At 70.2% G+C, this 55,547-nt stretch carries 52 protein-coding genes and 9 pseudogenes (1 of these 61 running past the window's edge); 24 read left to right on the forward strand and 37 right to left on the reverse strand.

Going from position 1 to position 55,547, the window contains the following annotated elements; all coding sequences use genetic code 11:
* Nucleotides 1-198: 198 nt before the first annotated feature.
* The 9 genes from ACFYY6_RS32830 to ACFYY6_RS32870 form a co-directional block, all read right to left on the reverse strand.
* Nucleotides 199-909: a GntR family transcriptional regulator gene (locus tag ACFYY6_RS32830; RefSeq protein ID WP_351523862.1), complete on the reverse strand. Its 711-nt coding sequence runs from the start codon at nt 907-909 to the stop codon at nt 199-201.
* Nucleotides 910-964: 55 nt separating this feature from the next.
* The gene (locus tag ACFYY6_RS32835) at nt 965-1,915 is read right to left on the reverse strand and encodes an ornithine cyclodeaminase family protein (protein ID WP_388651718.1); all 951 of its coding nucleotides are present in this window, start codon (nt 1,913-1,915) and stop codon (nt 965-967) included.
* On the reverse strand, nt 1,912-2,925 hold the full coding sequence (locus ACFYY6_RS32840) for a proline racemase family protein (RefSeq protein ID WP_351523858.1): 1,014 nt from the start codon (nt 2,923-2,925) through the stop codon (nt 1,912-1,914). Before ACFYY6_RS32840 ends, ACFYY6_RS32835 begins: the two co-directional genes overlap by 4 nt.
* Complete coding sequence (locus ACFYY6_RS32845; RefSeq protein WP_351523856.1) at nt 2,922-3,926, reverse strand: proline racemase family protein; 1,005 nt, start codon at nt 3,924-3,926, stop codon at nt 2,922-2,924. Before ACFYY6_RS32845 ends, ACFYY6_RS32840 begins: the two co-directional genes overlap by 4 nt.
* 38 nt (nt 3,927-3,964) lie before the next feature.
* Complete coding sequence (locus ACFYY6_RS32850) at nt 3,965-4,891, reverse strand: dihydrodipicolinate synthase family protein (RefSeq protein ID WP_351523855.1); 927 nt, start codon at nt 4,889-4,891, stop codon at nt 3,965-3,967.
* Between the two features lie 74 nt (nt 4,892-4,965).
* Nucleotides 4,966-6,390, reverse strand: coding sequence for an NAD(P)/FAD-dependent oxidoreductase (locus ACFYY6_RS32855; RefSeq protein WP_388651721.1), 1,425 nt, complete (start codon nt 6,388-6,390; stop codon nt 4,966-4,968).
* A complete protein-coding gene (locus tag ACFYY6_RS32860) occupies nt 6,371-6,685 on the reverse strand; it encodes a (2Fe-2S)-binding protein (protein WP_073786115.1) in 315 nt (104 codons plus the stop codon). Before ACFYY6_RS32860 ends, ACFYY6_RS32855 begins: the two co-directional genes overlap by 20 nt.
* Nucleotides 6,682-7,845, reverse strand: a complete 1,164-nt coding sequence (locus tag ACFYY6_RS32865) for an FAD-binding oxidoreductase (RefSeq protein ID WP_360112730.1) — start codon at nt 7,843-7,845, stop codon at nt 6,682-6,684. The genes ACFYY6_RS32860 and ACFYY6_RS32865 overlap by 4 nt, the downstream gene beginning before the upstream one ends.
* Nucleotides 7,846-7,936: 91 nt before the next feature.
* On the reverse strand, nt 7,937-8,335 hold the full coding sequence (locus ACFYY6_RS32870) for a hypothetical protein (protein WP_389197020.1): 399 nt from the start codon (nt 8,333-8,335) through the stop codon (nt 7,937-7,939).
* An 89-nt stretch (nt 8,336-8,424) separates the two neighbouring features.
* Here ACFYY6_RS32870 and ACFYY6_RS32875 point away from each other — a divergent pair, with 89 nt between their 5' ends.
* A complete protein-coding gene (locus ACFYY6_RS32875) occupies nt 8,425-9,804 on the forward strand; it encodes an aminopeptidase P family protein (protein ID WP_389197022.1) in 1,380 nt (459 codons plus the stop codon).
* Nucleotides 9,805-10,020: 216 nt separating this feature from the next.
* On the opposite strand, the gene ACFYY6_RS32880 is transcribed toward ACFYY6_RS32875, so the two are convergent.
* Both ACFYY6_RS32880 and ACFYY6_RS32885 read right to left on the reverse strand, forming a co-directional pair.
* Entirely contained in the window at nt 10,021-12,807 is a 2,787-nt protein-coding gene (locus ACFYY6_RS32880) for a SpoIIE family protein phosphatase (RefSeq protein WP_389197024.1), read from the reverse strand.
* Between the two features lie 300 nt (nt 12,808-13,107).
* Nucleotides 13,108-13,824, reverse strand: coding sequence for a hypothetical protein (locus tag ACFYY6_RS32885; RefSeq protein ID WP_389197026.1), 717 nt, complete (start codon nt 13,822-13,824; stop codon nt 13,108-13,110).
* 469 nt (nt 13,825-14,293) lie between these two features.
* On the opposite strand from ACFYY6_RS32885, the pseudogene ACFYY6_RS32890 reads away from it, so the two are divergent.
* Nucleotides 14,294-14,851 (forward strand): annotated as a pseudogene (locus ACFYY6_RS32890) (phage/plasmid primase, P4 family); the annotation flags it as partial.
* Nucleotides 14,852-14,911: 60 nt separating this feature from the next.
* Here ACFYY6_RS32890 and ACFYY6_RS32895 read toward each other — a convergent pair.
* From ACFYY6_RS32895 to ACFYY6_RS32910, 4 genes are all read right to left on the reverse strand, one after another.
* Nucleotides 14,912-15,184: an HPr family phosphocarrier protein gene (locus ACFYY6_RS32895; RefSeq protein WP_329814132.1), complete on the reverse strand. Its 273-nt coding sequence runs from the start codon at nt 15,182-15,184 to the stop codon at nt 14,912-14,914.
* Nucleotides 15,185-15,234: 50 nt separating this feature from the next.
* Nucleotides 15,235-17,244, reverse strand: coding sequence for a fructose-specific PTS transporter subunit EIIC (locus tag ACFYY6_RS32900; protein ID WP_389197028.1), 2,010 nt, complete (start codon nt 17,242-17,244; stop codon nt 15,235-15,237).
* Nucleotides 17,245-17,331: 87 nt separating this feature from the next.
* Complete coding sequence (gene pfkB, locus ACFYY6_RS32905) at nt 17,332-18,279, reverse strand: 1-phosphofructokinase (protein ID WP_351523843.1); 948 nt, start codon at nt 18,277-18,279, stop codon at nt 17,332-17,334.
* Nucleotides 18,276-19,037 (reverse strand): DeoR/GlpR family DNA-binding transcription regulator, encoded by a 762-nt coding sequence (locus ACFYY6_RS32910; protein WP_351523841.1) that lies wholly within the window; start codon nt 19,035-19,037, stop codon nt 18,276-18,278. Before ACFYY6_RS32910 ends, pfkB begins: the two co-directional genes overlap by 4 nt.
* A gap of 215 nt (nt 19,038-19,252) precedes the next feature.
* Between ACFYY6_RS32910 and ACFYY6_RS32915 the strand changes: the two are divergent.
* Nucleotides 19,253-19,465: pseudogene (locus ACFYY6_RS32915) on the forward strand (hypothetical protein); the annotation flags it as partial.
* Nucleotides 19,466-19,545: 80 nt separating this feature from the next.
* Here ACFYY6_RS32915 and ACFYY6_RS32920 read toward each other — a convergent pair.
* Nucleotides 19,546-20,496 carry an aminoglycoside phosphotransferase family protein gene (locus ACFYY6_RS32920; protein ID WP_389197030.1) on the reverse strand — a complete coding sequence of 317 codons (951 nt, stop codon included), beginning with the start codon at nt 20,494-20,496 and terminating at the stop codon, nt 19,546-19,548.
* A gap of 234 nt (nt 20,497-20,730) precedes the next feature.
* Between ACFYY6_RS32920 and ACFYY6_RS32925 the strand changes: the two are divergent.
* Nucleotides 20,731-20,979 (forward strand): annotated as a pseudogene (locus ACFYY6_RS32925) (IS701 family transposase); the annotation flags it as partial.
* A 110-nt stretch (nt 20,980-21,089) separates the two neighbouring features.
* Here the strand turns inward: ACFYY6_RS32925 and ACFYY6_RS32930 are convergent.
* The 3 genes and pseudogenes from ACFYY6_RS32930 to ACFYY6_RS32940 all read right to left on the reverse strand — a co-directional run.
* Nucleotides 21,090-22,108: pseudogene (locus ACFYY6_RS32930) on the reverse strand (aldehyde dehydrogenase family protein); the annotation flags it as partial.
* 245 nt (nt 22,109-22,353) lie between these two features.
* Nucleotides 22,354-22,695: pseudogene (locus tag ACFYY6_RS32935) on the reverse strand (ABC transporter ATP-binding protein); the annotation flags it as partial.
* A 168-nt stretch (nt 22,696-22,863) separates the two neighbouring features.
* Nucleotides 22,864-24,024: a serine hydrolase domain-containing protein gene (locus ACFYY6_RS32940; protein ID WP_386609401.1), complete on the reverse strand. Its 1,161-nt coding sequence runs from the start codon at nt 24,022-24,024 to the stop codon at nt 22,864-22,866.
* Nucleotides 24,025-24,214: 190 nt separating this feature from the next.
* Here ACFYY6_RS32940 and ACFYY6_RS32945 point away from each other — a divergent pair, with 190 nt between their 5' ends.
* Nucleotides 24,215-24,838 (forward strand): TetR/AcrR family transcriptional regulator, encoded by a 624-nt coding sequence (locus tag ACFYY6_RS32945; RefSeq protein WP_389197032.1) that lies wholly within the window; start codon nt 24,215-24,217, stop codon nt 24,836-24,838.
* A gap of 102 nt (nt 24,839-24,940) precedes the next feature.
* On the opposite strand, the gene ACFYY6_RS32950 is transcribed toward ACFYY6_RS32945, so the two are convergent.
* Nucleotides 24,941-25,480 (reverse strand): GntR family transcriptional regulator, encoded by a 540-nt coding sequence (locus ACFYY6_RS32950; RefSeq protein WP_351634009.1) that lies wholly within the window; start codon nt 25,478-25,480, stop codon nt 24,941-24,943.
* Nucleotides 25,481-25,509: 29 nt separating this feature from the next.
* On the opposite strand from ACFYY6_RS32950, the gene ACFYY6_RS32955 reads away from it, so the two are divergent.
* A complete protein-coding gene (locus ACFYY6_RS32955) occupies nt 25,510-26,154 on the forward strand; it encodes a FadR/GntR family transcriptional regulator (protein WP_389197034.1) in 645 nt (214 codons plus the stop codon).
* 37 nt (nt 26,155-26,191) lie between these two features.
* On the opposite strand, the gene ACFYY6_RS32960 is transcribed toward ACFYY6_RS32955, so the two are convergent.
* The gene (locus tag ACFYY6_RS32960) at nt 26,192-26,887 is read right to left on the reverse strand and encodes an integrase core domain-containing protein (RefSeq protein ID WP_386609402.1); all 696 of its coding nucleotides are present in this window, start codon (nt 26,885-26,887) and stop codon (nt 26,192-26,194) included.
* A 156-nt stretch (nt 26,888-27,043) separates the two neighbouring features.
* Nucleotides 27,044-27,808, reverse strand: coding sequence for an IclR family transcriptional regulator (locus tag ACFYY6_RS32965; protein ID WP_351524830.1), 765 nt, complete (start codon nt 27,806-27,808; stop codon nt 27,044-27,046).
* Between the two features lie 147 nt (nt 27,809-27,955).
* On the opposite strand from ACFYY6_RS32965, the gene ACFYY6_RS32970 reads away from it, so the two are divergent.
* From ACFYY6_RS32970 to ACFYY6_RS32990, 5 genes are all read left to right on the forward strand, one after another.
* Complete coding sequence (locus tag ACFYY6_RS32970) at nt 27,956-28,429, forward strand: hypothetical protein (protein WP_351524831.1); 474 nt, start codon at nt 27,956-27,958, stop codon at nt 28,427-28,429.
* 267 nt (nt 28,430-28,696) lie between these two features.
* Nucleotides 28,697-30,073 carry an amino acid permease gene (locus ACFYY6_RS32975; protein WP_351524832.1) on the forward strand — a complete coding sequence of 459 codons (1,377 nt, stop codon included), beginning with the start codon at nt 28,697-28,699 and terminating at the stop codon, nt 30,071-30,073.
* The gene (locus ACFYY6_RS32980) at nt 30,070-30,729 is read left to right on the forward strand and encodes an HAD hydrolase-like protein (protein WP_351634016.1); all 660 of its coding nucleotides are present in this window, start codon (nt 30,070-30,072) and stop codon (nt 30,727-30,729) included. The genes ACFYY6_RS32975 and ACFYY6_RS32980 overlap by 4 nt, the downstream gene beginning before the upstream one ends.
* A 110-nt stretch (nt 30,730-30,839) precedes the next feature.
* Nucleotides 30,840-31,613 (forward strand): cyclase family protein, encoded by a 774-nt coding sequence (locus ACFYY6_RS32985; protein ID WP_351524834.1) that lies wholly within the window; start codon nt 30,840-30,842, stop codon nt 31,611-31,613.
* An 88-nt stretch (nt 31,614-31,701) separates the two neighbouring features.
* Nucleotides 31,702-32,142, forward strand: coding sequence for an Lrp/AsnC family transcriptional regulator (locus ACFYY6_RS32990; RefSeq protein ID WP_351524835.1), 441 nt, complete (start codon nt 31,702-31,704; stop codon nt 32,140-32,142).
* 112 nt (nt 32,143-32,254) lie between these two features.
* On the opposite strand, the gene ACFYY6_RS32995 is transcribed toward ACFYY6_RS32990, so the two are convergent.
* From ACFYY6_RS32995 to ACFYY6_RS33005, 3 genes are read right to left on the reverse strand one after another with little or no spacing between them, the layout of a single operon-like run.
* Nucleotides 32,255-33,634, reverse strand: coding sequence for an aspartate ammonia-lyase (locus ACFYY6_RS32995; RefSeq protein ID WP_389197036.1), 1,380 nt, complete (start codon nt 33,632-33,634; stop codon nt 32,255-32,257).
* On the reverse strand, nt 33,631-35,058 hold the full coding sequence (locus tag ACFYY6_RS33000; protein ID WP_351634025.1) for an aldehyde dehydrogenase family protein: 1,428 nt from the start codon (nt 35,056-35,058) through the stop codon (nt 33,631-33,633). The genes ACFYY6_RS32995 and ACFYY6_RS33000 overlap by 4 nt, the downstream gene beginning before the upstream one ends.
* Nucleotides 35,051-36,271, reverse strand: coding sequence for a homoserine dehydrogenase (locus tag ACFYY6_RS33005; RefSeq protein ID WP_351634028.1), 1,221 nt, complete (start codon nt 36,269-36,271; stop codon nt 35,051-35,053). Before ACFYY6_RS33005 ends, ACFYY6_RS33000 begins: the two co-directional genes overlap by 8 nt.
* 42 nt (nt 36,272-36,313) lie before the next feature.
* On the opposite strand from ACFYY6_RS33005, the gene ACFYY6_RS33010 reads away from it, so the two are divergent.
* On the forward strand, nt 36,314-37,183 hold the full coding sequence (locus tag ACFYY6_RS33010) for an IclR family transcriptional regulator C-terminal domain-containing protein (RefSeq protein WP_351524839.1): 870 nt from the start codon (nt 36,314-36,316) through the stop codon (nt 37,181-37,183).
* A 169-nt stretch (nt 37,184-37,352) separates the two neighbouring features.
* Here ACFYY6_RS33010 and ACFYY6_RS33015 read toward each other — a convergent pair whose 3' ends face one another.
* Nucleotides 37,353-37,583: a helix-turn-helix domain-containing protein gene (locus tag ACFYY6_RS33015; RefSeq protein WP_351524840.1), complete on the reverse strand. Its 231-nt coding sequence runs from the start codon at nt 37,581-37,583 to the stop codon at nt 37,353-37,355.
* A gap of 99 nt (nt 37,584-37,682) precedes the next feature.
* Here ACFYY6_RS33015 and ACFYY6_RS33020 point away from each other — a divergent pair, with 99 nt between their 5' ends.
* From ACFYY6_RS33020 to ACFYY6_RS33030, 3 genes are all read left to right on the forward strand, one after another.
* Nucleotides 37,683-38,321, forward strand: a complete 639-nt coding sequence (locus ACFYY6_RS33020; protein WP_389197053.1) for a LysE family translocator — start codon at nt 37,683-37,685, stop codon at nt 38,319-38,321.
* A gap of 476 nt (nt 38,322-38,797) precedes the next feature.
* On the forward strand, nt 38,798-39,487 hold the full coding sequence (locus ACFYY6_RS33025; protein WP_389197039.1) for an IS630 family transposase: 690 nt from the start codon (nt 38,798-38,800) through the stop codon (nt 39,485-39,487).
* Between the two features lie 297 nt (nt 39,488-39,784).
* Nucleotides 39,785-40,690 (forward strand): PhzF family phenazine biosynthesis protein, encoded by a 906-nt coding sequence (locus ACFYY6_RS33030; protein WP_389197041.1) that lies wholly within the window; start codon nt 39,785-39,787, stop codon nt 40,688-40,690.
* A 553-nt stretch (nt 40,691-41,243) separates the two neighbouring features.
* Here ACFYY6_RS33030 and ACFYY6_RS33035 read toward each other — a convergent pair.
* Nucleotides 41,244-41,582 carry a hypothetical protein gene (locus ACFYY6_RS33035; RefSeq protein WP_389197043.1) on the reverse strand — a complete coding sequence of 113 codons (339 nt, stop codon included), beginning with the start codon at nt 41,580-41,582 and terminating at the stop codon, nt 41,244-41,246.
* Between the two features lie 251 nt (nt 41,583-41,833).
* Here ACFYY6_RS33035 and ACFYY6_RS33040 point away from each other — a divergent pair, with 251 nt between their 5' ends.
* Nucleotides 41,834-42,352 carry a hypothetical protein gene (locus tag ACFYY6_RS33040; RefSeq protein ID WP_388651732.1) on the forward strand — a complete coding sequence of 173 codons (519 nt, stop codon included), beginning with the start codon at nt 41,834-41,836 and terminating at the stop codon, nt 42,350-42,352.
* Nucleotides 42,353-42,420: 68 nt separating this feature from the next.
* Here the strand turns inward: ACFYY6_RS33040 and ACFYY6_RS33045 are convergent, their stop codons facing one another.
* Entirely contained in the window at nt 42,421-42,795 is a 375-nt protein-coding gene (locus tag ACFYY6_RS33045; protein WP_351525466.1) for a DoxX family protein, read from the reverse strand.
* A gap of 97 nt (nt 42,796-42,892) precedes the next feature.
* Between ACFYY6_RS33045 and ACFYY6_RS33050 the strand changes: the two genes are divergently transcribed.
* Nucleotides 42,893-43,543 carry a helix-turn-helix domain-containing protein gene (locus ACFYY6_RS33050; protein ID WP_351525465.1) on the forward strand — a complete coding sequence of 217 codons (651 nt, stop codon included), beginning with the start codon at nt 42,893-42,895 and terminating at the stop codon, nt 43,541-43,543.
* 442 nt (nt 43,544-43,985) lie between these two features.
* On the opposite strand, the gene ACFYY6_RS33055 is transcribed toward ACFYY6_RS33050, so the two are convergent.
* Entirely contained in the window at nt 43,986-44,339 is a 354-nt protein-coding gene (locus ACFYY6_RS33055; RefSeq protein ID WP_351525464.1) for a hypothetical protein, read from the reverse strand.
* 24 nt (nt 44,340-44,363) lie between these two features.
* Nucleotides 44,364-44,912 carry a helix-turn-helix domain-containing protein gene (locus ACFYY6_RS33060; protein ID WP_351624316.1) on the reverse strand — a complete coding sequence of 183 codons (549 nt, stop codon included), beginning with the start codon at nt 44,910-44,912 and terminating at the stop codon, nt 44,364-44,366.
* 124 nt (nt 44,913-45,036) lie between these two features.
* On the opposite strand from ACFYY6_RS33060, the gene ACFYY6_RS33065 reads away from it, so the two are divergent.
* From ACFYY6_RS33065 to ACFYY6_RS33075, 3 genes and pseudogenes are all read left to right on the forward strand, one after another.
* Nucleotides 45,037-45,726 carry a flavin reductase family protein gene (locus ACFYY6_RS33065; RefSeq protein ID WP_351525462.1) on the forward strand — a complete coding sequence of 230 codons (690 nt, stop codon included), beginning with the start codon at nt 45,037-45,039 and terminating at the stop codon, nt 45,724-45,726.
* Between the two features lie 82 nt (nt 45,727-45,808).
* A pseudogene (locus ACFYY6_RS33070) lies at nt 45,809-46,132 on the forward strand (alpha/beta fold hydrolase); the annotation flags it as partial.
* A gap of 142 nt (nt 46,133-46,274) precedes the next feature.
* Nucleotides 46,275-46,871: pseudogene (locus ACFYY6_RS33075) on the forward strand (transposase family protein); the annotation flags it as partial.
* 261 nt (nt 46,872-47,132) lie between these two features.
* Here the strand turns inward: ACFYY6_RS33075 and ACFYY6_RS33080 are convergent.
* Nucleotides 47,133-47,723 (reverse strand): S41 family peptidase, encoded by a 591-nt coding sequence (locus ACFYY6_RS33080; RefSeq protein WP_389197045.1) that lies wholly within the window; start codon nt 47,721-47,723, stop codon nt 47,133-47,135.
* Nucleotides 47,724-48,428: 705 nt separating this feature from the next.
* On the opposite strand from ACFYY6_RS33080, the gene ACFYY6_RS33085 reads away from it, so the two are divergent.
* Entirely contained in the window at nt 48,429-48,659 is a 231-nt protein-coding gene (locus tag ACFYY6_RS33085; RefSeq protein ID WP_389197055.1) for a winged helix-turn-helix domain-containing protein, read from the forward strand.
* 143 nt (nt 48,660-48,802) lie between these two features.
* A pseudogene (locus tag ACFYY6_RS33090) lies at nt 48,803-49,042 on the forward strand (amidohydrolase family protein); the annotation flags it as partial.
* Between the two features lie 68 nt (nt 49,043-49,110).
* Here the strand turns inward: ACFYY6_RS33090 and ACFYY6_RS33095 are convergent.
* Nucleotides 49,111-49,524 (reverse strand): hypothetical protein, encoded by a 414-nt coding sequence (locus ACFYY6_RS33095; RefSeq protein WP_351525206.1) that lies wholly within the window; start codon nt 49,522-49,524, stop codon nt 49,111-49,113.
* Between the two features lie 136 nt (nt 49,525-49,660).
* A complete protein-coding gene (locus tag ACFYY6_RS33100; protein WP_351525205.1) occupies nt 49,661-49,927 on the reverse strand; it encodes an aldo/keto reductase in 267 nt (88 codons plus the stop codon).
* A 194-nt stretch (nt 49,928-50,121) separates the two neighbouring features.
* On the opposite strand from ACFYY6_RS33100, the pseudogene ACFYY6_RS33105 reads away from it, so the two are divergent.
* Both ACFYY6_RS33105 and ACFYY6_RS33110 read left to right on the forward strand, forming a co-directional pair.
* Nucleotides 50,122-51,377 (forward strand): annotated as a pseudogene (locus tag ACFYY6_RS33105) (SLC13 family permease).
* A 5-nt stretch (nt 51,378-51,382) separates the two neighbouring features.
* On the forward strand, nt 51,383-51,898 hold the full coding sequence (locus ACFYY6_RS33110) for a universal stress protein (RefSeq protein ID WP_351525204.1): 516 nt from the start codon (nt 51,383-51,385) through the stop codon (nt 51,896-51,898).
* A 290-nt stretch (nt 51,899-52,188) separates the two neighbouring features.
* On the opposite strand, the gene ACFYY6_RS33115 is transcribed toward ACFYY6_RS33110, so the two are convergent.
* From ACFYY6_RS33115 to ACFYY6_RS33130, 4 genes are all read right to left on the reverse strand, one after another.
* Nucleotides 52,189-53,361 carry a serine hydrolase domain-containing protein gene (locus tag ACFYY6_RS33115; RefSeq protein WP_351525203.1) on the reverse strand — a complete coding sequence of 391 codons (1,173 nt, stop codon included), beginning with the start codon at nt 53,359-53,361 and terminating at the stop codon, nt 52,189-52,191.
* Entirely contained in the window at nt 53,358-54,338 is a 981-nt protein-coding gene (locus ACFYY6_RS33120) for a glycosyl hydrolase family 32 (RefSeq protein WP_351525202.1), read from the reverse strand. Before ACFYY6_RS33120 ends, ACFYY6_RS33115 begins: the two co-directional genes overlap by 4 nt.
* Before the next feature lie 71 nt (nt 54,339-54,409).
* Nucleotides 54,410-55,234 carry a carbohydrate ABC transporter permease gene (locus ACFYY6_RS33125; RefSeq protein ID WP_389197047.1) on the reverse strand — a complete coding sequence of 275 codons (825 nt, stop codon included), beginning with the start codon at nt 55,232-55,234 and terminating at the stop codon, nt 54,410-54,412.
* Nucleotides 55,234-55,547, reverse strand: the 3' end of a protein-coding gene (locus ACFYY6_RS33130; RefSeq protein ID WP_351525200.1) for a sugar ABC transporter permease. The gene runs 685 nt beyond the window's last position; 314 of the gene's 999 nt are visible here — the last part of the coding sequence; the start codon falls outside the window, past its right edge; its stop codon occupies nt 55,234-55,236. The genes ACFYY6_RS33125 and ACFYY6_RS33130 overlap by 1 nt, the downstream gene beginning before the upstream one ends.

The raw sequence follows: 55,547 nt of genomic DNA on the forward strand, positions 1-55,547 counted from the left end.
TCAATGGGGTCTCCCCTGCTCGAACAAGGCTGAGAGCTTGGGGAAGCACCGGACGACGCTCCTTCCGGGCAAACCTTGCCGGTCACGGCACTAGTGCCGCATCAGCTTCGAAAGTTCTGTTCCCGAATCAGCGGAAGTTGGCCGAAAGGGCGCAGACACTGAGATGTCCACACCCTTTCGACGCGGTCCACTGATCCATCACATCCTCGAGCCAAGGCCTCCGACCGGCCGGCCGACCGGCTCGTCGCGGCCCTGCGCCCACAGCGAGCGGACGTGGCCGAGGTGGCGCAGCATGCACGCCTCGGCCGCCCCGGCATCACCGGTGAGCATGACGTCGAGCAGCTCGACGTGCTCCTCTGCCGAGGAGACCAGCTTGCCGGCCTCGTCCAGGCCGGTCAGACCGTAGAGGCGGGAGTGCTTGCGCAGGTCGCCGACGGTCTCGACGAGGCGGTCGTTGCCCGCGAGGCCGAGCAGGGTGAGGTGGAAGCGCCGGTCCGCCTCCAGGTAGCCGATGAGGTTGTGTTCGCGGGCGCTGGTGACGATCTCCTCGGCGATGGGGCGCAGGGCCTCCAGCTGATCCGCCGTGGCGATCTTCGTGATCCGGCCGATGGTGGGGACCTCGATCATCGTGCGCAGTTCGGTGTACTGATCGAGGTCGCGCTCGCTGACCTCGGTGATGCGGAACCCCTTGTTGCGGACCGGCTCGACCAGGCCCTCCCGCGCGAGGTCGAGCATGGCCTCGCGGACGGGGGTGGCAGAGACGCCGAGCTCGGCGGCGAGGCCGGGCGCCGAGTAGACGCTGCCCGGGCGCAGTTCGCCCGCTATCAGGGCCGCACGGAGGGCGTGGCCGACCTGGTCGCGGAGTCGTTCCTGGGCCTTGATGAGACTGCGCTGTTTCAGGTCGCCCATTACTTCCTCCGAAAGCCCTCACCACCAGCCGACGTGCAGGGCCCAGCGTACAATGTCACGTTTCTCTGTGAGCCTCGGCGGCCTCGAAGAGTGCGACCGCCACGGCGAGATCCTCCCAGGCCATGCCCACGCTCTTGAAGAACTGTGGACAACTTCGCGCCCCGCCCGCCGGGATCCTCCCGTGCACGAGGTCGGCGAGGGTGCCGGTGATGTGGCCGGGCCCGATCGCCCCCTCCGCCTGCGGGACCAGCAGGTCCCCGGCCTCCCGCAGTGCCGCTGTCCGCGACTCCACGTACACCGCCGCCCGTCGCACGAGGGCGGTATCCGTCTCCCGGGCGGACGGTTCGTGCGAGCCGACGGCAACGACCACCGCGCCCGGCCGCACCAGCCGCCCGTCGAAGAGCGGCTCCCGGGCGGTGGTGCAGCAGACGACCAGATCCGCGCCGGCCACCTCCCCCGCCCCGCCCCTCCGGGCGCGCACGCCCAGGCCCTCGGCGTGCGCGACGAGCCTTCCCGCCCGCCCCGGGTCCCGGGCGACGACGACCACCTGTTCCAACGCGCGCTCCGCGAGCACGGCTTCGAGGTGTCCGTACGCCTGCGGTCCGGAGCCGAAGAGCACCAGCCGCAGCGACCGCCCGGTCGGCGCCAGGTGGCGCAACGCGAGCGACGAGACCGCAGGGGTGCGCAGGGCGGTGAGGACCTCCCCGTCGAGCAGGGCGAGCGGGCGCAGGGTGGGGCCGTCGAGCAGGAGGTAGCTCCCGGTGATCCGGGGCAGACCGCGGGCCGCGTTGCCGGGCACGACCCCCGCGATCTTCACCCCGGCGTACGTCCCGGAGGCGGCCGGCATCAGCAGCAGTTCTCCGGCGGGGACGGGAATCGCGGTGCGCTGCGGGCAGGCCTCCGGGTCGAGCCCGCCGCGCAGGGCCTCGGCCAGGGCATCGGCCGCGGCGGCCGGGGTGAGCAGCCCGGCCAGCTCCTGCGGGCCGAGCTGCGGGATCCCGGTCACAGCAGGAAGCCGACGCCGAGGGCGTCGTGCGGGTCGACGGTGAAGGCATGCTCGCCTGTGCGGTAGGCGGTGCCGGTGACCTCGGTGACCCCGCCGGGCAGGATCCGCCCGGTGAAGACGGTGCCGGTGACCGACTCGTGCAGCAGGTCCTCGCCGGGGCCGAGCCGCCCGTCCTCGGCCAGCAGCGCGAGCCGCGCGGAGGTGCCGGAGCCGCAGGGCGAGCGGTCGACCTGCCCGTCGGCGAAGACGGTGACGTTGCGCTGGTGCGGCCCGGAGGGGGTGTCGGGAAGTTCCTCGTGGAGGATCACCCCGTAGACGCCGGAGAGCAGCGGCCCGTCCGGGTGCCAGGTGGCCGGGTGGGTGGCCAGCGCGGACCTGATCTCCCGTCCGGCCCGCACCAGGTCGGGCAGGGCGGCGCGGGAGACCTCCAGACCGAGGTCGCGGGCGGCGACGGAGGCGTAGCAGGCCCCGGCGTGCGCGATGTCCGCCTCGGCGAGGCCGAGCGTGGTGGCGACGGGCACCTTGCGGGCGCCCACCCGGGCCGGGACATTGCGGAAGGTGACCCCGGTGGTGCGGCCGGAGTCGCGGTGGACGGTGGCGGTGACCCGCCCGGAGGGGACATCGATGCGGACCTGGGCGTCCCCGTCGTCCGGGGCGGCGACCCGGCCGCTGTCCACCGCCCAGGCCCCGAGGGCCATGGTGCCGTGTCCGCAGGCGGTGGAGTAGCCGTCCTTGTGCCAGAACAGCACCCCGAAGTGGGCGCCGTCGTCGTCGGGCGGGACCACGAACCCGCCGTACATCCCGGCGTGTCCGCGCGGCTCCTGCACCAGGAGCCGTCGTATGTCGTCCAGTGCGCCGCGGCGCGGGGCGGCCGCGGATCCGCCGGGTCCCACGGCGGTGGCGCAGCGCTCGGCGACCGTGTCGCCGGGGATGGGCGGGAGTGCCCCGGCGACGATCCTGAAGGGCTCGCCCGCGGTGTGGTAGTCCACGGTTCGGACAGTGGTGGTCACAGGAAGAACCCTCCCGGGAAGGGGTCGGCGGGGTCGAGGAAGTACTGGGCGGTGCCGGTGATCCAGGCCCGGCCGGTGACGGTGGGGACGACCGCGGAGTGCCCGCCGACAGTCGCCTCCCCGATCAGGCGGCCGGTGAATTCGGTACCGATGAAGGACTCGTTGACGAAGTCGGCGCCGAGGTCCAGCAGGCCGCGTGCGTGCAGCTGGGCCATGCGCGCGCTGGTGCCGGTCCCGCAGGGCGAGCGGTCGAACCATCCGGGGTGGATGGCCATGGCGTGCCGGGAGCGGCGGGCGTCGGAGCCGGGTGCGGCGAGGTAGACGTGCTTGACCCCGGCGATGGAGGGGTTCTCGGGGTGGACGGGCCGGTCGGCGGAGGCGTTGACGGCATCCATGACGGCGAGTCCGGCGGCCAGCAGGTCGTCCTTGCGGGCCCGGTCGAAGGGCAGCCCGAGGGCGTCGAGTTCGACGAAGGCGTAGAAGTTGCCGCCGTAGGCGAGGTCGTAGGTGACCGTGCCGAAGCCGGGGACCTCGGCCTTGAGGTCGAGCCCCGCGCAGTAGGAGGAGACGTTGGTCAGGGTGACGGCGGTGGCCGCCCCGTCCTCGACGCGGACGTCGACGGTCACGAGCCCGGCCGGGGTGTCGAGCCGGACGGTGGTGACGGGTTCGGTGACCGGCACCATGCCGGTCTCGACCAGGACCGTGGCGACCCCGATGGTGCCGTGCCCGCACATGGGGAGCAGCCCGGACACCTCGATGTAGAGGACTCCGAAGTCGGCGTCGGGGCGGGTGGGCGGCTGCAGGACGGCGCCGCTCATCGCGGAGTGGCCGCGCGGCTCGTACATGAGCAGCGTGCGGATGTGGTCCATGTGCTCCATGAAGTGGAGCCTCTTGTCGGCCATGGTGGCGCCGGGGATCGCCCCGACTCCCCCGGTGATCACCCGGGTCGGCATGCCCTCGGTGTGCGAGTCCACCGCGTGGTAGATGTGGCGGGTGCGCATTGCGTTCCCTTCCCTCCCCTTCGGGTTCCCCGTGGGGGCTAGTTGAGGCCCTCGGCCAGGACTTTCTCGGTCGCGGTGCGGACGGCGGCCTCGGTTTCCCCGGTGAGCGGGAAGCGCGGCGGCCGGGTGGCGCCGCCTGGCCGGCCGGCCAGGTCCATGGAGAGCTTGATGGCCTGCACGAACTCGGTCTTCGAGTCCCAGCGGAGCAGGGGGTGCAGGGACTTGTAGAGCGGCAGGGCGGTGGCGAGGTCTCCCGCGACGGCGGCCCGGTACAGGGTGGCGCAGGCCCCGGGGAGGGCGTTCGGGTAGCCGGCGATCCAACCGACCGCGCCGGCGAGGGCGAATTCGAGCAGGACGTCGTCGCCGCCGATGAGCAGGTCCAGGCCGGGGGCGCGTTCGGCGATCTCGTAGGCGCGGCGCACGTCGCCGCTGAACTCCTTCACGGCGACGATGGAGCCATCGGCGTGGAGCCGGGCGAGCACGGACGGGACGAGGTCGACCTTGGTGTCGATGGGGTTGTTGTACGCGACGACGGGCAGCCCGGCCCGGGCGACCTCGGCGTAGTGGGCGCGGACGGCGTCCTCGTCGGCCCGGAAGGCGTTGGGGGGCAGGAGGAGGACGGAGCCGGCCCCTGCCTCGGCCGCCTGGTCGGCCCAGCGGCGGGCCTCGGCGCTGCCGTAGGCGGCGACGCCGGGCATGACGCGGGCTCCGTCGCCGGCGGCCTCGACAGCGGTGCGCACGACGCGTGCCCGCTCCTCATCGGTGAGGGTCTGGTACTCGCCGAGGGACCCGTTGGGGACCACGCCGTCGCAGCCGTGGGCGATCAGCCAGGCCACGTGTTCGGCGTACGCGTCGTAGTCGACGCCGAGGTCCTCACGCAGCGGGAGCGTGGTGGCGACCATGATTCCGTGCCAGGGGCGGGTGCGGGTGTCGACGGTGGGCGCGGGGGTGTGTCCGTGGGTCATGAGAGAACTCCTACAGTACGGTGTGACATTTTACTAGTGGTTGCGGCACGGCCGCACGGGTCCGGCGGACCCGATCAGCCGTCCGCCGGGGGAAGTTCGGCCAGGTGGCGCAGCGGGACCGGGCAGGACAGCGGCCGCCGGTCGGGCGCGGGCCCGGTTCCGGCGAGGGCGGCGACGGCGGGGCCGCACATCCGGCCCTGGCACCAGCCCATGCCGGCCCGGGTGAGGAGCTTGACCGTACGGGCGTCCCGCGCCGCGAGCTCTTCCGCCGCCCGGCGGACCGGTCCGGCCTCCACCTCCTCGCACCGGCACACGACGGCGTCGTCCGGGAGCCAGCCGGTCCAGGCGGGGCCGGGCCGGTGGGCGGCCGACATCGCGGCGGCGAAGGCACGCAGTCGCGAGCGGCGCCGGGCGAGCGCGGCGGGCACCGGCCGGCCGGCGACCGCGTGCGCGGCGATCTCCCCCTCGGTCAGGGCGAGCTGGACGCCGCCGATGCCGCCGGTCTCCCCGGCGGCCCAGATGCCGGGGACGGACGTGCGCTGCCCGGCGTCCAGCTCCAGGGCGACGGTGCCGTCGGGGTCGCGGCGGGTGGCGCAGCCGAGGCCGGTGGCGAGTTCCAGCTGCGGCACGAGGCCGTGGCCCACGGCGAGGGCGTCGCAGGGGATCCGGCGGGAGGCACCGGGCAGCGGGCGCCAGTCGCGGTCGAGCCGGGTCACGGTGACGGCCTCCACCCGGTCGGTGCCGTGGGCCTCGGTGACGGCGTGTCGGGTGAGGAGGCGGATGCCGTGGCGCAGCAGGGCGCCGCCGAACAGGGCTCCCTCGGCCAGCTTGCCGGGATTGCGCAGCAGGGCGGGCGCCCGGCCGGCGTAGCTGCTGTAGGCCGACGCCTCGACCACGGCCGGGACCGTGGCCCCGGCGGCGGCGAGCGAGCCCGCCACGGCGAGCAGCAGCGGGCCGCTCCCGGCGACGACGACACGGCGGCCCGGCAGCACCAGGCCGCCCTTGAGCATGGCCTGGGCGCCGCCGGCGCCGACCACCCCGGGCAGGGTCCAGCCGGGGAAGGGGAGTTGGCGTTCGTGGGCGCCGGTGGCGATCAGGACGGCGCGGGCGGTGACGGTCGCGGCGGTCTCCTCGGGGCCCTGCCCGGCGACGGCGTGCAGCAGCCAGCGGCCGTGGCCGGCGCCGTCGCCACCCGGGACCACGGTCCAGACGTGGTGGCCCGGGAGGTACGTGATCCGGCCGGCCGACACGTAGGCGCGCACGGCGGCTTCGCGGGCGGCGAAGGCGGCCCAGCCGTGGTGCAGCGCCTCGGGCCGGGCTGCGCCCAGGCCCGGCGCGGGCCGCCGGTAGTACTGCCCGCCGGGCCGCTCCCCGGCGTCGAGGAGGGCGACGCGCAGCCCGTGCCCGGCGGCGGTGACGGCGGCAGCGAGCCCGGCGGGCCCGGCCCCGACGACGGCGAGGTCGGCGGGCGGCTCCGCTTCAGACGGCCAGGTCGTCATGGCCCGTTCCTTCCTGGGTGGTGACGGCGTCGCCCGGGCGGGCGGGGACCAGGCAGGCACGCTGGTTGGGGCGCCCGTTGACGGTGACGAGGCAGTCGTAGCAGCTGCCGATGCCGCAGAACGCGCCGCGCGGGGCGCCGCCCTCGCGGGTGGTGCGCCAGGCGAGGATCCCGGCGGCCCACAGCACGGCGGCGATGCTCTGCCCCTCCTGCGCGGGCAGTTCGCGGCCGTCGAAGGAGATCCGGTGGACCGCGCGCGGGGCGCCGCCGACCAGGGAGCGGGGTGTCGGGGTCATCGGCCGTTCTCCTTCAGGGTCTCGGCGGGGAACCGGTCCGGCCGGAACGGGCCGGGCGGGAGTGGGGGTTCGGCTCCTGTCAGGGCGGCGGCGATCAGGGCTCCGGTGGCAGGGGCCAGGCCGATGCCGGCGCCCTCGTGCCCGCAGGCGTGCAGCAGGCCGGGGCGGCGCGGGTCGGGGCCGATGGCCGGGAGGTGGTCGGGGAGGTAGGGGCGGAAGCCGTGGTAGGTCCGCATCACGCGGACGTCGGCGAGCACCGGGAAGAGGGCTGCGGCCTGGGCGGCCAGTCGGCGCAGCACCTCGGTGGACAGGGAGCGGTCGAAACCGACGCGCTCGCGGCTGGCGCCGATCAGGACCGGGCCGGAGGGGGTGCCCTCGACGACCGCCGAGGACTGGAGCGCGGCGGAGCCGCTGGCCACGTCCGCGATGTAGTCGGCGGCGTAGACCTTGTGCCGTACCACCCGGGGCAGCGGCTCGGTCACCAGGACGAAGCCGCGCCGCGGCAGCACGGGCAGGCTCGTCCCGGCGAGTTCGGCGACAGCGCCCGCCCAGGTGCCGGCGGCGTTGACCACGGCGGGGGCGAGCAGGCGGCGGCGCGGGGTGCGGACCCCGCACACCGCCTCGCCGGAGCGCACGAATCCGGTCACCTCCTCCCCCGGGTACACGGTGGCGCCCGACGCGGCCAGCAGCCGGGCCGCCGCCTGCGCGGGCTGGACCTGGGCGTCCTGCGGGTAGTGGAAGGCGCCCGCCAGGCCGGGGGCCAGGTGCGGTTCCAGCCCTGGCAGGTCGACCGGCCCCGCCTCGGCGGCTTCGACGCCGGCCTTGCCCTGGCTTTCGGCGAAGTGGCGCAGGGCGTCGAGCGAAGCCGGGTCGGGGGCGACGACGAGGCCGCCCTTGGCCTCGTACTCGATCTCCCGCGGGAGGAGGGCCGCGAGTTCGCGCCACAGCCCGGCCGAGTACAGGGCGAGGTCGAGCTCCGGGCCGGGCTCCTTGTCGGAGACGAGCAGGTTGCCCTCGCCGGCGCCGGTGGTGCCGCCGGCGACCGGGCCGCGGTCGACCACGGCCACGGTGAGTCCGGCGCGGGCGGCGTAGTAGGCGCAGGCCGCTCCGACGACGCCTGCGCCGATGATCACGGTGTCCACGGAGTGTCTGGTGAGCACGCCAGTAATATGTCACATTCTTTAGGGCTTGCCCAGGGCGGACCCGCCTCCGTTCCGGGGCGGGTCCGTCAGGGCCGGAATCCGGTGCGGATCAGCTGCAGAGCGGGCCCTCGCAGCTGTAACTCGACGTCCAGGCAACCTTGTTGGTCCAGGCGGTGTCCTGGTTGCCCGGGTGGACGCCGAGGTAGTCGGCGGAGAGAGCGGCGAGGACGGCGCCGGCCCAGGCGGGGTCGAGGTTCGCGGCGGGGACCCCGAAGGAGAAGGCTGCGGTCGCCGCGGTGGCGGCCGGGCCGGCGGCGGTCCCCGATTCCGCGGCCCGCGTGGTGGCCTGCCCGGCGGTGACGAGGAGGGCCACGGCGACGGCGGAGGCGAGGAGAGACGAGCGCACGGCTCTGTGCTTGAACACCGAGAACTCCTGGCTGGAGAGGGTGAGGTGGGGGGTGGTGCGGTAACCGCCCTGCGTCACGCGGCGTTTGACAGGGATCAACATGCCGCGGTGTGAGCTGTAACATAGTAATGTGAAATTGCACTGCCAATACCTGTGCGCCCACCAGTTCACGACTTCTCGAGGGAGCCTCCGTGACCGACACCTCCTCCCGCCTCCACATCGGCAGCCACGACCTGCCGGTGTCACCGGAGTTGTCCAGATTCATGGCGGGGAACTGGACCCCGTCCCCGCTGCCGGACACGGCGCGGGTCCCCGGCCACGACCTCACCCCGGCTCGCCGGGCCCGGCTCTCGGCCCGCTTCCCGGGCGAGCGGCTGATCGTTCCGGCCGGTGAGCTGAAGGTCCGTTCCAATGACTGCGACCACCGCTTCCGCCCGCACAGCGCGTACGCCTGGCTGACCGGGCTGACCGGCGAGGACCAGGTGGGCCACGTCCTGGTCATGGAGCCGTCGGGGCCGCACGGACACGAGGCGGTCCTCTACCTGCGGCCGCGCTCGCCGCGGGCGGACGGGAACAAGGAGTTCTACCGGGACCGCCGCTACGGGGAGTTCTGGGTGGGCCGCCGCCCCGACCTGGCGGAGGCCGAGCGCCTCACCGGCATCCGCTGCGCCCACCTGGACGCACTCGGCTCACCGGTGGGCCGCGACGCCGCCACCGACGCCGAACTGGCCGCCGCCCTGTCCGAGTTGCGCCTGGTCAAGGACGCGTGGGAGGTCGGCCAGCTGCAACTGGCCGTCGACCACACGGCCGCCGGTTTCGAGGACGTCGTACGGGCGCTGCCGCGCGCCTTGGAGCACCCGCGCGGGGAGCGGTGGATCGAGGGGGTCTTCGGCCTGCGCGCCCGGGCCGAGGGCAACGGCACCGGGTACGACACCATCGCCGCCTCCGGCGCGCACGCGTGCGTCCTGCACTGGATCCGCAACGACGGCCGCCTGAACGGGGAGGACCTGCTGCTCCTGGACGCGGGCGTGGAGACCGACACCCTGTACACGGCCGACATCACGCGCACCCTGCCGCTGTCGGGCCGCTTCTCCCCGGTACAGCGGCAGGTCTACGAACTGGTCCTCGCCGCCCAGGACGCGGGGATGGCCGCCCTGCGGCCCGGGGCGAGCTTCCGCGACTTCCATCGGGCCGGCATGCGGGTGATCGCGGAGGGCCTCGCGGAGTGGGGTGTCCTCAAGAACGCGGAGGGCGAGCTGTATCGGCGGTACACGCTGTGCAGCAGCGGTCACATGCTCGGCCTGGACGTCCACGACTGCGCGAAGGCCCGGTCGGAGACCTACCTGGACGGCGTCCTGGAGGAGGGCCAGGTCCTCACGGTGGAGCCCGGCCTCTACCTCCAGCCGGACGACGAGACCCTCCCGGCCGAGCTGCGCGGGATCGGCGTGCGCATCGAGGACGACCTGGTCGTCACCGCGGACGGCGCCCGTCTGATGTCGGGCGCCCTCCCGCGCACGGCCGACGGGATCGAGGAGTGGATGGGGCACCTGCTGGACTCCGCCGCGGGCTGATCCCGGGGCCGGGGTCGGTCCTGGGGGCCTGGTCCGCCACCGCCCCCCTGACCGATCGATCGATCACATGGTGAAGGCGGGAACCATCCACGGCCGCCCTTCCGTCGGGCGGCCGGCCCGGCGGTGGGCAGGCCCGTCGCCGACCGAGGGCCGGGGACGGGTCGCGGCCTCCACGGCGCGAGCTGTTTGTCTGCCCGTACCGCAAGGGCAGGGCCGTCAAAGCGCCTCGTCATCCCATTGGCCCAGGAGATCGTCGCCCATGGCGTGACCGGGCTCGGCCGCACCGTCGCGCAGCGATTGCTCGGCCCAGATGACCTTGCCGTGGTCGGTGTACCGGGTGCCCCAGCATCGGGCGAACTGGGCGATGAGGAACAGGCCGCGCCCGCCCTCGTCCGTGGTGGCCGCCCGGCGCAGATGCGGAGAGGTGCTGCTGCCGTCGGAAACCTCGCAGAGCAGGATGTTACGGTCGTGCAGCAGGCGAAGCCGGACGGGGGCAGCGCCGTAGCGGATGGCATTGGTGACCAGCTCGCTGACGATCAACTCGGTGGTGAAGGCGGCCTGGTCCAGGCCCCAGGTCTCCAGTCGGCGGGCGCAGGCGGAGCGGAGGGGAGCTACGGCTGTGGGGCCGCCCGTCACGTCCCACTCGGCGACTTGCTCGGGGTCCAGCATCCGGGTGCGAGCCACCAGAAGGGCGACGTCGTCGCCGGGGCGGGTGGGCAGCAGGGCGTCGATCACCGTCCGGCAGGTCTGTTCCGGAGTGTGATCTCGATGGGCGAGGGCCTCCCGCAGAAGTTCGAGGCCGGTGTCGAGGTCGCGGTCACGGCTTTCGACGAGTCCGTCGGTGAAGAGGGCGAGCCTGGTGCCGGCGGGCAGGTGCAGCTCCGCGCTTTCGATCGGCAGGCCGGTGCTGAGGCCGAGGGGCGGAGAGACCGGAATGTCGGGGAAGGTGACGGTGCCGTCGAGGTGGACGAGGGCAGGGCCCAGGTGACCGGCCCGGGCCACGACACACCGGCCGGAGACAGGGTCGTAGATCGCGTACAGGCAGGTGGCGCCGGTGATGGCGGCGCCGTTGCCTTCGGCGGCCTGCTCCTGGTCGATGCGGGCGACGAGCTCGTCGAGGTGACCGAGCAGTTCGTCGGGTGACAGGTCGAGCGCGGAGAAGTTGTGGGTGGCGGTGCGCAGGCGGCCCATGGTGGCGGCGGCGTGCAAGCCGTGGCCGACGACGTCGCCGACCACCAGGGCCACCCGGGCACCGGGCAGCGGGATGACGTCGAACCAGTCGCCGCCCACCCCGGCCTGGGCCGGCAAATAGCGGTACGCGACCTCGACGGCGGATTGCTCGGGCAGCTCGCGGGGCAGCAGGCTGCGCTGCAAGGTGACGGCCATCGTGTGCTCACGGGTGTAACGGCGGGCGTTGTCGATGCACACGGCCGCGCGGGCGGCCAGCTCCTCGGCGAAGGACAGGTCGTCCTCATCGAAGGGCTGGTTCTCCGAACGCCAGAAGTCGACCGCCCCCAGCACGATCCCGCGCGCCTGCAACGGTACCGAGACCAGGGAATGGATGCCGTACTCCAGGATCCTCCGAGAGCGTTCCGGGTCCTGGGCACGCCAGCCCTCGGAAGCAGCCAGGTCGGGTTCGAGCATCGTACGACCTGCTGCCAGACCAGCGGCTATGGGGTTCGTGGGCACGAACCGGATCAGCTCGCCGACCGGGAAGAGGGGCTGGTCGTCGCGGATGCCGCGGACGGCGGTGCGGCGCATTTCGGTGCTCGGGCCGTCCGGCTCCTCGCCTCGCAGGACGGGGTCCCGAAGCTCGACGGTGACGAAGTCGGCGAACCGGGGGACGGCCACTTCGGCCAGCTCCTCGGCGGTTCGTACCACGTCCAGCGTGGTGCCGATCCGGATCCCCGCGTCATACAGCAGCTTCAGACGCGCCCGCGCCACCTCCGCCCGGCTCGTCACGGCACGCAGCTCGGTGGTGTCACGCAGCGTGGCCACGCTGCCCGCCCGGCCGCCATCGCCGACGGGTCGCAGGTTGACGGCCAGCAGCCGTTCCTCCGCGAGGTGAACCTCGTCGGTGGCCGTCCGCCCGGAGGCCAGCAGTCCGGCAATGTCCGGCGCCAGGCCCAGGTCGGTGACATGGAGCCGCTCCGCGTCCGCGGGCAGGTCCAGCAGCCGCCGCGCCTCGTCATTGGCCAGCAGTAGCCGCCCGTCCCCTGCGGTGATCAGCACCCCCTCCCGAACCGCGTGCAGCACCGCGTCATGGTGCTCGTACATCCGGGTCATCTCGATCGGGTCGAGCCCCCGGGTCTGGCGCCGCAGCCGCGCGCTCACCAACGCGGACCCGCTACCGGCCAGAACGAGCGCGCCTCCGGCGCCGCCGAAGAGCACGGGCAGCTGCCGCTCCACCGTCTTGTTCACGTTCTTGACCGTGATCTCGGGAGTCACAATGCCGGCGACCGAGCCGTCGGGCCGGAACACGGGGACCGCCGCGTACACAGACAGCCCCAGGGGGTCCACGACGATATGCGTGAAAGCCTTGCCGTGCGCGGCCTCCTTGTACGGGCCGACATAGTGCTTCCCGATCAGATGCGGGTCACGGTGGGTGAGACGGATGCCGCTTGTTGTGGCCACGACCAGGTTGTCGAGGTTGGACCGTTGCTCAGCTTTCTGGGCAAGTGGCTGAAGCACCGCGGTGGGATTGGGGCCGTCGAGCGCCTTCACGATCCCCGGAGAGTTGGCGAACGCCTCGCCGGCGGCAAGCACCTCGCTGCGGGCCGCCTCCGTGCCCTGGCGCCGGGCCTGGAACACCAGCGCCCCCAGTGCTGCGACGACCATGATCCCCACCACCGCCAGCTGCAGCAGGAACACCTGGCCCGCGACACTCCGTACGCGCAGCAGTGAGCGCCAGCGCCGCCTCCGCGAACGGCGCGGGGCTCCCCGTTCATCCCCGGAGCGAGCACTCCGCACATGCAACTGTCGAAAAAATGACAGTACATCCATACTTTCCATGCTCTATCGGCGGGTAACAGCTGGCACGCTGTACAGCCGGGGAGCGGAGGGCGGCCACGACCGCTGCCGTCTGTCGGGGTACGAGCGCGAAGCCGAGCCTTCGTCGACATCGCCGGCGTCTTCGCCGTACGGGGCGTACGTGGACGGTCCCGACGACGTGGCGAGGCGCCGTGCCAGGCGTCGCGGGCCTCAAGGACCAGGGAGAACCCGACCACCGCGCCGGGACTTCGCCATACCCAAGAGACAGAAGACGCCTCGAACGTCCAGCAGTCGATGATCAGAGACGTCTCGTCATCGCACCCGAAACAGCGCGGCCAGGTTCTCGCCCATGCCACCCGAGGCTCTCCGGAGATCCGCGGCGGAAGCCGCCCTCGTGGCTCGCGGGTCGCCGGCTGATTGATCGAGGGGGCTTGTCGAGGTGATTCGGTGGCCGGCCGACGTGGCTATTGGGTTCTGATGGCGGTGAGTGAGTTGGGCTTCGCGGCGCGGCGGGCGGGCCAGAGTGCGGCCGAGGACGCCGATGGTTGCGGCGAGGGCGAGTGCGAGGGCGATGCGGCCCCAGGGGAGGACCAGTCCGTAGGTGTGCATGTCGGTGGCGAGTCCTCCGGCCCAGCCGAGGAAGACACCCAGGACGGTCATGGCCATCAGTCCGTAGAGGATATTGAGCAACGCGCTGATGTTGCCGGCGATGGTGGCGGAGACGTCCTGCTTGCTCCTGACGAGGATCGCCGGGCTGTCGCCCAGGGCCTTGGCGATCGACTGCTTGCCGGTGTGGCTGGGACCGCCTGTGGTCCTCACCAGGATCTGGCGGGAGTTGAGGGCGTCCAGGTGGGGGGCGAGGGTGTGGGTGTCGGTGATGATGCCCCGCAGGAGGTCCGTGCCCTGGTAGATCCCGGAGACGGTCCACTCGGCGCGTTTGCCGTCCTGGTAGGTCACCGGAAGCGTGGTGCCTTTGTGCCACTGGAGCAGTACAGGGCCGAAGCGCCGTATGGCGTCGGCTGGGCTCACCCACCACCTTCCGTGACCGCTTCAAACGCACCACCGGCGTCAGCCCGCAGACCTACCGACGCACAGTCAGTTGAACCAGTGACTCGGAGCCTCCGTCGATCCGGCCTTGGTGTATCGGCACAGCCGTTGGCGCTGAGAACGATCATGGTCCGGTCGGCGCGAAGGCGCCGATGCGGTTCTCGTAGGCCCCGTTCTCGTATAGCTGTGGAGAATGGGCATGTAGCGCTGAGTGATGCTCGGGGCTGCGTTCATCGTGAGGGTCGACAGTTCGACGGGTGGCGGTAGCAGTCGTTCCACTTCAAACTTGTCCGGTCCCGGTGAAGGTGAGCCACTCCGCCTGGCCTGAGCCATCTGCCTCCACAAGGAACTGGCGACAGCTGAATGCACCGTCGCCCGTCCCGCCCGGATCCCCGTCCGAGGCGCCCGGCGAGGCACTGCGCCGCGGGGTCGCCACCGGTCGCGGGCGGCGCTGCTGGGATACTCGATCACAGGGGACGTCGGCGCGCAGATCCTGCCACTCCTGTACGGACAGGGAAGCAACGGCGAGAGTGTTCTTCTGGATGTCGTGGTCAGACCTCTCGGGGACGATGCAGATGTCGCCTCCTGCTGGCCCGGCCTTTCGAAAGGCACCCCGCCGATCTTGCCGAGCTGCATGGCGGACGCCTCATCGTCTGGTCCGAACTGAGGCCCGGAGACCGCTTCGACGAGTCCCGCGTCAGGTCACTCACCGGCGGAGACCGGATCAAGGCCCGAAGGATGTGGCAGGACTTCTTCAGTTTCGCCCCCTATCCACAACACTGTGGCTGCTCGGCAACCACCGCCCCGAGGTCGGCACCGGCGGCTACGCGTTCTGGCGCCGGGTCAGGCTGATCCCGTTCGAGTGATGTTCACGGACAGTCGGAAGGTCGACAATCTCGCCGACTTTCTGGTCGCTGAAGAAGGGCCCGGCATTCTGCACTGGCTCGTGACCGGAGCGCGCGGCTATCTGAACGGCGCTCGCGACCTGAACGGCCCCCGAGAACTGCGCGCCGATGCCCGCCGTCCCCCGAGCCGTTACGCACTCGGGGGACGACGGGGGCCGCTGACCTCACGCCGTGGCATCGAGGTCGCGGGCGAGGAACTCTGCCAGCTCCTCGACCGCGGCTTCCGCGCCGTCGCCCTCCGCTGCCAGCACCACCGAATCGCCGTGCTGGGCCCCGAGGGCGAGCACGGAGAGCAGACTCCGGGCATCGACCGCGCTCTGGCCGTCCCGGCCGATGGTCACCTTGACCCGCTGCCGGGTCGCTTCCTTCACGAACAACGAGGCGGGGCGGGCATGCAGACCGCTGCGGGTACCTATGACGACAGTGCGCTGGTGCATGGTGAATTCTCCTGTGTGGTGATGGGACAACGGGGTTGCAGGGAAGTCCGTCAGGCGGCGACGGAAACCTTGGGCTCTTCGCTCGCCGGGGCCGGCCCCTCCGTGGTCCTGCGCATCCCCTTGAGGAGGACAACCAGGGCGCTCGCAACCACCGTACCGGCGGCGATGGCCAGCAGGTAGAGGAACGGATCGCCGATGAGCGGCACCACGAAGATGCCACCGTGCGGGGCGCGCAGTGTGCAGCCGAAGGCCATCGACAGCGCACCGGTCACCGCGCCGCCGGCCATCACCGACGGGATCACCCGGAGGGGATCGGCGGCCGCGAACGGGATCGCGCCCTCGCTGATGAAGGACGCACCCAGGACCCAGGCCGCCCTGCCGTTCTCCTGCTCGGTCTTGCTGAACAGCCTGCCGCGCACGGTGGTTGCGAGCGCCATGGCCAGCGGCGGCACCATGCCGGCCGCCATCACCGCAGCCATCACCTTGAGGCTGCCGGGCGTCGGGTCTGCCAGGCCGCCGACCGCGAAGGCGTATGCCACCTTGTTGAGCGGCCCGCCCATGTCGAAGCACATCATCAGGCCGAGGAGGATGCCGAGAATGATCGCGTTGGAGCCGGAGAGCCCGTTGAGACCATCGGTCAGAGCTCGTTGGAGCGAGGCGATCGGCTTGCCGACGACGATGAACATCAGGAAGCCGACGACCACCGAGGCGAGCAGAGGAATCACCAGCACCGGCATGATGCCGCGCAGTGTGGGATGGACCTTCACTCGTTGGATCGCCATCACTGCCGCACCGGCCAGCAGACCCGCTGCGAGCCCGCCGAGGAAGCCCGCGTTGATGGTGAGCGCGATGGCACCGCCGACGAACCCGGGGACGAGTGCGGGCCGGTCCGCCATGCCGTAGGCGATGTACCCGGCCAGCACCGGCACCAGGAAGGCGAATGCGGCTGTCCCGATCTGGTTGAGCAGAGCGGCCCAGCTGTCGGCCTCTCCCCAGACGAAGTGGTCCGCAACGGACTTGGCGCCGGCAATCTCGTATCCACCGATGGCGAACGACAACGCGATGAGGAGGCCGCCTGCGGCGACGAAGGGCACCATGTAACCGACGCCGGACATCAGGTAGGTCCGCAACCGGATGCCGAAGTGTGCGGGGTCGCCACCGGTCGCGGCTCCGTCGTTCTGCTCAGGGGCGCCGCCCGCGACCGTGCCGACCTCGCCTCGCTCCGCTTTGCGCCTGGCTTCGGCGATCAGCTCGGCAGGTCGGTTGATCCCTGCCTTGACCCCGGTGTCGACGATGGGCTTGCCGTTGAACCGTGCCTTGTCGCGCACCTCGACGTCATGCGCCCAGATGACCGCGTCGGCCGCGGCGATAAGCCCTGGATCGAGCCTCTCGAATCCGGCTGAGCCCTGCGTTTCGACGTCGAGCACCACACCTTCGGCGCGGGCCGCGGCTGCCAGCGACTCGGCGGCCATGTAGGTGTGCGCGATGCCGGTCGGACATGACGTGACGGCGACGATCCGGAAGGGTTCGTCGTCCGGTGCAGCGCTGTCCGTGGCAGGGCCGTTCGCTGTTGCGCCGTCCGGGGGCGAGGCGTCCGGATCCGGTCCGGCCGGAACGGCCTCCTCGCCGCGGATCAGGGCCGCGGCCGCGCCGGGGTCGCGCTCCGCGCGCAGGGAGCCCGTGAAGTCCGGGTCCATCAGCCGCCGTGCCAGGGCGGACAGGATGGTGAGGTGGTCGTCGTCGGCCCCTGCCGGCGCCGCTATCAGGAAGATCAGATCGGCGGGGCCGTCCGCCGCACCGAAGTCGATACCCCGGTCGCTGTGGCCGAACGCGAGCGTAGGCATGGTGACATGCTCGCTGCGGCAGTGCGGGATGCCGATGCCGCCGTCCAGACCGGTCGGCATCTGTGCCTCGCGGGCGGCGACGTCGGCGAGGAAGCCGTCGAGGTCGGTGACGCGGCCCTCGGCGACCATTCGCTCAGCGAGCGACCGGGCGGCTTCGTACTTCGTCGCGGCGGACAGATCGAGATCGACCAGTTCCGCGGTGATCAGTTCACTCATCGCGGGGCTCCTTGCTTGTGGACCGTCCGGTGGGCGGTTCGGGGGGACACTCGGGGCGGTACTGAACGGGTCGCGGACGCATTGCAGTCATGAAGCCGGCTCTGCAAGGGGGCGGTCGAGGGGGACATCGGTGGTCGTGGTGACCGCCGCCAGGTCGAGATCCGCAGGGGTCGGCATGGCACTGCCCGGCAGCTGCACGGCCGCCGCACCGTGGGCGACCGCCGCGGCGAGCGCGGCCGGGCCTCTTCCGCCGGCGGTGAGGAAGCCCGCCAGGGAGGCGTCGCCCGCTCCGACGTTGCTGCGGACGGTGTCCACCCGGGCGCTGCCGAAGTACGTTCCCGTACGGTCGACCAGCAGCTGACCGTCGGCCCCGAGACTGGCCAGAACGGACCCGGCACCCCGCTCGCGCAGCTCCTCCGCCGCCTTCACCGCATCGCCCACCGTTGCCAGCGGGCGACTGACGGCCTCGGCGAGCTCCTCCGCGTTCGGCTTGATCACATCGGGGCGCTCCCGAAGTGCCGCGGTCAGCGCCGCGCCGGAGGTGTCGAGGGCGATCCGGGCCCCTGCGCTGTGGCTCCGGGCCACCAGCTCGGCATACCACTGCGGGGGCAGCCCACGCGGCAGACTGCCGCAGCAGGCAATCCAGCCGGTGGCCGCCGACCGGGTCCATACGGCATCCAGCAGGGCCTCCGCCTCAGCCATGGTGATCTCCGGGCCTACCGCGTTGACCTTGGTGAGCGTTCCATCGGGTTCGACGAGTGTGACGTTGATGCGCGTGCTGGCGACGATCGGTACTCCGACCGCCTCGATACCGTGCTCCCCGAGCAGCTGGGCAAGCAGCGCGCCCTCAGGCCCGCCGAGCGGCGCGACAGCGATCGTAGGGTGGCCGGCTGCCGCGACCGCGCGCGAGACGTTGATGCCCTTGCCTCCGGGGTCGATTCGGTCGTCCGTGGCGCGCAGCACGGCTCCCCGGGTCAGCCCAGGCAGCTCGTACGTACGGTCAAGGCTTGGGTTGGGGGTCACGGTGAGGATCATGCGCGCACTACTTCCGTGCCCTGGCTCTCAATGGCGAGGGCGTCGTCGGAGTCGAGTCCGGTGTCGGTGATGAGCAGGTCGACCTGCGTGAGATCGCCGAAGCGGGCGAAGTGCTCCTGGCCGAACTTGGCGGAGTCGGCCAGGAGCACGACCCGGCGGGCGGCGGAGATCATGGCGCGCTTGACGGCCGCCTCGGCCAGGTCGGGCGTGGTCAGACCGCCCTTCGGCGAGAAGCCGTTGGTGGCGAGGAAGACGACGTCGGCATTGATCTCGCTGTAGGCATTCAACGCCCAGGCATCGACGGCGGCGCGCGTACGGTGCCGGACCCGGCCGCCGACGAGATGCAGCGCGATGCCGGGGTGGTCGGCGAGCCGGGCGGCGACCGGCAGCGCATGGGTGACCACGGTGAGATGGGAGTCGAGCGGGATGGCCGCGGCCAGCCGTGCAGCCGTGCTGCCCGCATCGATGATCACGCTGCCGTCGATGGGGATTTCGCCGAGAGCGGCGGCCGCGATGCGCTCCTTCTCGTCGGTGGCCACCGCATCGCGCTCGGCCAGAGGGGGCTCGAAGTCGAGTCGCCCGACCGGGATCGCACCGCCATGGACACGCCGCAGCAGCCCGGCCCGGTCGAGGGCTTTCAGATCACGTCGCACAGTCTCGGCGGTGACCTGAAACTCCTCAGCCAGGGACAGCACGTCGACCCGGCCGCACTCACGGGCGAGGCGGAGGATTTCTTGCTGTCGCTCCGGTGCATACATGTTGTTTTAGATCCGTTCCATGCCCGACTGTGTGGCTCCGCGGAGACATTACGCCGACAGGTCGGCAATGTAAACAGACTCGGGCATGTGCGGGCCTGAACAGACATGTGGTGCTGAGACCGCCGCCGTCGGATTCCAGCAGCGGTTCGTGTCCTGAGCTGGCGGTTGTCGTTGTCCTGGTACGGAGGGGATTACTGAAGTCGCTGACTGGGCTGGTGAGTTGGAGTCGGTGTTCGCTCGGGTGGCGGGCCGGTTCGCTCGGGCGGATCTGCGGTGGCGGATGCGGGAGCCGCGGCCTGCTGGGACGGGCGACACGCAGGAACGGCTGGCAACTCGCTGAGTGGGCAAGTCACCGCACCCCGGACGGCTTTCAGCGGCTGCTGAACAGTAGTGCCTGGGACGCGGACGACCTGCGTGACGACGTCCGTGACTATGTTGCTGAGCGGCTCGGACCGGACGGTGTGCTGATCATCGACGACACCGGGTTCATCCTCGTGAACGCCCCGATTCAGGCTTGCTGCGCGACGTCCTCGGCCAGTTCGACGAGGGTTCGCTCGGCCAGCGACCGTACCTCCGGCATGCTATCGGCCCCGGCGAGGGTGATTGCCGCCTTCCAGGCCGCCCAGCCCTGGGCGCGGTACCAGGTGTCCTGGTCCAGACCTGCCGCGCGGACGAACAGCGGACGCGTCTCGCGGTCGAACATCGTCCACGCGGCCACCAGGTCGCAGGCGGGGTCCCCAACGGCGGAGCAACCGAAGTCGATGACCGCCGAGAGCCGCCCCTCGCTCAGCAGCAGGTTTCCGGGCGCGATGTCGCCGTGCAGCCACACCGGTGCCTCAATCCACGAAGACTCGGTGGCGCGGCGGACACACCGCTCGCCTATCTCCCGTACCTCGGGCGCGAGCCCGGCGAGAGCCAGGATGGCCTCGTCGGCGTAGACCGTGAATTCGGCGCCACGTGAGCAGTTGTGTGCCCCCGGCGGCGGGGCGTCCTGTGTCGGTGCGGCTCGCAGGGCCGTCAGGAACTCACCCAGGCCCACCGCAACAGCGGCCAGATCGGCTTCCCGGGCACCGGCGCGGTTCAGCGTCCGCCCGGGGTACCAGGCGTACACCGACCACGGACCGTCGAACAGCGGGCTTGGTGCGCCCTTGGCGACCGGCTTCGGAATCGGTAGCGGCAGCACCTCGGCAAGCACCGGCAGCCAGCGGTGCTCCTTCTCGACCTGGGCGTCGTAACCCCGTGCGCTGGGAATCCGGACCGCAAGGTCGGAGCCGAGGCAGAATGTTCGGTTGTCCCAGCCCTGAGGCTCGACCGGGCAAAGCGGCAGCTCGGCCCACCGGGGGAACTGTTCGCGCACGAGCTGGCGCGCGAGGTCTAGGTCGGGAACCGGCCGCTCGGTGGGCACGGAATTGCCCTGGCTGACGCTCATGGCGGGATCTCCTGCGGAGGTGTCGGTCACGGTCGATCACTGGTCACGGCCGGTCAGCGGCCCGGGGCCGCTCTGGCTGGCCGGGCGTAGCGGGGGCTTCGGCGGACGGGCCCCTGCCTCACCGTAGCGTCTGAAGCCGGGGACGAGCAGCGTAAGGGATCCGGCGAGCAGGAACACCACAGCGCCCAGCCCGGCCACGGCCCCTACCCCGACAAGCGCCGCAGCGGCCACGGCCCCGGCCATGAGGAATGCTTCCAGGCCTCGAAGGACGAATGCGGCCTGGACGAGTACGAGGTTTGCCGCTATGTCGGCTGGTATCGGCACATCACCCTGTCCATGCTCGCCCACGCTGTTCTGGCCGCACTCGCCGCCCAGGCCGTCGGCGAGGCCGCAAGGGGGGCTGCGGAAACGGATCGGCCCTCGTCCCGCTCACCGTGGCAGGGATCCGGCGACTCCTGGACACTCTCCTGCCCCACCCGCGAGCCGACCGTGATCCCGTCACTCACGCACTGAAATGGTCGGCCTGGAGAAGACATCACCAGGCCATCGCCCGCCGCTGCCACTACCGAAAACGCAGCTCAGGACACGAACCGCTGCTGGAGTACGAGTGCCGCATCTGAGGTTCCCCCGAGATGCGGTCGGGCGCCCTCCGCCACCCCCTTCTCGATGTAGCCGCGCACCCGTGCGTGCTGCTTGGCGTTGACGAGGGGCCGATGCGGTCGCCGTACTTGGCGGCGGCCTCCGCGGCGAGCGCGACCGCCTCGTCGTACTGGGAGGTGTGCACCAGCATCCGGGTCCAGGCGCTGCACGTCTGGCCGGAGTTGCCCATGACGTTGGCAACACCCACGGCGACGGCCTTGGCGAGGTCGGCGCTCGGCAGGATGACGTTGGCACACTTGCCGCCGAGTTCGAGGGCGACGCGCTTGACGGCCGCGCCGGCCGTGGCGCCGATCTGCTTGCCGACGGCGGTGGAGCCGGTGAAGGAGACCAGGTCGACGCCGTCATGCTCGGCCAGCGCCTGCCCGGCGACCGGACCGAGGCCGGTGATCAGGTTGAACACTCCTGCGGGGACGCCCGCTTCATGAACCGCCTCGGCGAAGAGCTGGGCGGTCAGCGGGGTGTCCTCGGCGGGCTTGAGGACGACCGTGCAGCCCGCCGCGAGCGCGGGGGCGGCCTTGGCGACGATCTGGTGCAGCGGGTAGTTCCACGGGGTGATCGCGCCGACGACCCCGACCGGCTCGGAGTACACGGTGGAGTTGCCGACCTTCTCCTCGAAGGCGTACGAGGCGGCGAGCTCGGCGTACGAGCCGGCCACCAGGACCGGCACACCCGCGTGCACCGCCTGCGAGAACGGCAGCGGCGCGCCGAGTTCGGCGGTGATGGTCGCGGCGATCTCGTCCTTGCGGGCGACGAGCACGTCGCGCAGGGCGGCGATCCGCGCGGCCCGCTCGGCGGGCGCGGTGGCCGCCCAGGCGGGGAGCGCGGCACGGGAGGCCCGTACCGCGGCGTCGACGTCCTCGGCGGTGCCGGCCGGGACATGGGCGATGATCTGCTCGTCCGCCGGATTCACGACCGGGATCGTGTCCCGTCCCGCGGCGGGCCGCCAGGCCCCGTCGATGTACATGCCGTCGTGGGCCTTCATCACTGTTCCTCACGGATACGGTTACGGACGAGACCGTCCGCACCTCAACTAGTGCCGTGACCGGCAAGGTTTGACCGGAAGGAGCGTCGTCCGGTGCGTGCGATCGCAAGGCGGCCGAAAGCCCTCGTAGCGGGCTACGTGGGGTCTCGGCCAACGCCGCGAGCGTGCGTGCCGGACGGTGCGACGGGCAAACGTTGCCGGGAGCGGCACTAGTGCCGTTAGTTTTCGGGCGCCGGAGACGCCCGTCATGCCAGGGACTGCCGACCGAGTTCCCCGTGCTCCGGGCCGAGGTTGTCGAGCTGGGTGCGATACGGCTCCTCGTACCGGCCGCCCGCCGCGAGGAGTCCCTCGTGCGTGCCCTGCTCCACGATCTGCCCGTTCTCCACGACCAGGATGAGGTCGGCCGCCCGTACCGGGGAGAGCCGGTGGGCGATCACGACGGCGGTACCTCCGGCGAGCGCCTCGGTGAGGGCCTCCTGGACGGCCGCCTCGGAGGTGTTGTCCAGGTGGGCGGTGGCCTCGTCGAGGATCACGACGCGCTGGCGGGCCAGCAGCAGCCGGGCGATGGTCAGGCGCTGGCGTTCACCGTCCTGGTGGCCAGCGGCACGCCCAGCGGCTGCACACCGTCGGTTGGGTGGGGCGGGCTGGTGCTGACGGGTGGTGATGTTGTCGCCGAGCCCGCTGGGCACCGCGTTGGAAACCCGCTCCGCCCCGCCCCTCACACACGCGGCACAGCATCCGCGTTCAATCGCGGGTCAGTGGCTGTGCCGGGCGATCGCGCGCAGGAAGGCGATGGTCTCCTCCTCGCCGCTGATGGCTTCGTCCAGGGAAGTCCCGTACAGGCGGCTGGCCGAGAGCTTCACGATGGTGGTCCGGCTGACCGGATCGACGTAGACGAACTGGTTGTAGACGCCGACCGCGCTGAACTCGCCACGGTCTCCCGCCGGGAGCCACCACTGGTAGCCGTAGCCGACCCCATCGGCTTGCTGGCCGCCGACAAGAGGGCGGCCGGGTTGCAGGTGTGGCGCGGTCGCGGTGACCGAGTCGCGCACCCACTGTGCGGGCACGATCTGCCGGCCCTGCCACACACCCTCGTTGCGGTACAGCTCGCCGAGCCTGGCGAAGTCGCGTGCGGTCAGGTTGAGCCCCCCGAAAGCGAGTTCCGTCCCGGCGGGGTCCACCAGCCAGTAACCCGGCGATGTCATGCCGAGCGGCTCGCACAGCTTCTCGCGCATGTAGTCGGCGACCGGGCGGCCGGTGGCTCGGGCCACCAACGCGCCGAGTACCTGGGTCTCACCGGAGTTGTAGCGGCAGACGGTGCCGGGCCCGCTCTCGCGCACCATGCGGGCAACGAAGTCGTCGAGCGTGCCGCCGATGCCCGCCGTCGCGGCGGTGAGCTGGTAGATGTCGGAGGACGGGTCGTTGTAGTCCTCGTTCCACCGGGCGCCGGAAGACATCTGGAGCACATCCTTGATGGACACACCGTCGTACGCGGATCCGGGCTGCACCGGCACGTAGGAGCTGATGGGCTCGTCGATGCTCGTGATGTGCCCCTCGTCGACCGCTATGCCGACGAGCGCGGAGACGAAGCTCTTGGAGACCGACATGGACAGCCACTGCACGTCCGGGCCGCCGGTCAGGAAGTAGCTCTCGTGTCTGATGACCCCGTCGACGAGCACGAGCAGTGCCGACGTGTCGGTGCGGGCCAGGAACTCCTTGGTCACCCGTGCGATGCCGTCATAGTCGAAGCTCTCCGGCAGCGGGACCGCCTCACCGCGTGGCCAGACGTGAGGGTGTGCGGAGGGGGCCATCTCGCGGGTGTCGAGGAGGTCCTTCATCCGGCAGAAGTGCTCGTGCTGCGGCACCCCTGTGAAAAGACCGAGGTCGACCAAGGTCATGCGCTTGTGATCAGTCATTGCCGTCCTTCGAGTGTGAACGGGGGATCCGGAAGGAGATAAAGGGTGGGCGAGCCACCGCCAACGGGCGGGCTCGTCCTGGGGCCGGAGTGACCGGCCACGATGACGAGAAAGTAGCAGTACCACTCGGTTAGGGCAACCGAGTGGTACTATTAAATCTCCATCAACGCATGAACAGGGCAAGGCGGCGATGAGTTCATCCCACGTCGACGGGCGCTCCCTCCGGTTCCAGCACCGGCGGCCCGAGTTGCTGGCCGCAGCGGCCGAGTACATCCTCGAACACGGCATCAGCGGCCTGTCCCTGCGCCCCGTGGCACAGGCGCTCGGCGTCACCCACGCGACCCTGCTACGGCACTTCTCCTCGAAGGACGAGCTGCTCCTGGCCGTCGCGGAGAAGGTCCGCGCGGATCTGGCCGCATGGCTGACGTCGGACGCGGAACTCCATGAGGCACACTCGACGGCCGAACTCGTCAGGGCGCTGTGGCGCCGGCTGTGCGAACCGCAGGAGCAACGCCAGTTCCTCCTGCTCTTCGAATTCGTCGGCCATCACGGGGAAGGGGCCGGGGAGGACGAGGAACTCTCCCGGTCGATCATCCACGACTGGATCGGGATCATCGCCAGCAGGCTTGTCGCGGACGGCTGGCCGCCCGAGGACGCCTCCGCTCTGTCCACCCTTGTCCTGGCACAGGTGCGGGGCCTGCAGCTCGATCTCCTCGTCTCCGGGGACCGCGCGCGAACGGACCGCGCCATCGACTTCGCCGTACGCCTCCTCGACTGCTCCCCCCGGGCCAGCGGTGCAGACGAGCACGGGTAGACAGCCACTTTCGCTCCTTTGCCTGATGCCGGCCCGACGACCACGGCCGGCTCAAGCCAGCGGCAGGGGGACGCGCCGTTCAGCGCCTGGGTCGGCGGCTGGTCACCCCTGACCGAGGGCTTCGCTGTAGACGCGCATCGCCGACAGGATGTGCTCCTCGGCCGCCCGGCGGGCGGCGTCCTCATCTCCGGCGATCATGGCCCGGCATATTTCCTGGTGCTGGGTGAGCGCGGTCCGCGCCCACTCTCCGTCGGAGAGGTTCGACACCGTGGAGACCGCGATGCGGTCCCACCCCCGGTGCAGCGCGTCCGTCAGGAACGCGTTGCCGGAAGCTTGGCCGAATGCCCGGTGGAAGGCCAGGTTGGCCCGCGCCGACTGCTTCGCGTCGCCTTCGGCGACCGCTCGCTCCACCTCTTCCGCGGCCTTCTCGATGTCCCGGAGGTGTGCGGGCGCGATCTGCCCGGCCGCTTGCAGGCGGGCGGTCTGGGCCGCGGCCAGCCCCTCCAGCACGGCGCGCAGATTGTAGAGCTCCTCGATCTCGTCGCTGCTGAGCGTCGCCACGGCGACCCCGCGCGCCATCGGTACGACGAGACCGTCCGCCTGCAGGCGGCCCAAAGCCTCGCGCACCGGAGTGCGGCTCACCCCGACCTCGCCGTCATGGCCCCTGTTGCGTGATCGGCCGCAGGTCCTCGGGCGACGAGGTCGGCCAGCTCAACGAAGCTCTGACACAAGGCACTTGGGTGATCGGGGACCGACTGCCGACCGTGCAGCGGCTCACGGAGGAGCTGGGAGTGAGCCGTACCGTGATCCGAGAGGCGGTACGGGCCCTCGTGCACTTGGGCGTGCTGGAGGCCCGGCAGGGGGCCGGTACCTACGTGGTCTCCACCACCGACCCCGCCCCCATGCTGCGCCGGTTCGGGACCGCCGACGTACGCGAAGTGTTCGAGGTCCAGCTCGGCTTCGACGTTCAGGCGGCCCAGCTCGCCGCCATCCGCCGCACCGATGCCGACCTGCGGCGGCTGCGCGGCTTGCTCGCTGCCCGAAATCGCGCCACCGCGCCGGAGGAGTTCGCCCGTGCTGACGCAGACTTCCACCTGGCCGTGGTGGAAGCGGCGGGAAACAGCGTGCTGCTGGAGTGCTACCGCTTCTTTGTCGGCCGACTCCACGACAGCCTGCACGGGCTGCGTAGCCAGGACGTGATCCAGGAGAGCGGCGTCGAACCCCACGACGCACTGCTGGCGGCGATCGAGGCCGGAGATGAAGCCGCCGCCGCGGCCGCGGCCGCGATCCGCCCGAGCCTCAATGCGCTCAACTGAGCTGTTCCGAGTTTCATAGCGGCCGGTTTGTGCGGTTTCAGGCGGCCTTCGTGGTTGCCTGGGATCGGTAGTGCCGCACCTCGAATGCCTCGAGCGGGAGGTGGTCGAGGGCTGAGTGCAGGCGCTCGGTGTTGTACCAGCCGACCCATTGGGCGACGGCATATTCTACCTGGTCAGCGTCCCGCCAGGGTCCTGGGTGCTCGATCAGCTCAGCCTTGAACGAGCCGTTGAGGGCCTCGGCCATGGCATTGTCGTGGCTGTCCGCGACGGAGCCGACGGATGCGGTCGCGCCTGCCTCCAGCAACCGTCCGCCGTAGCGGGTTGACACGTATTGCCCAGGTTCAAGGAGCCGTCGCAATCGAGACCGGTCCCGGTCCTGCAGGGCGGTCTGTCCCTGTGGCTCGAGCTCCTCGACGCCGACTCCCGCCGGTTGGCCGACCTGGCGGCCACGCGCAACCTCGCCCTCACGCCGGGCTTCCACTTCTCTCCCGACGGCGCCCTGGACCGCTATCTGCGACTTCCCTTCAAGAGAACCTCGCCGCCCCCGCATCCGCAGCGGCGGCCAGCTCGGCTTGTTGTCCGCATCCTCGCTCATCAGGAGGAACGGCTTGCGCAGCCCGTTGGCCACCACAGGACCGAAGAGACTGCCGTCAAGGTTCGCGCCTGCCGTGATCGGCGTCCCTGCCGCCATCGCCGAGGCCGCGGTCGCATTGCCCAGGGGGTGGCCGAACATGCCGGTCCTGGAAAGGTCGAGGATGTCGCCGAGTCCATGCGGGAGCGGTCCCCGGCGGCCCCGTACGAACCGCGACAACTCCTCCAGGCAGCGAGCGTGCCAGCCACCCGACACGTGTCGGAGGCCGGAAGGCCTTTGTGGCTGCTCGCAGCCGAATCAGCGGGTGTTGTGGCCGCGCAGTGCGTCCTGGAGCCACCGGCCCCAGGCGAGGGCCGCCGCCGCGTGGTCATCGGTGCGGGGGGCCAGGCGGACACGCGGTCCCACGATCTGGATCGCGGCGATCACCTCACCGCGGAAGTCGCGGACCGGTGCGGCGATCGAGTACAGGCCGGGTTCGGCCTCCTCGTCGATGACGGAGTAGCCGCGCTCGCGGGTCCCCGCGAGGCGGTGGAGAAAATCATCGACGCTGGTGGGGGTGTTGGGTCCGTGGCGTACGAAATCGGTGCGGGCGAGGACGGAGGCGACCTCATCGTCTTCGGCGTCGCACAGCAGGGCCTGGCCGCAGTCGCTGCAGTACGCCGGGTAGGGCCGCCCGATCCAGGAGCCGATCTGGTTGCTGCCCGGCGGCACCCGTTCCGCAATGGTGACGGTGGTGTCGCCGACGAGTATGCCGAGGTAGCAGCTCTCGCCCGTGTCGGCGGCCAGTCCTTCCAGCGCCGTCTGCCCGTCCGTGCGCAGCCGGTGGGCTGTGAGCTCCTGTGCGTCCGCGTACAGCCGCCAGTGCGGTGCGAGGGTGCGTGACGCGGCGTCGCGCAGGAGGAATTCCTCCTCGGTCATGGCGTTCAGGGCCCGGGACACCTGACTGCGGTCGCGTCCCATGTCGCGGGCCAGGTCGCTGATCGAGACGCTGCGGTGGTTGGCAACCGTGCGTCCGGTGAGCGCGGACAGTATGTCGAAGCCCCGGCCCACGCTCGATTCCATGCGAGGCACTCTACCCGGCGCGGAAAACCCAGCGATGACCTCGGTGATCATCCGGCGAACTTTTCCAAGCTGTGCAGTATTCACATCTTGTCGTGCACTTAATGCACGCATAGCATCACGGTCAATCGGAGAAGGGAACTCACACACATGACCACCGCCACGACGGCATCGGCACTCAGTGGTGTGTCCGAACGGCCACCCCTTGGGGACATCAAGCTCCGCTCGGTCCGGTCGGTCCGGGTGTACTGGCCGGTCACCGGTGAGACACTCGCCGCCCTGGGAGCGGGCCACACCGAGACGCTGCGCGACGACGCGGCATTCGGCTCGCTGCTGCAGGTCCTGCGTTCTTCACCGTGCGCGGGCGACTTCGGTGTCTACAGCGATGTCTTCGAGGTGGGTGTCGGCGTGGAGGGCTTCACCACGGAGCCGGGTGCCCGGCCGGCCTTCGGCTCCGTCGGCGACAGTTCCCTCTCCCCCACGCTCACCGTCACCGTCCACATCGACGCTCGTACGCCGGACGACGAGGTGTCGCGCGTCCTCGGCCGCATCCTGGATGCCCATCCCTGGGAAGTCCCGGTCGTCGAACTGTCCGCTCCGTTCGACCTCGTCCACCGCGCCTGATTCGACGTCGCCGACCTCAGACGCTCCTCCCGGCCGCGGCGCGCGAGGCCACCCATCCCGCGCGCCGCAGGCCCCATCAGTGGCACCACCCCTTCGCCATGCGTTGCCGTCCCCAGCCGCTGCCACCCAAGGACACCTCATATGTCCCTGCCCCTCACGCCGGGAAGCCCCCCGGCGCAGCCGCACACAGCGCCTTCGTCCCCTCATCAGTCCCCCGCACCGCCCGGACCCCCGTCCGACGCGCCCGGCGAGGCACTGCGCCGCTCCATGACCGCGCGCCACCTTGTCATGATCGCGATGGGCGGCGTCATCGGCTCCGGACTGTTCATCAGTTCCGGCTTCACCATCTCCCAGGCCGGCCCTCTTGGTGCCGTGCTCGCCTACCTCGTCGGCGCGTTCGTCGTTTACCTGGTCATGACCTGCCTTGGTGAACTCGCCGTCATCTACCCCGTCTCGGGCTCCTTCCACATCTACGCCGCCCGTTCCATCAGCCCGGCGACCGGATTCGCCACGGCATGGCTGTACTGGCTCACCTGGGCCGTCGCCCTCGGCTCCGAGTTCACCGCCTGCGGTCTGCTGATGCAGCGCTGGTTCCCCTCGATCGGCGTGTGGGTCTGGTGCGTGGTCTTCGCCGCGGTCGTCTTCGCCGTCAACGCCTTCTCGGCACGGGTCTTCGGTGAGACCGAGTACTGGTTCTCGCTGATCAAGGTCGTCGCCGTGGTCGCCCTCATCGTCCTGGGCGGTGCCGCCCTGGCCGGCTTCCACCCGCTCGCCAACAGCGGCCAGGCATTCCCGTCCCTCTTCGAGAACTTCACCGCCGACGGCAGCCTCTTCCCCCACGGCTTCTCGGGCATCCTGGTCACCGTCCTCGCAGCCTTCTACGCCTTCTCCGGGTCCGAACTCATCGGCGTTGCCGCAGGCGAGACCGCGGACCCTGCCACCGCCGTCCCCAAGGCGCTGCGGGTGACCGTCGTCCGGTTGCTGATCTTCTTCGTCGGTGCCATCACGGTGATCGCCGCGATGATCCCGTACGAGAAGGTCGGTCTCGACGAGAGCCCCTTCGTCACCGTCTTCTCGACCGTCGGCATCCCGTACGCGGCGGACCTGATGAACTTCGTGATCATCACGGCGCTGCTGTCGGCCGGGAACAGCGGACTGTATTCCTGCGCCCGCATGCTGTTCTCCCTGTCGGAAGAAGGACAGGCACCACAGGCACTGCGCCGCCTCAACTCCCGCGGCATCCCCATGACCGCGCTGCTCCTGAGCATGCTGGGCGGCCTCGCCTCCCTGCTCAGCAGTGTGATCGCGGCGGAGACGGTCTACCTGGTGCTCGTTTCCGTGGCAGGCTTCGCCGCCGTCGGCGTCTGGATGTCCATCGTCGCCTCCCAGTTCCTGCACCGCCGGCGGTTCGTCAAGTCCGGCGGAGACATCAGGACTCTGGCCTACCGGACCCCGTTCTACCCGGTCGTGCCGGTACTCGCCTTCGCCCTCTGCCTGGCATCGCTTATCGGTATCGCCTTCGACCCGGCGCAGGTCACCGCCCTGTACTTCGGCATCCCGTTCGTCGGAGCCTGTTTCCTCTACCACCACCTGCGATACGGGGCCGGGCAGTCGGCCAAGGCGACGGAGACGGGATGTTCATGAACCCGACCTGTCTCCTGCTGGACCTCGACGGCACTCTGATCGACTCGGCGCCTGGCGTCACCGCCAGTGCCGCGGCCGCGCTGCGCAGCGTGGGTGCAGGGGTGCCGGACGAGCCCACCCTGCGCTCCTTCGTCGGACCGCCGATGTACGAGTCCTTCCGGTACGTCGTCGGCCTCGACGAGGAGACGGCGCGGCGGGCCCTGCACACCTACCGGGCCGACTACGCGGAACACGGTGCCCTCGACAGCTCCCTGTTCACGGGCGTTCCGGAGATGCTTGACGCCCTTGCTGGGCTGGGGATGACGATGGGCGTGGCAACGTCCAAGGTCCAGGACCAGGCCGAACGCATGGCCCAGCACCACCGTCTGAACGCCCGTCTGGCTGCCGTCTGCGGCATCGACGAGTCGGCGGGACGGACCACCAAGCGCCAGGTCATCCGGGTCTGCCTCGCCCGGCTGCGTGCACGTGGGGTCGATGTCTCCAGGCCGCTCATGGTCGGCGACCGGGCGTACGACGTGCAGAGCGCGGCGGCCGAGGGGATCCCTGCCGTCCATGTGCGGTGGGGCTACGGCGGCCCCGAAGAGGCCGCGGGTGCCGTCGCATCCGTCGCCGAGCCCTCAGAACTGGCCGACCTGCTGATGAACGATCCGACCTGACGGGCCGAGCGTCAGCCTGCGGCCCCTCAGCAACCCACCACACCGGCCGGCCCGTGCGCGTCGCACGGGCCGGCGACCGCCCCCACCACAGAGACAAGGTCGAACAGCACATGGACCGCTTCCCCGAGCCCCGCCTGTGGGCCGCCCTGCGCGAGCTGACCGAGACGTCCGTCCACACGGACCTCACCCACGCCTTCCACCCGGGCCAGCCGCACTTTCCGGCGTTCCCGGACGAGCGCCGCGAGATGCCCTTCGACATGAAGCGCGGCGACGGCTTCAATGTGCACCTCTACACGCTCGTCGGCCAGTGGGGCACCCACGTCGACCCGCCCGTGCACTTCGTGGACGGCGCACGCACGCTGGACGACATCCCCGTCGAGGAGATGCTCCTGCCGCTGGTCGTCCTCGACATCTCCGACCGTGTCGAGGCCGATCCCGACTCCGTGCCCACGCTGGACGACGTGACCGCCTGGGAAGGCCGCAACGGCCGCATACCGGCCGGGTCCTTCGTGGCCCTGCGCACGGGCTGGAGCCGCCGCTGGCCGGACCCGTCCGCCATGGCCAACCGGGACGAGGCGGGCCTCAGCCACGCGCCGGGCTGGTCGGGCCCGGTACTGCGCCATCTTTTCGAGGAGGTGGGCGTGACCGCCATCGGTCACGAGCAGACCGACACCGACCCCGGTCTGGCTACCTCGGCAGGTGACTTCAGCCTGGAGCGGTATGTCCTGGAGCGCGACCGGTGGCAGATCGAGCTGATGGCCAACCTCGACCGGGTCCCCGAGGCGGGCGCCCTGATCGTCGCGACCTGGCCGAAGCCGCAGGGCGGGTCCGGCTTCCCGGCCCGGGTGTTCGCCCTCCACGGGGCGGAGTGCACTGTCCGATGAGAGAGCCGGAGCAGTAACCGATGCCCCCGCCCCCGGCGGCCAGCAGGCCGCCGGGGTCCTTTCACGACCAGGACCAGGAGTCGAGGCCATGGACGCCGTCGATGAGAAGATCATCGCTGAACTGACCCGCAACGCCCGCATCACCCACGCCGAACTCGGCCAGCGTGTGCAGTTGTCCAGGAATGCCGTGCGCCAACGGGTGGAACGTCTCGAGCGGCAGGGGCACATCGGCGGCTACACCCTAGTCCGCCCGTCCGGCACGGCGGCCGCGGATCTGGTCCGCGCCCATGTGCTCGTCTACCGGAAGGACCGGATGCGCGGCGGGGATGTCCTCGCGGCGATCAGGCGCATCCCCGAAGTCGTCTCCTGCGACGTGCTCAGCGGTGAGTTCGACCTGCTGGTCAGTCTGGAGGCCCGGTCCCTGGAACGCGTAAGGGGCATCTGGGAGCACATGGCCCAGATGCCCGGTGTACGTGACACGGTCACCACTCTCGCGCTGTCCCGCGTCGTCGACCGCAGCCGGTCCTGAATCGCAGGGCCGAGGGAGCTGCTGCCCCCGGCGGGCCGACGGGCAGCAGCGGTACGCGGGCTGCCCTGCGGGGCCGGCCGCGTCCCATGCCCCAGGGGCTGCGGGCGTCCCGTCAGACGCCCGCCCGGAGCAATTGCTCGGCGCTGTCACGGTCGAGCAGACCGCTGTCGACGACGACGTCCAGCACGTCGGCACCGGTGGCCAGTGCCTGCCGGGCGGCCTCGGCCGCTGCCGCGTACCCGATGCGAGGTGTCAGCGCCGTCACCGCCCCGACAGACCCTGCGGCCTGCCGCGCCAGTCGCTCCTCGTTGGCTGTGATCCCGACCACGCACAGGGTGCGCAGAGTGGCGCAGCCGCGAGTCAGCCACGCGATGTGCTGGAGCAGCAGGTGGCCGATGAGCGGCTCGAAGGCGTTGAGCTGCAACTGCCCGTTGTCGGCGGCCATGGTGATCGCCACGTCGGCCCCGGCCGTGGCGAAGGCGATCTGGTTGACCAGTTCCGGGATCACCGGGTTGACCTTGCCCGGCATGATCGAGGAGCCGGCCTGGCGCGGCGGCAGATTGATCTCCCCGAGGCCGGACTGCGGGCCGCTGGACAGCAGCCGCAGATCGCTGCAGATCTTCGACAGCTTCACTGCCGTGCGCTTGAGGACCCCGGACGCCTGGAGGAACACACCAGTGTCGGAGGTTGCTTCGACGAGGTCGGACGCCGCCTTCAGGTCCAGCCCGGTCAGTGCCCGCAGATGCCGGACAGCGGCCTGGGCGTATCCGGGTGCCGCGGTGATGCCGGTGCCGACCGCGGTGGCGCCGAGGTTGGTCTCGGCGAGCAGCGGAAGCGTTTCGGAGATGCGGGCCGTGTCCTCGGCCAGAGTGACGCCGAACGCGGCGAACTCCTGGCCGAGTGTCATCGGGACCGCGTCCTGCAACTGGGTGCGGCCCACCTTCACGACATGCCGGAACTCCCTGCCCTTGGCCGTGAACGCCTCGGACAGCAGGCCGAGTTCAACGGAGAGGTCGGCGAGAGCCGCACTCACGGCGATCTTCAGGGCCGTCGGGTAGACATCGTTGGTCGACTGGCATCTGTTGACATCGTCGAGCGGGTGGAGGACGTCGTACCGTCCACGGGCACAACCCAGGCGTTCCAGGGCGAGGTTGGCGATGACCTCGTTGGCGTTCATGTTGGTGCTGGTGCCGGCACCGCCCTGGACGACGTCCACGACGAACTCCTCGTGGTAGCGACCCCGTTCGATTTCGGCGCACGCCTCGGCGATAGCCCGTGCCTTGCGCGGCTCCAGAGCACCGACCTCATCATTGGCCATGGCCGCCGCGTGTTTCACGGCGGCCATGGCCCGCACCAGGTGCGGATGGGAGGCCGCCGAGACACCACTGATCCGGAAGTTCTCCAGAGCGCGGGCGGTGTGCACGCCCCAGTACGCCGCCTGGGGGATCTCCACCTCGCCCAGAGAGTCGGACTCGATGCGGAAGCCGCTCACCGGCCGTCGCCCGTCCCGTTGAAGCAGACGACCTTGGGCTGGGTCATCTCCTCGTAGGCGAACCGCACCCCCTCACGGCCCATGCTGCCGTACTTGAAGCCGCCGAACGGCATCGCGTCGAAGCGGTAGTCGGAGGAGTCGTTGACCATGACGCCTCCGGCGTCCAGCCGCCGGGCAGCCTCCAGGGCACGGTCCAGCCGGGAGGTGAAGATACCGGCGTGCAGGCTGAACTCGATCTCGTTGGCCCGCTCGACGGCCTCCCCGAACGAGTCGAAGGGCTGGAGGACGACGACCGGCGCGAACGCCTCGTCCTGCCACACCGCAGCCGTGCCCGGGACGTCCTCCAGGACCGTCGGGGCATAGACACTGCCGTCGAGCCGATTGCCGCACAGCAGAGTCGCCCCCTGCTCGAGCGCCGCGTCGACCAGGGCCTTGGCAGCGGCCGCCGAGCCGGCTGTGATCATCGGCCCTACGTCCGTACGCTCGTCCGTCGGGTCGCCCTCCCTCAGCCGCAGTGTTCGCGCGACGAAGGCGTCGCGGAAGGCCGCATACACCTGGCGGGCGACAAGGACCCGCTGGACGCCGATACAGTTCTGGCCGGCCGCCCAGAAGGCACCGGACACACAGCCCTCCACGGCGGCGTCCAGGTCCGCGTCCTCCATGACGATCACGGGTGCGTTGCCGCCGAGATCCATCGCGAGTTTCTTCAGTCCCGCCGAGCGGGCGATCGCCTCACCGGTGCGGAAACCTCCGGTGAAGGACACCATCCGCACGTCGCGCGAAGCAACGAGGGCCGCACCCAGCTCGGGCCCGCCGTTGACGACGGTCACGACCTCCTTGGGCAGACCGGCCTCGACCAGGGTGTCCACCAGGCGCAGCGCCGACAGCGGGGTCAGCGCGGACGGTTTGAGTACCACCGCGTTGCCGCCCGCGACGGCGGGCCCCAGCTTGTGAGCGACCAGGTTCAGCGGGTCGTTGTACGGGGTGATGGCGGCGATGATCCCCAGCGGCTCCCGGGTGAACCACCCCTGGCGGTCCTCGGAGCCCTCGTACGCGTCGAAGGGCACCACCTCACCGGCGTTGCGCCGGGCCTCGGCGGCCGACAGACGCAAGGTATTGACCGCGCGGGCGGTCTCCTTGCGGGCCTGGACGAGTGTCTTCCCCGCCTCACTCACGATCAGCCGGGCGAAAGACTCGGCGCGTTCCTCCACCAGCCGGGCCGCGCTGTCGAGGACCTTGGCCCGGGCGGCCCGCGACATGGCCCGCGCAGTGGTGCGGCCGGCACGGGCCCGCAGCATTACGGCTTCCAGGGCGTCCGCAGCGACGGCACAGACCGAGCCGATCGTCTCGCCGGTGTAGGGGTTGCGCACAGGCGCCATGTCGTCGCCGAGGTGCAGCGCGGTGTTGATCACGGTCTCAGACACGGTTCGTCTCCTCCAGCTCACGTGCGCTGTCCACCGGCGCGCCGGCGCGTGCCCCGCCGGTGGCTCCCTGGGTTCGGGTGCCGCGGTCGTTGTGGCTCTCATGGATGCTGATGATGTCCGACAGCAGCGCGTACGCGGTCTCCGTGCGCCCCGCGCCGGGCCCGGAGACCGTGACGGTTCCCAGCAGGTCGGTGTGGAAGGCCACCGCGTTCACCGGTCCTGAGACCCCGGCCAGCGGGTGGCTGTCCGGCAGCGCCACGGGCGCGACGCGCGCATCCACGGTGCCGTCGGGGCGCCGGGTCGCCGATCCGACCAGTTTCCAGCGCAGTCCTTCGGCCGCGGCTGCCTCTATGTCCTCGGCGGTGATGCCGGAGATACCTTCGCAGGGCACGTCGGCGCGCTTCAGTTCCGTGCCCAGGACCTCACCGGCCAGGATCATGACCTTCAGCTGGACGTCATGCCCCTCCACGTCGGCGGTGGGGTCGGCCTCCGCGTATCCCAACGCCTGGGCCTCGGCCACCGCGTCGGCGAAGGCCATGCCGCTCTCCAGCCGGCCGAGGATGTAGTTGGACGTGCCGTTCATGACGCCCTCGACGGTCGACACCCGCAGCCCCCCGAACATCCGCCGCGCCGTGCGCAGCACGGGCGTGCCGCTGAGCACTGATCCCTCGCACTCGAAGGCGACGTCATGACGCCGGGCCAGTTCCTTCAGCTCGCGCCCGTGCAGTGCCACCGGGCCCTTATTGGTGGTACAGACGTGCTTCCCGGCCTCCAGCGCCCATCGCACGTGCGACAGTGCGGGCTGGCCGTCCTCGGGATTGGTGAAGGTCGCCTCGGCGACGATGTCGGCCGGTACCTCCCGGATCACCCACTCGTTGCGGGGATCAGGGCTGCCGCCCGCCATGCGGGAGAAGTCCAGTTCGCTGGGCGTGGCCGCGAGCAGCGGAGCCAGTTCGATGCCGTCGGCGCGCACCAGCGAACCGGCACGCAGATCGGTGATGGCCACCACGCGCAGACCGAACCCCAGTTCGGCGGCAAGTGCGTCGCCCCGCTCGGTGATCAATTCGGCGAGCGCGCGGTTGACACCGCCGAATCCGATGAGGGCGAGGTCGTATCGGGTCATCTGGTTCTCCTTCACGTGGACCCTGTGCGTGCTGAACAGCGTTGCGCCCGGGGCGGTCATCCAGACCGTGCCGATGCGGCCGAGGCTCATGACGATCCGCTCCTGCGACGAGCGGATCGCTATAGTGCCGACGTGACAGCATTGGGCCCCGACAAGCGATCCGAGCGGTCCCAGCAGGGCGGTGACCGGCCCGGTCCCGGAGGATCTGGGCCGTCCGGGAGCGGCCGGCCGGGCAGGAGCGACTCCGGGAACTCCACGGCCTCGTCGCTGCGCACCGGACTGCGCCTCGTCGACGCCGTAGTCGACCGCGAGCGGTCCGGGCGCACCGGGTTCAACGTCAGCAGGCTCGCCGACGAGATGGGCCTGGAGCGCAGCAAGGCCTCACGGATGACGCAGGAGCTGTGCGACAAGGGCTTCCTCGAACGCCGCGAGGACTCCACTCTGCGCGCCGCCCACGAGTTCTTCGCCCTGGCGGCCTCCCTCAACCCCGGTCTGCTGCACAGCAGCCGGGCAATTCTGCGCCGCCTCGCGATCCGGCACGGGGCCAGCGCCCGGCTGTCCGTCCGGGACGGTGTCCTCGTACGTCTGCTGCGTGCCGAGCCCTCGCCCGGCATGGCCGACCAGTGGCTGACCAGGGCGACGCTGGTGACCCCCTGCTGGTGTACGGGCGCGGGCCGCGCACTGTTGTGGGACCACACCGAGGAGGAGATCGCCATGCTGCTGGCGGGTTACGAACTGATCGGAGTCGGCGGCCCCAACGCCGCCCACTCGGCCGCCGAGGTCGCCCGGGCCAACGCACGCGACGCGCCCGGAGGTCTGGTCACCGCGCACGGGGAGTTCGAGCACGGCATCACCGAGTACGCCGCGCCCGTGCGCGACGCCCGGGGCCGGGTCTTCGCCGCCGTCGCCGTCCTGGGGCGGCAGAACGACCTCGCCCCGCACGAGGAACTGGTCCGCACCGATCTGACGGCAGCGGCGGCCGAGTTGGGGAACCTGTCCTGACCAGGCCCGCGTAGCAACGGCCTGTCAAAGTCCGCCCGCTCCTGGCGGTTCTCATTCTCGCCGCCGTGCCCCGCCCGCGATCGGCCGGAACCACATCGGTTGCAGTTCGTCAGTGCCCCCGGTGCCCCCGATTCGTCCTCCGCGGCCAGTTCACCTTCCTCACGCCTGGTCAGACGCCCCTGCGGGGCCTGCTTGGCCAGCCCGATGACCCTCGACAGTTCTGCCTCGGTGATCCGGCGCGGACTGCCGGCTGCAGGCCGGTCTTCCGCCCCTCCACACCCGGCATGTTGAAACGGTGCAGCCACCACCGCACCGTCTTTGCGTGACAGCCCAGCTCCGTCGCGATCCCTGCTACCCGCAGACCGTCCCAGCTCGGAGCAATGATCCGTGCTCTCACCACCAGGTCAGCCGGCGCGTACCGCGTTCCAGCCTCCGGTGCTCGGACTGGGATGGGAAATGGGCTGGATGGGCGGTCCCTCCCCGTGCTTGCATGAGCTTCATGGTGTCTACTGACCGTATGCTCGCCTTCGCGGCCATGTCATTCTTGCTGATCGTAATTCCCGGTCCCAGTGTGCTGTTCGTGATCGGGCGAGCGTTGGCACAGGGGCGCCGTGCCGCGCTGACCACGGTTGTGGGGAACACGGTCGGCGCCTACATGCTGATCGTGGCTGTGGCATTCGGGGTCGGGGCGGTGGTGGAACGCTCGGTTCTTGTCTTCACGGTGCTCAAGCTGGTGGGTGCCGCCTACTTGGTGTTCCTCGGCGTCAAGGCATGGCGCGAGCGCGGGTCGTTGCAGCCGACGGTCACTGGGGTGGGAGTGGCGCAGGGTGGTCTGCGGACGTTTTGGGAGGGGTTCGCGGTCGGGGTGACCAATCCGAAGACGATCGTGTTCTTCGCCGCTGTGTTGCCGCAGTTCGTTGACCGCAGCCAGGGGCATGTCGCGGTGCAGATGCTGCTGTTGGGCCTGGTCTTCAACATCATCGCTGTGGCGTCCGACATGGTGTGGGGGATGGTCGCGGCCACTGCCCGGGACTGGTTCGCGCGCTCGCCGCAGCGGCTTTCTTTGGTGGGCGGGATCGGCGGGCTTGCCATGATCGGCCTGGGAGTCACCGTCGCTGCGACGGGGCGCAAGGACTGATCCGTTTCGGCCGGTCACAGGGCTGGAACTAGTGCCGCGGCAGGCAACGTTTGCCCCGTCGCACCGTCCGGCACGCACTCCCCCAAGGCCTCAAGGGCCAGGGGGGACCCCCTTCGGCGTTGGCCGAAAGCCCACGTAGCCCTTCCCCGAGCTCTCGACTTCGTTCGAGCAGGGGAGACCCCATCCGAGGGCTTTCGGCCGCCTTGCGATCAATGGGGTCTCCCCTGCTCGAACAAGGCTGAGAGCTTGGGGAAGCACCGGACGACGCTCCTTCCGGGCAGACCTCGTGCTCTCGGTGTGCCGGCCGGAAGCCCTCGTACTGGATGTACTTGGGATTTCGGCCGGTGCGGCGAGAGGGCGTGCCGGGCGTCGCGACGGGGCGAACGTTGCCTGATGCGGCACTAGCTCTCAGAACGAGCGCGTGCTCGCTGCCGTGCGCGGGTGTGGGCCTTCATCTGATAACGGAAGTGGTGCGGATGCGGGCGGCTGGGCTGTGCGAGCAGGGGATCAAGCCGCCGGAGGTGGCACAGTGCCTGCGGGTAAGCCGGAAGTCGGCCTATCAGTGGCACCAGTTGTGGCGGGATGGCGGTGTGCAGGCCCTGGCCTCCCGTGGCCCAGGCGGGTCGCGGTGCCGGCTGTCGCCGCGCTGCCTGGAGAGACTCGCCGCGTATCTGGAGCAGGGCCCGGCCGCGCACGGCTGGGTGGAGGACCAGGTGTGGACCGCGGCGAGGGTGGCCACGCTCATCGGCAGGAAGTTCCACGTCTCCTACAGCGTCTCCGGGGCCACGAGGCTGATGCACCGACTCGGCTTCAGCCCACAGGTGCCCGCGCGGCGGGTCGCCGAGCGCGACGAACGGGCCGTTGCGGTGTGGGAAGGAGGCGACCTGGACGGAGGTAAAAGAGCACGGGCGGCCTGCGGAGGGTACATCTGCTTCGAGGACGAGGCAGGCTTCACCCGCCGACCGCCCAAAGGACGCACCTGGGGCCGGCGCGGCCGCACCCCGGTCGTGACGGTGAGCGGGCGGCGCTCGGGACACCTGTCGGTGGCCGGACTGATCGCCATGCGGCCCGGCTCCCGCACCCGGCTGTGCCAAACGCCTCCAGTACCGGCCCGACACCCTCAACGGCTTCATAGCCGGCACCGGCCTGAACGCCGAAGTCAGTAACGATCAGCTGCTCGGCGCGCAGGATCTGGTAGCCCGTCGTCACGGTGCCCCGCGCGAGACCGAGCTCGCCGGCCAGCAGGCGTTCGGCGGGAAGATGCGCCCCGAGAGGAACCGACCGTCGCGGATGGCCTTCGCCACGGCATCGGCCAAACGTCGCGCGAGCGGTCCGTCGCCGGCGCGCCAGTTGCCGAGCAGCTGGGGGAACCGTGACGCCGGGACGTGCCGTGCCATTCACGTAGGCCACTTTCCCGGGATTGGACCATGACCGGATGGACGGTCTCGCCCTAGCGTCGAGCCGTGACCAGCCACTACCGCATCAGTCCTGAAGACCACACGCCCCTGCACTACCGCCATGTCGATGTGTTTGCCGGCAAGGCGTTCACCGGCAACTCCCTTGCCGTCTTTCCCGACGACCCCGGCCTCTCCGCCGCACAGATGCTCACGATCACCCAGGAACTCCGGCACTTCGAGACGATCTTCCTGCGCGGCAATGATGAGAGCCAGGACGTCACCGCCCGGGTATTCGACCTCTTCGAGGAACTCGACTTCGCCGGCCATCCGGTCCTGGGCGCGGCCGCCGTCCTTCACGAGCGTGACGGCGGTCGGGGGCCGCGGCGCCGGACGTTGCGCCTGGTCGGCAGGACCGTCGAGGTGACGACCTGGCGCACCGCCACCGGGTACCACGCGGAGCTCGACCAGGGAGCGCCGGAATTCCTCGCGACTGTACCGACGGAGGACAGGACGGAGATCGCCGCGGCGCTGAATCTGCCCACCCGGGTACTCGCCGATCTTCCCCTGTGTGTCGTCTCCACCGGCCTGCCCTATCTCATCGTGCCGGTGGTGGGGGGCCTGGCCGAGGCGAGGATCGTCCGCAGCGACTTCGCGGAGCTCGTCGGGCGGTACGGCGCGCAGTTCGCGTACGTGCTCGACATCGAGGCGCTGGAAGGTCGCCACTGGAACAACGACGGCGTTCTGGAGGACATCGCGACCGGCAGTGCGGCGGGCTGCGTCGGCGCGTACCTCGCCCTGCACCGCGTTGTGCCCGTCGAGGAGGAGCTCACCCTGGGGCAGGGGCGTTTCACCGGCCGTCCGAGCCGGCTCACCGTCCTGCCGCAGGGGCGCCCCGACGCGCTGCACAACATCCGGGTCGGCGGCGACGTGAGCATGGTGGCCAGGGGAACCCTGGACGCCCTGCCCGAGTGAGGACCATTGCCATGCCCAGCTTTCCCCTTCACACGGCCGACCCTATTCGCGCGGTCGTGGACCTTGCCGACCTCGTGGAGCCGGTCGCCGACGCTTTCACCGCGTTCAGCACCGGCGAAGGCACCCGGGCGCCGGTCATGGTGCTGCCCGTCGCCGACAGCGGGGGCTCCCACGTCAAGGCCGCCCACCTGCCCCGGGGCCGCCACCCATTGGGCAGCCTCGGGTACGCGCGGGTGGTCGGCCGTCAGAGTCGGCTGCGGAGCTCACTGGGAGGTGGCCCAGCCGTCGGCTGGAGCGGCGCTACGCCCCACAGGTGGAGAAGCCGGGGCATGACGGCCCTCATCCCGGTCGAAGCCCCGAGCCCCGGCGCCGGCCTCTTCGTGCCACGCTTCCAGAGGCGACACCGGGGCGGCATCATGGCGGCATGATGGCGGTCTTCCGCAGCCTGACAGGGGTGCGCCGACAAGACCGAGCGACCGTACATCCACGCTCGTGTCGCCAAGCCGACCCACGGAATGGTGACCGCCAGCATGACCGGGCCCGACCTTGTCGACTACTGGTCCTCACGCCAGGGCGGATAGCCCCACACCACTACGGTCATGATCGGGCCCGGGAGTACCTGCCAAACCTGGGAGCCATCTGGGAGCTGCCCCCCGGCGGCAGGCGACCTCGACGACTGGAGGATCGCGGAGCCAGTGGCTGAGTTGTCCGTGTCGCGTCCTTCCCAGAGCGTGAGCGGGAGCCGGGTTGTGGCGTCGACCAGGAGAGTTCCGTAGGCGCCGCCGTAGAGCGCGAAGTCGTCCACCCCCAGCACCAGGGGTGTCTCCAGAGGAGGAAGCGGCACCCGCATCAGCTGGGACAGAACGGTGCACCGCGACAGTGTCACGTTCAAGATCCGCAGCATCCGGGCACCGCCCCGGCTTGCCAGCACGACACCGACAGCCTCCACCAGGCGCTGCAACTGTGTGTTCGTCGCTGGTAGCGCACGGTCAGCCCCGGCACTTGCTCGCCGGAGGTCACCTTCGGACAAAGGCTACCCACCCCGCAGAGCAGACTGCCGCGGCACCAGGATGATCTCCGACCACGAACTTCTAGCCAGAGCCACGTTCACGTGTAAGCCGACACCAAGCCGAGGGCCTGCCAGTGGAGTCGTGCTCCGGAGCGCTGTCGCAGGAGCGGCGCGAGCAACTGGAAGAGATCGCCCCGTCCTGGTGCCCCATCTGGCCCGTCGAATGGCAGCGGTCTTTCCACCTCACGAGGCTGCACCTGGAGGCGGTCCGCGGTGAGTTGCCCACCGAACCTGGCGTCGTCGTACACCAGGGCGAAGACCTCGGACGCTGGGTGAAGACCGTGAGACTGGGCTGGGACAAACTCACCACAGTGCAGCAGTGGATGTGCGAACACATCCTCGGAATCGAACCCGCCAGCGAGGACGAGAAGCCGAAGCCGCGCACCAGCCAAGCGGAGAAGTCGGCGCTGCACCTCACCGCTGCCAAGCAGTTCTACGAACGCGAAGGCCACCTCCGAGTCCCACGCAAGCACATCAGGACCATCGTGGTTGAGGCCGACGGCGGGGACCAGGAGCAGCGTCCCTTTCCGACTGGGAGCCTGGGTCGGCAACCAACGCTCCCGGGCAGCATCGCTCACGCCCGCTGGGCATAGAACGAGCGTCGCACCTGGCTGCCACCCCCACATAACCAAGGCAGCAGACGAAGGATGTGAGGGAGGGATCAGCGGGAGGAGAGGGAGCGAAGTGCCCCCCAGGCGGTCAACAGAGCCACCACGAACACGGTGATGTTGCCGATGCTGTGGGGATATTCACCTCGGGTGACATGCACGACCGCGCCGCCGGCCATGATGCAGGCGAGGCCGGCCGCGGCGGCCGGGGTGAGTACCGGGGCGATGTCCGTGGCGCGGGGAAGGATCAGCCCCACCGCACCAAGTACCTCCAGTGCTCCGATCACTTTGATCGTCTCGGGACGGAAGTCCACGACCCACGGCATGAGTGGGACCATGGCGTCCGGGGACATGACCAGCTTCATCCCGCCGGCGGCGGTGAACAGTACGGCGAGGAGGGCCTGGGCGACCCACAGGACAACGAGCACAGCACACTCATTCCATAAGTGAAGGGACCCCTGCGGTTTGTTGTGACGCTCAAGCTACCAGAACCGCAGTACCACCTTCACTTGTAGGATCCAGGTCATGGGATCCGAGCAGAGCCGAAGGCTGCGCAGGGACGCCGAGGTCAACCGGCAACGCATCATGGCGGCTGCCCGCACCGTGTTCGCCGAGCGCGGTCTGGGTGCGCCCTTGGAGGACGTCGCGCGACAGGCCGAAGTCAACATCGCCACGCTCTACCGGCGTTTCCCCGAACGGGAAGCCCTGATCGAGGCGGTGCTGAGCGACCGCATGACCGATCTGGCCCGCCTCGCCGAGGAGGCGATGCTCACCCCCGACCCCTGGGAAGGCTTCAAAGGCTTCGTCGAGCGCATCTGTGCCATGCAGGCCGCCGACCGCGCCGTCACCGAGGCCTTTACCGCCTGCTTCCCCGACTCACCGGCCATGGAAGAGCCACGTTCCCGCGCCATAGAAGCCCTCGACACCCTGATCCGCCGCGCACAGCAACAACACCGCCTGCGCCCCGAGATCACCAGCAGCGACGTCATCCTGTTCCTGATGGCCAACACCGGCGTACTCTCCTCCACCCGCCACGCCGCCCCCGGCGCCTGGCAGCGCCTGGTCTCCCTGCTGCTCGACTCCTGCCGCCCCGACGGGCCCACGTCGCCACTGCCGCCCGTTCCCGGCCCCGAGGAACTTCACGACGCGATGCTCGCAGCACGGCCGCGTCGCTGATCGAAGTCCGTACGACCCAGGCGCCAAGCCCTCCACACCGCCCGCACCCACACCGCCGACCGACCCCTGGACACCACGACCGACCCCGGCACCCTGCCCACAGCCACCTCGAATGGCTGTTCACCCAATGCGCCAGTTACAACAGCCTCCACCACGAGCAGCGCCAGCTACTGGCCGGCATCGGCCTCACCGCTTGAACGCGCCCGCACCCTGGCCCCACCTCCGAAGCTCGCTCCCAGGGCCTGGGCGTCTGCCGCTGCCCGCAGGGCGAGGCCCGACAGTGACGGGGCTTCTGGACCAAGCTCCTGAAGTCACAAGCGCCCGTCCGGCCGCGTGCATGGTGACGCCCGGTGGGCCGACAATTCCCAAACAGGACAGTCGAAACGTCGGTCAGTTGGCGAGTCAGGCCCACCAGCAGCATCACCACGTCACATCCTCACTGTCAGTTGGGCAGGGCGTCTTCAACGAGTGCCACCGTCGTGCGGGGATCGGAAACCTGGATCACGAGGCGGGCATAGCGCTCGTCGGCCAGTTGGATGACCACTGCCTTGGCCGGGTCGCGGACGTCCCAGAAGATCCGTTCGCCGTCGACGTGGAAGGTGCCGGCGGTGACGACGCCCGGGACATGGGTGCCCGGGGATCGGAGCCCCTTGGGCTCCTTGGCGATCCCGGGGTCGGCCGTGGCGCCGCGCACGTGGGCCAGCGGAATGGTCAGGCGGCTCTTGAGCGCCCAGAGTTTGTCCAGCCCCTCGATCTCCACGATCAGGTTGCCGTCGTCGATGCTGATGTGTGCCATGGTGCTTCCTTTGCTGTGAGAGTGTCAGGGCTGGCCGAGGCGCTGCGCCAGGCCGACGCCTGCTCGGATGATGCCCTCGTCGGTCGTGCCGGACCTGGTCCGTGTGCGCAGCCCGATGAGCAGTGCGGTGGCCGCTACGGGTGAGGCGGTGGCGTTCCTGTTGTCGGCGGCGCGGTCCGCGTCGCCGACTGCCCTGTCCAGCGCGGTGAACGCCTCGCCGACCAGTTGGGCCACCTCGGCATCCACCGGCGCCCGTTCGACCGCGGCCAGCAGGACCAGGTCGAGTGCTGTTCCGGTGACCGCGTCGGCGAGGACGTCGTGCGTCTTTTCCGTGCGGCCGCCCGCTGCCGTGACGCGCTCCACCAGGCCGGCCACCTCATGCTCCAGGGACCACTTCAGCGCGGCCAGGTAGAGGCCGCGTTTGCTGCCGAACGTCTTGTACAGGCTGTTGCGGTGCACACCGAGGTGTGACACCAGGTCGTCCACGGATGTGCCGTCGTAGGTCCGGGTTGCGAAGAGTTTCGCCGCCGACCGGACTACGTCAGCCTCATTGAACCCTCTCGGTCGTCCCATGGAATGACCGTACACAGTTTAGGAACGACCAGTCAAGAACGATCGTTCCTTAACTTTGCTCCGAGTCTCACGGGACGGGAACGGTTCGGCGGGTGCCGAAGTGATCCGCCCCTACGCTTCGGTCATGAAGATCGTTGAGCCCCTCGTCCGGCCCGGCTCCGGCACCGACCCCTGTGTCTCCATAGAGCCGAGCGTTCTGTACTTCGGCACTCCCGTGGTGCTCCTGACTACCGAGAACCCGGACGCCTCCGTCAACCTCGCGCCGATCTCCTCCGCATGGGCGCTGGGACAGGTGATCGTGCTCGGCCTGGGCCGGGACGGCCAGACCGCGCGCAACCTCACCGCCCGTCCCGAACTCGTGATCAACATCGCCGCCCCCGGTCAGTGGCAGGCCGTGGAGCGTCTGGCCCCGCTCACCGGCCGCCATCCGGTCCCCCCGACCAAGCACGACGGCTGCCGCTTCGAAAAGGACAAATTCGGCGCGGCGCGGCTGAGCAGCCGCCCGTCCCACACGGTCCGCCCGCCGCGGGTCGACGGATGCCCCCTCCAGTTGGAGGCACGTGCCGAGCGCATCCGGCCGGACGCCTCCGGTGAGTTCCTCATCGTCGAGGCCCACGTGCTGAAGGTGCACGCCGACCCCCACATAGTCGTCCCCGGTACCGATCACATCGACCCAGCCGCATGGAGCCCGCTCATCTACAACTTCCGGCACTACTTCGGCCTCGGCCCGGAACTCGGCCACTCCTACCGCTCCGCCACACCACGTAATCACATGGCCGGAGCACCCGGCAGCGAAGCAGGCGGGCACACGTGACGGCGCCGTACGTCCGTCACTACGGTGCAGCCGAAGGGCCCGCACTGCTCGCTCTGCACGGGATCAAGGGGCACGGCGCTCGTTGCCGGCGCGTCGAGACGTCCTTGTACGACTTCTCGGTCATCGCGCCGGACCTGCGCGGGATGGACGCTCCGACCATGCCCCGCCGTGGAACACCGAAGCCCATGTAACGGACATGCTTGCCGTGCTGGCCGCCCGCAACCTGGACCGTGTGGATCTGCTTGCGCAGTCGTTCGGCGGGCTGATCGCGCTGCGCCTGGCCCACGCGGCCCCCCAACGCGTGGGCGGCATCGTCCTGCTCGACCCCTCGGTCGGCCTGCCCGCCGGGCAGATGCACGAACAGGCCCGCCGGACGCTGAGTTCCGGCTTCTTCACGGACCCGGAACAAGCGCGCGCGAAGCGGAGGTCGGCCTGGCCGATCGTCTCCGCCGCGGCCGTGGACGAGGAGGTCGCCGAGCACCTCGTACGACGCAGCGACGGACGATGGCAGTGGCGTTTCGAGCCCGCAGCCGTCGTGACCCGCTCACCGCCGCAAGATCGGCACCCGATGGCGTCGCATCACGCCGAGCCGGCAGGCGCTTCTGGTCCTGGCTCACCTGCGCTGCGGCGACACCTACGCTCAGCTGGACGCCGCGTTCGGCATCGGGATTGCGACCGTCTACCGTTACGTCAGCGAAGCGATACAGGTCCTGGCCGCACTCGCCCCCAGCCTGGCCGAGGCGATGCGGACCGCACGCCGGCTGGCCTTCGTAATCCTCGACGGGACGCTCCTGCCGATCGACCGAATCGCCGCCAACACCCCGTACTACTCCGGCAAGCACAAGCGCCACGGCATGAACGTCCAAGTCCTCACCGACCCATTCGGACGGCTGCTATGGGCTTCGCCCGTGCTCCCCGGCTCCACTCACGACGTGACCGCCGCCCGTACCCATGGCATCGTCGACGCACTCGCCGAGGCCGGACTGAAGTGCTGGGCCGACAAGGCTTACGACCTCGTCCACGATTGGCGGTGGAGGAAGGAGCGGCGTCTGAGGCCTTCGAATCCAAGGCGGAGGAGGGAGTCGGATGGGGTCTCCCCTGCTCGAACGCAGCTGAGAGCTTGGGGAAGGAGCGTCGGCGACTGACGACAACGCCGGAGGCGGAGGTCCCAGACACCGCGACGCCGCTGCCAATCGTGGACGAGGCCGTAAGGATGACGTGCACGCGGCTGGGGCTGTGTACCGATCTGAGGCAGCTCCTCGATGAGGAACCTCCCCACCGGAGCCGGCGGTGTCCGATACGTAGAAAGGCGTGGTCTGGCACCACGGGGGGCGGCAGACCACACCTTCGTCCGCGGTGCCACTCGCGTTCCCGGCGTGAGCGGTCTGCGGGGCTACTCGGACTAATTACGCAGCGCGCCCCAGCGCTTCCTTGAGTGCCACATCGAGCGCCTGTTCTGAGGGGGCGGCGAGGTCCGGCACGACGCCCACGCCCTCCCAGTTCGTCCCAGTGACAGTGCTGATCGTCCTGGCGGTCGGTACGGTGACTGTGATGTGTTCCGTCACCGGGTGCCGGACGGTCGGGTGAGCACCTCCCCGGGTCGTCTCGCCGACGAGGACGGCCCGCCCGTGCGCCTGCAGGGTGTACGCCACGTCCTCCCCTCCCGAGAACGTGATGGCACTGGTGAGTACGTACACCGGGCGGTCGAGGTAGCGCGGTGCGGGCAGGTGCGAGGCGGTCCAGTACTGACGGGTGGAGTCGGTGGAACGCTCGTAGATGTCGTTGAGGTGCACCTGGTCGTCAGGGAAGAAATAGCTACACCACATGGCAGCGCCCTCGGGTGAGCCACCGCGGCACTCGCGTAGATCGAGGATGAGGGCATTGGTGTGGGCGACCAGTTCCATGGCCGCACCGATCATGCGGGCGCCCTCGCCGGCGTCGGCGATCCGCCCAATGTCGAGATGGCCGATGTTGCCCTCTAGTGCCGCATCAGGCAACGTTTGCCCCGTCGCGACGCCCGGCACGCCCTCTCGCCGCACCGGCCGAAATCCCAAGTACATCCAGTACGAGGGCTTCCGGCCGGCACACCGAGAGCACGTACCGGACGCGCTCCTTGACGGGCAAACGTTGCCTGCCGCGGCACTAGGTGCTCGAAGCGGCGGATGCCCTGGTTCTCGGCCCTCAGCTTTGCGAGGAAGGCCGCTCGGCCTTCGTCCTCGTCCGCCGGATCCATGGACTGCGGCTCGTCCAGCCAGAGCAGCCTCAGGTGTCTGTCTGGGCAGACCTCCTGCAGGTGGGCGGTCACCGCCTCACAGAGCGCGGGGCCGCTCAGCGTGTCGTACGCCCCAGCGGCGAGTTGTCTCCGAATCGCACCCTCGATCTCCGCGACTCGCTGAGGAAAGACGTATCCAGACGTGATCCGGTCCAGGGCCAGACTGATCATCTCTGCATTGGTATGCATGGTTGAGGAGTGTAAGTTCCTGGCCGCGGCGGGCGCCCCGAAATACCCCAGGTAGAGCGCTCACTGACGTTGTCTCGGCAGTGATCACTTCCGGACTCGGTCGTCAGGTCCGCAGCGGCGGGCATGGGCACGTCACTCACCAGTGTGTGGTCACCATCAGGGCCTGGCCGCGCACGGCTGGGTGGAGGACCAGGTGTGGACCGCGGCGAGGGTGGCCACGCTCATCGGCAGGAAGTTCCACGTGTCCTACAGCGTCTCCGGGGCCACGAGGCTGATGCGCCGGCTCGGCTTCAGCCCACAGGTGCCCGCGCGGCGGGTCGCCGAGCGCGACGAACGGGCCGTTGCGGTGTGGAAGGAGGCGACCTGGTCGGAGGTAAAAGAGCCCGGGCGGCCTGCGACCCTGGCCCCACCTCCGAAGCTCGCTCCTCGACCCCGCTCCCGATACTTGAGCCGGAGGCCTCCACGGCGGTGAGCGGCCAGGCACCGGGCAAGAACACGGCCGACCGTATTCGCGCGGTCGTGGACCTTGCCGACCTCGTGGTGACGCCCGGTGGGCCGACAATTCCCAAACAGGACAGTCGAAACGTCGGCGATAGGCCCGTGCTGAATCTGCAGATGCCCGGCGGGACGGACGGGGTAGGGGACGGGCTCAATGGTGCCGATGCGAGAGAAACCGAGACTTTCATAAAGCGCGACGGCCGGACTGCCGTCGAAGTCGCCCGAACCGGATCACCCGAGGTCACCCCGCGCCGACTGCTGCAGATGGCGACGCTCGACGGCGCGCACGACCTCGGCCTCGGCGACGTGACCGGGTCGATCACCCCCGGCAAGCGGGCCGACCTGCTGCTGATCGACGCCCGCACGCCCAACCTCCTGCCATCGGGCGACCCACCTCCGGCCCACGGCCGCCTCGCGCCTGCCGATCAAACGACTCGTCGATCGCTCATCAACGCGACGAACCGGCCAAAGGTATCGTCCCCGGCGCGACTGTCGCCGAGCTCCGCGCACAGCACAGGGAACTCGGCCCACGCCTCCCCCGCGAGGGCCCACCGCGCAAAGCCGCTCCGCCCGTCACGGATGCGCACCTCGTCAACCCACTGGTCGAGGCCGTCGCCCATCGAGTAGACGAAGAAGTGCGCGTCCTCCATGGCCGGTGCCAGGAGGTCGATGAGCTGGTGAAGGTTGCGCATGTCGATGTGGCAGATGTCCGACAGCTGCTCCAGGCAGAGGTAGTCAGCCTCCGGTGGCCCCAGGTCGAATTCCCATCCTCTCCCGTGGACCTTCTGGTTGAGCAGATGGACCGGCCAGGTTTTCTGCCTGGGCACCTCGGTGGCCACCCCCGAGAGCGTCTCCTCGACCAAAGACCGCCACCCCGGACGTACTCGAACAAACGTCGCGTACAGGTTGGGCCACGGCGACACTTGAGGAAAACGCAACCGGAACCGCCCGTACCAACGATCATCGCGCCAACGGTCATCGCGCCTGGTGACAAACGTCCCGGACAGCTCGACCGGATGAGGCTCTCCCATGGGCCGAGCATACGAGACACCGCCGTCGGCCCCCTGAGGCCCCGCGTCCCGTCGGCATGAGGTCGGCCGCGGCAATGTTCTGGGCGGCACTGTGGGGGTTGCGCAAGCCGGGGATGGGGACGATGTAGTCCTTCTTCGCCAGCAGCCACGCCAGCGCCAGCTGTGCGAGGGCGGCGCCCTCGCTCTCGGCGAACTCGGTCAGCTTGCCCACGATGGCGACGTTGGCGTCGAAGTTCTCCGGCTTCCACCAGGCGAGGTGCTGGCGGAAGCCGTGGGCGGTGTAGTGGTTCGCGGGACTTCACCGCCCCGCTGAGAAAGCCGCGGGCGAGCGGGCTGCTACCCCGCGGCCTGGACTCTGTCGGCCTGCATACCCTTCTGCCCCTGGACCGCCTCAGGGCTCAGACGCTGAACTTTGCACTCGCAGAAGCACTCTCTGTCGCCTTGCTCCTGGCGGTGCTGGCCTGCGCGGTGATCCGGCCGTGGGGCTGGCCGGAAGCGGTCGTGGCTGTCCCCGCTGCCGGGGTGGTCATCGCCACCGGCGCGATCTCGCTCGACCACGCGGCGGCCGAGGCCGCCCGGCTGGGCCCGGTGATCGGCTTCCTCGCGGCCGTCCTGGTCCTGGCCCAGCTGTGCGACGACGAGGGTCTGTTCCACGCGTGCGGTGCCTGGATGGCCCGCCGGGCGGCCGGCCGCCCCGCCGCCTGCTGGTCCTCGTGTTCGTAGCCGCCTCACTGATCACCGCAGTGCTCAGCCTGGACGCCACGGTGGTGCTGCTGACTCCGGTGGTGTTCACCACCGCCGCCCGCCTCGGCGCCCGCGCCAAACCGCACGTCTACGCCTGCACCCACCTGTCGAACACCGCCTCGCTGCTACTTCCGGTCTCCAACCTGACCAACCTGCTGGCGTTCGCCGCCAGCGGCCTGAGCTTCACCCGCTTCGCCGCGTTGATGGCGCTGCCCTGGCTGGTGGCCACCAGTGTCGAGTACGGGGTGATCCGCCGCTTCTTCGCCACCGACCTGGACGCGGGCGCCGAGGCCCCGCCCGCCGACGAGCCCCGCGAACTGCCTCTGTTCGCCCTGCTCACAGTGGCGGGCACCCTGGCGGGCTTCGTCCTGACCTCGGTGGTCGACATCAACCCGGCCTGGGCGGCGGCTGCGGGCGCGGCCGTCCTGGCGGCCCGCTCCCTGGCCCAGCGCCGCACCACTCCCACGGCGATCGTCAGGGCCGCGGCCCTGCCGTTCTGCGCCTTCGTCCTGGCCCTGGGCATCGTGGTCCGGGCCGTGGTCGACAACGGCCTCGCGGACGTACTGGGCCACCTCGTGCCCGGCGGCACCGGTCTCCCGGCCCTCCTCGCCATCGCGACACTGGCAGCCGCACTGGCGAACATCATCAACAACCTGCCCGCCGTCCTGGTCCTGCTGCCCCTGACCACCCCCACCGGCCCGGGCGCCGTCCTCGCCGTCCTCCTCGGCGTGAACATCGGCCCGAACCTCACCTACGCCGGCTCCCTGGCCACCCTGCTGTGGCGGCGCATCGTACGCGAACACGACACCGACGTGGGGCTGGGCGAGTTCACCCGGCTCGGTCTGCTCGCCGTGCCCGCCGCCCTGCTGCTCTCCGTGGTGGCACTGCGGGCCTCACTCCAAACCATCGGAGGCTGACCACCGTGACCGTCATCGTCTGGATCGTCGAGGGCACCTGGCCCGCCTGCGTCGACGCCGCCCGCACCCACACGCCTGCCAACGCTGACCTGGTGCTGCTCCACATCACCGGCCACGAGGTGCCGGGCGCCGCGCACGGCGCCTATGCCGGGCTGCTGGGCCGCGCACGCCCCGACCGCGACCCCGGCACCGCGGTGGAACACCTGGCCGCTGCCTCAGCCGAGCATCTCCTGACCAGAGCGGCCGAGCGGCTGGGACGGCCGTGTGCCCGGCAAGAACGCTCGGGCAGCGTCGAACGAGAAGTCGTGGCCGCCGCCGAAGGCGCCGACCTGCTCATTCTCGCCCGCGACGGCGACCGCACCCACCTCGGACCCCGCAGCCTCGGCCCCGCCAGCCGCTTCATCGTCGACCACGCCCCCTGCCCCGTCCTGCTGGTCTGGCCGGGGACCGCACCCAGCACGGCCACCATCCCGCCGCCACCCCACCCGCCGCGGTCTCCAGGCCGCCACCCCGGTCGGTGAAAGACACGGCGCGGAGCCGCTGCGGATGCCGTACGGCTACGTCATCCCCGATGCCTGGGCCCGACCGGATTTCCGCTCGGGACATGGCCCGCGGCCCAGCGGAGGTTCCCGCCACAAGGCGGGGCATCTTGATCCGGGGCGGGTGAAGCAGCTGGACGGGTCGGGGATGGTGTGGTCGCACCACGCTTCCCGTGCCTCGCAACTGCGCACCGGCAACGCGCCCCGGGCAATTGCCCCGTCTCGACGAAACCGCAACACCCCTGGGCCAGACCCCAGCCCCCACCCCGGCATTACTTGCGGAGGATGCGGCGGAGTTCGTCCACGATCGCGGTGGCGCGGTGGTCGGGCCCCGCTTCCATGAGGTTGGTCAGGAACGCGAATCCGACCTGGTGTGTCGTGTCGGCAAAGGCGACCTGCCCGCCGGCGCCGTCGTGTCCGAAGGAGGCGGGCCCCAGGAATTCGCGGGCGAGGGAGGGAAGCTGGAATCCCATGCCCCACCGTGCGAAGGGGGGTTGTCCGCCGAATATCGGGGTGCCTTCGGTCTGCGGTCGCGTGGCGTCAGTGACCGTGCCGGCATCCAGCAGCCGCACTCCGTCTGTCTCCACCACGGTGGATGACCAGATCGAGGCCAGCGCCCGGGCCGATGCGATGCCGCCCGCTCCCGGCAGCTCCGCCGCTTGGATACGGGGGTCGTTGAAGCCGCCGGTGGCGTCGACGAGTTCCGGCGGGAACGCGTTTCCGAGGGTCATGGCCCGCTCGGTCCAGTCGATCTCGCCGGCAACGCGCGCCGCTGCCTGTTGAGCAACGAGCGCGGTGAGGCTCGTTCCGGCCCGCAGATGGGCGACCTGGTGCCGCGCCCTGCGGGGGAGGCCGATCCACGCGTCGGCCTGCAGCGGTGCGGCGATGAGCTCGTCGAAGTACTGGCCGACCGTTTTGCCGGTGATCCGGCGGATGACCTCACCGACGAGCCAGCCGTGGGTGAGGGCGTGATACGCGTGGCCCTGACTGTTGGTCCACAGTGGTTGCTGGGCTGCCAGGCGACCCGTGACGACGTCCCAGTCGATGACGTCCTCGACGTTCAGGAGATCGCGCGGTGCCGAGAGCCCGGACCGGTGGGCGAGAAGATCGGCGACCGTGATCTCTTCTTTCCCTTCGGCGGCGAACTCGGGCCAGTAGGTCGCGACGGGAGTCCGGTAGTCGAGGAGTCCGTCCTGCACGAGACGTGCCGCGAGGATGGAGACAAGGCCCTTGGTGCAGGAGAAGATGACGCTGGTGGTGTCCTTCGTCCAGGGCGAGCGGTCGCGCGGGTCGGCAATCCCGCCCCACAGGTCAACGACTGTCTCGCCGGCCAGCCGGACACAAAGTGCCGCGCCCATGGCGTCATGGCCGGTGAAAGCGGTGGAGAAGGCTTCCGCGAGGGGCGCGAAGCCTGGGGCGGTGCTGCCCTCGATGCGGGTGCTCATTCCGGGGTGCCTTTGCTCTGGAGGGCCAAGGGGGCGATGCCGTGCCGCTCCGCTGACCAGCTCACGTGGATGGGGTCGGATATTGAGCCGGCGAACCTGTCGTCGACAGTGGAGTTGTCGAAGGCGAGCATCACGGTTCTGCCGGTCCGGTCTTCGATGAGGCGCCCGCTGTAGAGGGATTCCTCGATGACCAACGTGGCGTCCTCCACCGGGTAAGGGCCCAGGACCGCAGCGGCTGGAACACTCCAGACACCTCCGACCTGGCCGGCTCTGCGCCGTGCGGCGGACAGTCGTGGAGTGTCGCAGGACAACAGCAGTACGGACTCGCCGTCGACGGTCGTGATCTGGGGGACCTCCAGGTGGGCGAAGCCGGCGCCCGCGCGGCTGAGCGGTGGCCGGACGGCCCATGCCTGAAGATCCGGTGATGTCGCGTGCCCGATCACGCCCCGGTCGTCGTCAGCACCGTGGTTGGCCCGGGCCGTGATGAGCATGTGCCAGCCGTCACCGGCCGGGTCCGGGAAGACCCAGGGATCGCGCCATGCCTCCTCCGGCCAGCTGGAGTCTCCCAGCCTCTCGTACCAGCGCCCGTCCGCCTCGATGAGCGGCCCGGGCTGTTTCGTCCAGGTATGCAAGTCCGTGGAGGTGGCCACGCCGATGGATTCGACGTTTCCCCCGGCGTCGAGGAAGCGAGCTCCGGTGTAGAACATCCGCCAGACGCCGTCGGGTCCGCGGAGCACGCTGCCCGTCCACGTGGCGGTCTCGTCGAAGGTGCCGGGTTGTCCGGGGCCGAAGACCGGTCCGTGGTCCTGCCAGTCGACCAGGTCGACGGAAGTGGCGTGCCCGATCCGGGCGTTGCGGTGGCGCAGCTCTGGGTCGCCCAGGTCCTTGGGTGCGTGGAGGTAGAACAGGTGGAAGGTGTCGCCGTCATCGGCGAACCAGAAGTCCCACACCCAGGCGTGGTCGAGGCGAAAGGTCATGCATTGTCCTTGTGGCTGCGGCTGTCGTCGTGAGCAGGCCGGACCGATGAGGGGGTTGGAGGAGGTGCGCTTCAGCCTTTGACCGCGCCCTGGAGAAGCGCCTTGATGAACTGGCGCTGGAAGATGACGTAGATCATGATCGTCGGCAGCATGATGATCAGCGCGCCCGCGAACAGCAGGGGGAGCTGGTTGAGGTACTGCCCCTGGAACGCTCCCAGGGCTCCGGCCATGGTGCGTTTGTCGGGGTCGTCGACCAGGACCAGGGGGAGGAGGAACTGGTTCCAGGTCCACAGGAACAGCAGGATGGCCAGGGCGGAGAGGGCGGGCATGGCCAGTGGGATCTGGATGCGGCGGATCTCCTGGAAGGTGCTCGCCCCGTCGATACGGGCCGCTTCGGAGAGTTCGGTGGGGACGCCGACGAAGTGCGCACGCATCCACACGACGCTGAAGGGCATGTAGAGCCCGATCAGCGGAAGGATGATCGCCCACTGGGTGTTGAGCAGTCCCATGGCGCTGATCTCGTAGTAGATCGGGATGATGATCGCTTCGAAGGGAATGGTCAGTCCCAGCAGGAGCAGGACGAAAACGAATCTCCCGCCAGGAATGCGCAGGTTGCCCAGGGCGTAGCCGGCCAGCGTCGCCAGGAGCAGGCTGAGCGGTACGACGCCGAGGATGATCAGGGTGCTGGAGCCGAGGAGTTCCCAGACATGCGCGGTCTGGAAGGCGACGACGAAGTTGCCCCACTGAGGATCGCTGGGCCAGGAGAAGCCGTCGGGGATGCGATCCGCGGGCTGCAGGGCTCCGGAGAGCATCCCGGCGATCGGCAGCAGAGTGAGGATCAGCACGAGGACGAGGACGACGCGTCCGATGATTGCTTCGGTCTTGTTGACGACCATCAGTCTCGTTCCCTTCCCAGCAGTTGAATGGGCAGCACTGCCAGGAGGACGAGTGCGAGGAGGATGATGCCGAAGGCGGATGCCAGGCCGACTTCGCTCTGGGTGAAGGCGAGCCGGAAGATCGAGATGCCGGGGACGAGCGTGCTGGTTCCCGGGCCGCCCTTGGTGGTGGTGTAGATGATGTCGAAGCTGCTCAGGGCGGCGATGACAGTGATGGTGACCAGCACCACGATCTCCTGCCGCAGCCCGGGAAGGGTGACGGTCACGAATTCTCGCCACCAGCCCGCCCCGTCGAGCCGTGCCGCCTCGTAGA

The sequence above is a fragment of the Streptomyces sp. NPDC001750 genome (genome assembly GCF_042892615.1).
Classification (GTDB): Bacteria; Actinomycetota; Actinomycetes; order Streptomycetales; family Streptomycetaceae; genus Streptomyces.

Bases quoted from the DNA above. Each gene is read 5' to 3' on its own strand.
- ACFYY6_RS32830 (WP_351523862.1), bottom strand. From the start codon at position 909: ATGGGCGACCTGAAACAGCGCAGTCTCATCAAGGCCCAGGAACGACTC.
- ACFYY6_RS32845 (WP_351523856.1), bottom strand. From the start codon at position 3,926: ATGCGCACCCGCCACATCTACCACGCGGTGGACTCGCACACCGAGGGC.
- ACFYY6_RS32850 (WP_351523855.1), bottom strand. From the start codon at position 4,891: ATGACCCACGGACACACCCCCGCGCCCACCGTCGACACCCGCACCCGC.
- ACFYY6_RS32855 (WP_388651721.1), bottom strand. From the start codon at position 6,390: ATGACGACCTGGCCGTCTGAAGCGGAGCCGCCCGCCGACCTCGCCGTC.
- ACFYY6_RS32860 (WP_073786115.1), bottom strand. From the start codon at position 6,685: ATGACCCCGACACCCCGCTCCCTGGTCGGCGGCGCCCCGCGCGCGGTC.
- ACFYY6_RS32870 (WP_389197020.1), bottom strand. From the start codon at position 8,335: ATGTTGATCCCTGTCAAACGCCGCGTGACGCAGGGCGGTTACCGCACC.
- ACFYY6_RS32880 (WP_389197024.1), bottom strand. From the start codon at position 12,807: ATGGATGTACTGTCATTTTTTCGACAGTTGCATGTGCGGAGTGCTCGC.
- ACFYY6_RS32895 (WP_329814132.1), bottom strand. From the start codon at position 15,184: ATGCACCAGCGCACTGTCGTCATAGGTACCCGCAGCGGTCTGCATGCC.
- ACFYY6_RS32900 (WP_389197028.1), bottom strand. From the start codon at position 17,244: ATGAGTGAACTGATCACCGCGGAACTGGTCGATCTCGATCTGTCCGCC.
- pfkB (WP_351523843.1), bottom strand. From the start codon at position 18,279: ATGATCCTCACCGTGACCCCCAACCCAAGCCTTGACCGTACGTACGAG.
- ACFYY6_RS32910 (WP_351523841.1), bottom strand. From the start codon at position 19,037: ATGTATGCACCGGAGCGACAGCAAGAAATCCTCCGCCTCGCCCGTGAG.
- ACFYY6_RS32940 (WP_386609401.1), bottom strand. From the start codon at position 24,024: ATGACTGATCACAAGCGCATGACCTTGGTCGACCTCGGTCTTTTCACA.
- ACFYY6_RS32945 (WP_389197032.1), top strand. From the start codon at position 24,215: ATGAGTTCATCCCACGTCGACGGGCGCTCCCTCCGGTTCCAGCACCGG.
- ACFYY6_RS32960 (WP_386609402.1), bottom strand. From the start codon at position 26,887: ATGTTCGGCCACCCCCTGGGCAATGCGACCGCGGCCTCGGCGATGGCG.
- ACFYY6_RS32965 (WP_351524830.1), bottom strand. From the start codon at position 27,808: ATGGAATCGAGCGTGGGCCGGGGCTTCGACATACTGTCCGCGCTCACC.
- ACFYY6_RS32970 (WP_351524831.1), top strand. From the start codon at position 27,956: ATGACCACCGCCACGACGGCATCGGCACTCAGTGGTGTGTCCGAACGG.
- ACFYY6_RS32975 (WP_351524832.1), top strand. From the start codon at position 28,697: ATGACCGCGCGCCACCTTGTCATGATCGCGATGGGCGGCGTCATCGGC.
- ACFYY6_RS32980 (WP_351634016.1), top strand. From the start codon at position 30,070: ATGAACCCGACCTGTCTCCTGCTGGACCTCGACGGCACTCTGATCGAC.
- ACFYY6_RS32985 (WP_351524834.1), top strand. From the start codon at position 30,840: ATGGACCGCTTCCCCGAGCCCCGCCTGTGGGCCGCCCTGCGCGAGCTG.
- ACFYY6_RS32990 (WP_351524835.1), top strand. From the start codon at position 31,702: ATGGACGCCGTCGATGAGAAGATCATCGCTGAACTGACCCGCAACGCC.
- ACFYY6_RS33005 (WP_351634028.1), bottom strand. From the start codon at position 36,271: ATGAGCCTCGGCCGCATCGGCACGGTCTGGATGACCGCCCCGGGCGCA.
- ACFYY6_RS33020 (WP_389197053.1), top strand. From the start codon at position 37,683: ATGGTGTCTACTGACCGTATGCTCGCCTTCGCGGCCATGTCATTCTTG.
- ACFYY6_RS33025 (WP_389197039.1), top strand. From the start codon at position 38,798: ATGCGGGCGGCTGGGCTGTGCGAGCAGGGGATCAAGCCGCCGGAGGTG.
- ACFYY6_RS33050 (WP_351525465.1), top strand. From the start codon at position 42,893: ATGGGATCCGAGCAGAGCCGAAGGCTGCGCAGGGACGCCGAGGTCAAC.
- ACFYY6_RS33055 (WP_351525464.1), bottom strand. From the start codon at position 44,339: ATGGCACACATCAGCATCGACGACGGCAACCTGATCGTGGAGATCGAG.
- ACFYY6_RS33060 (WP_351624316.1), bottom strand. From the start codon at position 44,912: ATGGGACGACCGAGAGGGTTCAATGAGGCTGACGTAGTCCGGTCGGCG.
- ACFYY6_RS33065 (WP_351525462.1), top strand. From the start codon at position 45,037: ATGAAGATCGTTGAGCCCCTCGTCCGGCCCGGCTCCGGCACCGACCCC.
- ACFYY6_RS33115 (WP_351525203.1), bottom strand. From the start codon at position 53,361: ATGAGCACCCGCATCGAGGGCAGCACCGCCCCAGGCTTCGCGCCCCTC.
- ACFYY6_RS33120 (WP_351525202.1), bottom strand. From the start codon at position 54,338: ATGACCTTTCGCCTCGACCACGCCTGGGTGTGGGACTTCTGGTTCGCC.
- ACFYY6_RS33125 (WP_389197047.1), bottom strand. From the start codon at position 55,234: ATGGTCGTCAACAAGACCGAAGCAATCATCGGACGCGTCGTCCTCGTC.